This window comes from Acinetobacter sp. YH01004 (genome assembly GCF_013420455.1).
GTDB classification, from domain to species: domain Bacteria; phylum Pseudomonadota; class Gammaproteobacteria; order Pseudomonadales; family Moraxellaceae; genus Acinetobacter; species Acinetobacter towneri.
Map to the genome: position 1 here is coordinate 57,672 of NZ_VOXZ01000010.1, position 43,260 is coordinate 100,931.

Annotated in this window: 37 protein-coding genes and 1 riboswitch (1 of these 38 cut by a window edge); of the genes, 15 read left to right on the forward strand and 22 right to left on the reverse strand. The window is 41.5% G+C overall.

Annotated features, from left to right (window positions below):
* The 15 genes from ndk to FTT71_RS08535 form a co-directional block, all read right to left on the reverse strand.
* Positions 1-150 carry the beginning of a nucleoside-diphosphate kinase gene (gene ndk / locus FTT71_RS08465; protein WP_004975092.1) on the reverse strand. 282 nt of this gene lie to the left of the window's left edge, so the window shows 150 of its 432 coding nt (coding positions 1-150); its start codon is at positions 148-150; the stop codon falls past the left edge of the window.
* Between the two features lie 161 nt (positions 151-311).
* Positions 312-512 (reverse strand): Fe-S cluster assembly protein IscX, encoded by a 201-nt coding sequence (gene iscX, locus FTT71_RS08470; RefSeq protein ID WP_004975089.1) that lies wholly within the window; start codon positions 510-512, stop codon positions 312-314.
* 101 nt (positions 513-613) lie between these two features.
* Positions 614-1,165, reverse strand: coding sequence for a phosphatase PAP2 family protein (locus tag FTT71_RS08475; RefSeq protein ID WP_004975087.1), 552 nt, complete (start codon positions 1,163-1,165; stop codon positions 614-616).
* A 25-nt stretch (positions 1,166-1,190) separates the two neighbouring features.
* Positions 1,191-2,474: a glycosyltransferase family 1 protein gene (locus tag FTT71_RS08480; protein ID WP_180160867.1), complete on the reverse strand. Its 1,284-nt coding sequence runs from the start codon at positions 2,472-2,474 to the stop codon at positions 1,191-1,193.
* Positions 2,475-2,735: 261 nt separating this feature from the next.
* Positions 2,736-3,161, reverse strand: a complete 426-nt coding sequence (locus tag FTT71_RS08485; protein WP_096901522.1) for a hypothetical protein — start codon at positions 3,159-3,161, stop codon at positions 2,736-2,738.
* Between the two features lie 31 nt (positions 3,162-3,192).
* Positions 3,193-5,502, reverse strand: a complete 2,310-nt coding sequence (locus FTT71_RS08490; RefSeq protein ID WP_180160868.1) for a fimbria/pilus outer membrane usher protein — start codon at positions 5,500-5,502, stop codon at positions 3,193-3,195.
* Positions 5,503-5,505: 3 nt separating this feature from the next.
* Entirely contained in the window at positions 5,506-6,222 is a 717-nt protein-coding gene (locus FTT71_RS08495; RefSeq protein ID WP_180160869.1) for a molecular chaperone, read from the reverse strand.
* 98 nt (positions 6,223-6,320) lie between these two features.
* Positions 6,321-6,851, reverse strand: coding sequence for a hypothetical protein (locus tag FTT71_RS08500; protein WP_180160870.1), 531 nt, complete (start codon positions 6,849-6,851; stop codon positions 6,321-6,323).
* A gap of 753 nt (positions 6,852-7,604) precedes the next feature.
* Positions 7,605-8,531, reverse strand: coding sequence for a branched-chain amino acid transaminase (locus FTT71_RS08505; RefSeq protein ID WP_004975074.1), 927 nt, complete (start codon positions 8,529-8,531; stop codon positions 7,605-7,607).
* Positions 8,532-8,565: 34 nt separating this feature from the next.
* The gene (glnE, locus tag FTT71_RS08510; protein WP_004975073.1) at positions 8,566-11,310 is read right to left on the reverse strand and encodes a bifunctional [glutamate--ammonia ligase]-adenylyl-L-tyrosine phosphorylase/[glutamate--ammonia-ligase] adenylyltransferase; all 2,745 of its coding nucleotides are present in this window, start codon (positions 11,308-11,310) and stop codon (positions 8,566-8,568) included.
* A gap of 176 nt (positions 11,311-11,486) precedes the next feature.
* Complete coding sequence (locus FTT71_RS08515; protein ID WP_180160871.1) at positions 11,487-12,293, reverse strand: enoyl-ACP reductase; 807 nt, start codon at positions 12,291-12,293, stop codon at positions 11,487-11,489.
* Positions 12,294-12,472: 179 nt separating this feature from the next.
* On the reverse strand, positions 12,473-13,465 hold the full coding sequence (locus FTT71_RS08520; protein WP_004975070.1) for a DUF2804 domain-containing protein: 993 nt from the start codon (positions 13,463-13,465) through the stop codon (positions 12,473-12,475).
* Positions 13,466-13,668: 203 nt separating this feature from the next.
* Positions 13,669-14,190 (reverse strand): DUF1543 domain-containing protein, encoded by a 522-nt coding sequence (locus FTT71_RS08525; protein ID WP_096901526.1) that lies wholly within the window; start codon positions 14,188-14,190, stop codon positions 13,669-13,671.
* A gap of 174 nt (positions 14,191-14,364) precedes the next feature.
* The gene (gene trpB / locus FTT71_RS08530) at positions 14,365-15,609 is read right to left on the reverse strand and encodes a tryptophan synthase subunit beta (RefSeq protein ID WP_096901527.1); all 1,245 of its coding nucleotides are present in this window, start codon (positions 15,607-15,609) and stop codon (positions 14,365-14,367) included.
* Complete coding sequence (locus FTT71_RS08535) at positions 15,581-16,234, reverse strand: phosphoribosylanthranilate isomerase (protein ID WP_168418572.1); 654 nt, start codon at positions 16,232-16,234, stop codon at positions 15,581-15,583. The genes trpB and FTT71_RS08535 overlap by 29 nt, the downstream gene beginning before the upstream one ends.
* A gap of 192 nt (positions 16,235-16,426) precedes the next feature.
* Positions 16,427-16,651, forward strand: a riboswitch (cobalamin riboswitch).
* Positions 16,652-16,686: 35 nt separating this feature from the next.
* Here FTT71_RS08535 and FTT71_RS08540 point away from each other — a divergent pair.
* From FTT71_RS08540 to FTT71_RS08565, 6 genes are all read left to right on the forward strand, one after another.
* Entirely contained in the window at positions 16,687-18,549 is a 1,863-nt protein-coding gene (locus tag FTT71_RS08540; protein WP_168461641.1) for a TonB-dependent receptor domain-containing protein, read from the forward strand.
* 139 nt (positions 18,550-18,688) lie between these two features.
* Positions 18,689-19,273: a cob(I)yrinic acid a,c-diamide adenosyltransferase gene (locus FTT71_RS08545; protein ID WP_180160872.1), complete on the forward strand. Its 585-nt coding sequence runs from the start codon at positions 18,689-18,691 to the stop codon at positions 19,271-19,273.
* 168 nt (positions 19,274-19,441) lie between these two features.
* Positions 19,442-20,155: a glycerophosphodiester phosphodiesterase gene (locus FTT71_RS08550; protein ID WP_180160873.1), complete on the forward strand. Its 714-nt coding sequence runs from the start codon at positions 19,442-19,444 to the stop codon at positions 20,153-20,155.
* Between the two features lie 291 nt (positions 20,156-20,446).
* Positions 20,447-21,613: an acyl-CoA desaturase gene (locus FTT71_RS08555; protein ID WP_168418568.1), complete on the forward strand. Its 1,167-nt coding sequence runs from the start codon at positions 20,447-20,449 to the stop codon at positions 21,611-21,613.
* A gap of 125 nt (positions 21,614-21,738) precedes the next feature.
* The gene (locus FTT71_RS08560) at positions 21,739-23,184 is read left to right on the forward strand and encodes a YdiU family protein (protein ID WP_180160874.1); all 1,446 of its coding nucleotides are present in this window, start codon (positions 21,739-21,741) and stop codon (positions 23,182-23,184) included.
* A 106-nt stretch (positions 23,185-23,290) separates the two neighbouring features.
* The gene (locus FTT71_RS08565; RefSeq protein ID WP_180160875.1) at positions 23,291-23,677 is read left to right on the forward strand and encodes an MmcQ/YjbR family DNA-binding protein; all 387 of its coding nucleotides are present in this window, start codon (positions 23,291-23,293) and stop codon (positions 23,675-23,677) included.
* Between the two features lie 108 nt (positions 23,678-23,785).
* Here the strand turns inward: FTT71_RS08565 and FTT71_RS08570 are convergent, their stop codons facing one another.
* Together FTT71_RS08570 and baeS are read right to left on the reverse strand one after the other, a co-directional pair.
* On the reverse strand, positions 23,786-24,472 hold the full coding sequence (locus tag FTT71_RS08570; protein WP_180160876.1) for a response regulator: 687 nt from the start codon (positions 24,470-24,472) through the stop codon (positions 23,786-23,788).
* A 20-nt stretch (positions 24,473-24,492) separates the two neighbouring features.
* On the reverse strand, positions 24,493-26,148 hold the full coding sequence (gene baeS, locus FTT71_RS08575) for a sensor histidine kinase efflux regulator BaeS (RefSeq protein ID WP_180160877.1): 1,656 nt from the start codon (positions 26,146-26,148) through the stop codon (positions 24,493-24,495).
* A gap of 135 nt (positions 26,149-26,283) precedes the next feature.
* Here baeS and FTT71_RS08580 point away from each other — a divergent pair, with 135 nt between their 5' ends.
* The 4 genes from FTT71_RS08580 to FTT71_RS08595 all read left to right on the forward strand — a co-directional run bounded on the left by FTT71_RS08580 (position 26,284) and on the right by FTT71_RS08595 (position 31,700).
* Entirely contained in the window at positions 26,284-26,910 is a 627-nt protein-coding gene (locus FTT71_RS08580) for a hypothetical protein (protein WP_004975043.1), read from the forward strand.
* A 338-nt stretch (positions 26,911-27,248) separates the two neighbouring features.
* Positions 27,249-29,051 carry an acyl-CoA dehydrogenase C-terminal domain-containing protein gene (locus tag FTT71_RS08585; protein WP_180160884.1) on the forward strand — a complete coding sequence of 601 codons (1,803 nt, stop codon included), beginning with the start codon at positions 27,249-27,251 and terminating at the stop codon, positions 29,049-29,051.
* 219 nt (positions 29,052-29,270) lie between these two features.
* Entirely contained in the window at positions 29,271-31,052 is a 1,782-nt protein-coding gene (locus FTT71_RS08590; RefSeq protein WP_180160878.1) for an acyl-CoA dehydrogenase C-terminal domain-containing protein, read from the forward strand.
* Positions 31,053-31,190: 138 nt separating this feature from the next.
* Complete coding sequence (locus FTT71_RS08595; protein ID WP_004975036.1) at positions 31,191-31,700, forward strand: phosphate-starvation-inducible protein PsiE; 510 nt, start codon at positions 31,191-31,193, stop codon at positions 31,698-31,700.
* Between the two features lie 78 nt (positions 31,701-31,778).
* Here FTT71_RS08595 and FTT71_RS08600 read toward each other — a convergent pair whose 3' ends face one another.
* Positions 31,779-32,249, reverse strand: coding sequence for an RcnB family protein (locus tag FTT71_RS08600; protein WP_004975035.1), 471 nt, complete (start codon positions 32,247-32,249; stop codon positions 31,779-31,781).
* Between the two features lie 183 nt (positions 32,250-32,432).
* Here FTT71_RS08600 and FTT71_RS08605 point away from each other — a divergent pair, with 183 nt between their 5' ends.
* Positions 32,433-32,885: a hypothetical protein gene (locus tag FTT71_RS08605; protein ID WP_004975032.1), complete on the forward strand. Its 453-nt coding sequence runs from the start codon at positions 32,433-32,435 to the stop codon at positions 32,883-32,885.
* A 68-nt stretch (positions 32,886-32,953) separates the two neighbouring features.
* Here FTT71_RS08605 and FTT71_RS08610 read toward each other — a convergent pair whose 3' ends face one another.
* Together FTT71_RS08610 and znuD are read right to left on the reverse strand one after the other, a co-directional pair.
* Positions 32,954-34,417 carry a phospholipase D family protein gene (locus tag FTT71_RS08610; protein WP_131260775.1) on the reverse strand — a complete coding sequence of 488 codons (1,464 nt, stop codon included), beginning with the start codon at positions 34,415-34,417 and terminating at the stop codon, positions 32,954-32,956.
* 105 nt (positions 34,418-34,522) lie between these two features.
* Positions 34,523-36,652 (reverse strand): zinc piracy TonB-dependent receptor ZnuD, encoded by a 2,130-nt coding sequence (gene znuD / locus FTT71_RS08615; protein WP_180160879.1) that lies wholly within the window; start codon positions 36,650-36,652, stop codon positions 34,523-34,525.
* Positions 36,653-36,800: 148 nt separating this feature from the next.
* On the opposite strand from znuD, the gene FTT71_RS08620 reads away from it, so the two are divergent.
* From FTT71_RS08620 to FTT71_RS08635, 4 genes are all read left to right on the forward strand, one after another.
* A complete protein-coding gene (locus FTT71_RS08620; protein ID WP_180160880.1) occupies positions 36,801-37,565 on the forward strand; it encodes a DUF4184 family protein in 765 nt (254 codons plus the stop codon).
* Positions 37,566-37,760: 195 nt separating this feature from the next.
* Entirely contained in the window at positions 37,761-39,545 is a 1,785-nt protein-coding gene (gene aspS, locus FTT71_RS08625) for an aspartate--tRNA ligase (RefSeq protein WP_131260778.1), read from the forward strand.
* A 297-nt stretch (positions 39,546-39,842) separates the two neighbouring features.
* Positions 39,843-40,712, forward strand: coding sequence for a lysophospholipid acyltransferase family protein (locus FTT71_RS08630; RefSeq protein ID WP_136144003.1), 870 nt, complete (start codon positions 39,843-39,845; stop codon positions 40,710-40,712).
* Between the two features lie 123 nt (positions 40,713-40,835).
* Positions 40,836-41,054: a hypothetical protein gene (locus FTT71_RS08635; RefSeq protein ID WP_180160881.1), complete on the forward strand. Its 219-nt coding sequence runs from the start codon at positions 40,836-40,838 to the stop codon at positions 41,052-41,054.
* A gap of 213 nt (positions 41,055-41,267) precedes the next feature.
* Here the strand turns inward: FTT71_RS08635 and FTT71_RS08640 are convergent, their stop codons facing one another.
* Both FTT71_RS08640 and FTT71_RS08645 read right to left on the reverse strand, forming a co-directional pair.
* Positions 41,268-42,257 (reverse strand): polysaccharide pyruvyl transferase family protein, encoded by a 990-nt coding sequence (locus FTT71_RS08640; protein WP_180160882.1) that lies wholly within the window; start codon positions 42,255-42,257, stop codon positions 41,268-41,270.
* Between the two features lie 11 nt (positions 42,258-42,268).
* On the reverse strand, positions 42,269-43,054 hold the full coding sequence (locus FTT71_RS08645) for a glycosyltransferase (RefSeq protein WP_180160883.1): 786 nt from the start codon (positions 43,052-43,054) through the stop codon (positions 42,269-42,271).
* Between the last annotated feature and the right edge of the window lie 206 nt (positions 43,055-43,260).

Here is a 43,260-nt window from a genome sequence, read left to right on the forward strand (position 1 = left end):
GAAGCCTTCAGCTTCAGCTTGAGAAAGGTGTTTCATTTTAGTCGCAACGATTTTAAGACCAGCTTTTTCGAAACGAGCAAAGATGTCACCGATGTGGTTTTTAGCAACTGCATCTGGTTTTACGATAGATAAAGTACGTTCAATAGCCATGATTGGCTCCTTAAGTCAATGTTGACGCGAAAATTTTGCCGCATTATACCGAATAATGGGCTATTTTCTGCTTTTGATGTGTAAAAAAATTGCTTTTTTCGATATGAAGCGCATTGTGCAGGACCTTGATCGGCAAATCAATCTTGCTTCACACCGCTAGATTAACGTGCTTCGTCAATCCACGCCATTTGAATGGCTTCTAAGATGCCTTCAGTCGATTTTTCAGGATCATCTTGAAACTCTGGCAAAGCACAGACCCAAGCGTGCAAATCGGTAAAACGAATCCATTGCGGATCGACATCGGGATGCGCCTCATATAACTCAATGGCAATGTCGATGCTGTCCGTCCAACGTAAACCCATGTGTATTCCCTATTCTAGTCAAGACAGCGACTACTTTAACAAATTTCGCATGGGCTGCCTGCCATTACTGCACTGAATTTTCGATTTGGTTTTATCCAAGCTTATAAAACAATATTTACATAAGGTGCAGCCAAAATAATCGCACTCGCCACTGAACCGCCAATCATCGCCCCGACTGCCACATCACTCGGATAGTGCAAGCCTAAAATCATACGGGAAACGGCCACCAAAATCGTAAAGGGCAACATCAACATCAACAATACTGGCTGGATATAACCCAAAACCGTTGTGGTCATGACTGCATGCAAAGTGTGACCTGATGGGAAGCTAAAATGATCTAAGGGACGTTCACCCAAACGGATCACTTGGTGTACCTGATACGGACGTGGACGGACGGTTTTTTGTTTTAAATATTTATAAATACCTGTGCCGACAGATCCGCCTAACAACAGATAAATAATTTGTAAACTATAACCAATGCCCTGCATCATCCATGCACTTGCGAGCATGACATACCAGAACACACCATCGCCCAAACGGCTAATAACTTTAAAAAATTGTGCCACCCGCTGAGAGTGGGAAAAATGGTTAAGATACAAACAGCCTTTTAAGTCGAGATCCAGCATTCTTATTTTTGCATTTTTAAACTTCATCAGTTCTCTCCTCTTTGGCGTATAGCTAAGATGGCATGTGTAGCTCCTTCGCCACCTGATATAACGCCTGCTCAAATTGTTGGACTGGATACTGCCAGCCAATATTTAAAGTCGCTTTGCGGGCGTGTTCGCCCATCTGTCTAAGGGTTGTAAGATCTGGAAGTCGGTGGATATGACCGACCAAATCTTCTGGCTGACCGAGTGGACTCAACCAACCTGTTTCATTCGGTTTTAGATGTAAACGTGCACAAGCATAATCATACGCAATGACAGGTAAGCCACTGGCCATGGCTTCTAACACGACATTGCCAAAGGTTTCGACCTGACTGGCGAAAGTAAATACATCGGCACTGGCATAGGCTTGTGCAAGTGCTGTGCCACTTAAACTACCTGTAAAAATGATATCTCCCTGAGCGTTCATGGCTTCTAAACGTTCACGGTCTGGCCCATCTCCAACAATCACCAATTTCACAGGCTGTTCGGTATTTTTTGGCATACGCTGATAGGCATCAATAATAAGATTGACTTCTTTTTCAGGTGATAAACGCCCGACATACAACATCACCCGCGTGTTTTCACTGGCACCCCAACTTGCTCGCAGTTGGGTCGAACGAAAATACGGGGAAAAACATTCAACATCGACACCACGCCCAACCACCACTAAAGGCCCTTGCACACCAAACTGACGCAATGATTTTTCAGTATGGCTACTTGGCACACACGTCAGCGAGGTATTGTTATGAAACCATTTTAGATAGTGCTGAATTGGCTTGAGTAAAAATGCCAAATCGAAAAAACGGCTAAAATCTTGAAATGCGGAGTGAAAACCACTTGATACTGGAATATTTTTTGATTTTGCAATATGTAAACTGGCAAGCCCTAAAGGGCCTTCAGTGACGATATGCACCACATCAGGTTGAAACTCATCTAAAGCCTGCGAAAGTTTAGACCACTGCGGCCAGCCAAATTGTAAATTATGATATTTAGGAATGGCTTGTGCTTTTACCAGACATTCTTGATACGGTTGGAATTGAGTGCAGGCTTGTTTTTGTTCAGGGCGAATCAATAAAATTTTGTGTCCAAGTTCCTGCAATCCTTTGCAAAGCTGCAACAGTGAACGTGCCACACCATTAATTTCAGGTGGCCAAGTTTCTGTTACAAGGGCAATTTTTAAACGTGGGCGGACAAGGTCTGAGAGTTCAGAGGTAGGCTGGCTGCTTTTTTGTTTTTGATCTTGTTTGAAATAAAATTTAAACGCATCGCTGTAACGCTCTAACTTACTGCTCTGCTTTGCCAATACATTGCTCATCGCCTTATGCTCAATTCTTATTTTATGCTTGCTAGCATAGAGCAGCAGCATTGCAGTAATATGATGCTTTGGTGACACATTTGTCATTTTTTAAACAACTAGATGACCACTCATACCTAGTTTTATGTATATCCTTTGCTGTCATTCAGCAAAAAATAGATAAAAAAAGCAGATATTGTCTACCTGCCTGCTGAATATCTTGTTTGCTGAATACCTGATCCGCGGCGCATTTTGTCTGGAACTGCCGCACATCTAAGCCCTCTAAAAAAGTAAATTAATATACAACTCATCGGTATAACGCCCTGCTGGCGTTGTCAAACTCGGTTGTTCATCCAAGCGTACCGCGACACTGTATTTATGTCCTGTCGTAGAAACATGCCCTGCTATAGGCGTGTTCCACAAATTTGTTTTTGCTCCCATAATACTCATACTAGTGCGTAAACGGTGTGAACCATTATTCACAAAGCTGCTGCCATGTTTGTCACGTAAATTACGACTGCTGAACTGAATGCTATAACCACGGTCACAGCGCACATTAAAACTGGTTGCGGTCTGGCTACGGTATTGTGAGCTCATTTGCAATAAAGATTCACTGACTGAACCAATGGTGCAAGCCTGTGCAGGAAAACAAATCCAGCATCCACACAGCACTAGACTTAATTTTTTTACCATCCCTAATCTTTTCATGTTCTCATCCTCAATCATCCTGCTGATATAATTACTGACAAATCAAATCCAATTGTCTGGTTTGTGGAACAGTGCCTGCTTTAAGTTGAGGGACTTCAAGTGAACTATGGCAAACTTTTCCACCTTTGGTTTTAACCTTAAGCATATAACTGCCTGCTTTCACACCATATAAATGTACTTTTCCATCGCTGCCCACAGGTACAAATTCAGTTGCATCATCACTTAAATACACTTCACTGCCCTGCACAAAGGTCTGCTGATCGGGCGTAAGTAAACGCAATATGATCAAACCTGTACGCTGAACAGGGAAATTCACTTTATAGCCACGTTGATTCATGCCAATCACTTTTTGGCTTGAATATTCAAAGCTGTCATACATATCTAACTGGTCTTGATCAAAAGACACGTCGTAATTGACGTAAGGCACAATGTCATGCACAAACGCATAGCCGTGTTGATTGGTTTTACCAACAGGTGTTAAGGCACGCTGCACTTCCACATTTGGAATATCGCCAACATTCACCAAAGCAAAAGCATTGTCTACATATTTGGTCATGGCCCATTTACGGTCTAACCACACTACTGCACCCTGATAATTGGCTTGACTGTAGCTAAAGCTCTCACTTTCATCGTGGCTTAAATATAAATTTCCCATCGGCATTTTCAGGGCGGTATAGGCATTTACTCCGACATCCCCTTCAGCTTGTTGGTGACGCACAGCAAGGGTGTAATCCACGCCATTTTGAGTCAGACTACTTTGTGCATAACGCAACTGAGTTTGCTCATCAAAATTATGTGAAAGCTGCGCACTGCGGCGTTGGTCAAATTGATAATTCAGTGTTAAATATGCCCCGTCACTATCCTGCACTTTCAAATCTTTATAATAAGAAAACGACAGTGAAGTTTGACGCCCAAACATACGAGAAAAACCAACTGTAAGCATTTGGCTATCTGCAAAGCTATTATTTGCATTGGGATGGTAACGGCGCTCTAGATAGTTCACATTTAAGGTATTGATTAAAGGAATATTGAAAATACTGACATAAGCTAAGTTGTCGTATTCCACTGTTTGTGTCATATCGCTATAACCCAAACCACGATATTCAGGACTGTAGTATTTATGACTTGCACCAAGTGCAAGCCGACTTCCATTACGGCTTAACGAAGCGCCAAAGGTATAACCATCGCCCCAATCACTGTGGCTAGACGCAGCATGCGTATCTAACAAGGCATATTTGCTGAGAGATTGCGTCCATAGCAACCCGACATTCTGCATATCTTTGCTATAACTTAAATTGGTTCCTAAAGTCGTGCTGTCTGTAATTCCACGTCTGAAATAAAGGTTGCCAAAAAACTCCCGATAATCATCCGACACGTAGTCGTAGTCATAACGCAGCTTTCCTGCAGAAAAGTTGTATTCGTTCAGTCCTGGTTTGAGTAGTTGCGTGGTGACATAAACTGGAAAAGATTGCACGGTACGATTTCCCAATACATCTTCCACGACCACTTGCGCCTCGCCCGACTGCTGAATATTGGCACCCGTATTTAAGGTATAGTGCCCAGGCGTCACTTGTTGCTGATATAAATTGATGCCATTAATGTATAAATCGACGGTAGATGGCAGTACGGCACTGCCTCTTAAAGTCGGCACATTCCAATAAATAAAGTCTGGATAACTACTAAAATTTGACCCAAAAGACACACCGCCAAATCTAAAGCTATCTAATAATGGATTATAAACACTGGTGTTATCGCCCAAAGTTAAACGCTGATAGCGTGATGGAAATTCTATTTCAAAACTGGTATTCAAACGCAGTAGCTTATCTTGATCTTGTTCTGCCTCTTTGCGATACATCATGCCATTTTTAAAAATCCAGTAATCCTTAAAAATACCAAGCTCCGCCAAGCCATTTAATTCATTGTAATTATCATAACGTGCATACAGCACATCATAATTTAAAAAACCGCCCAACTCTGCTTTAGATGGAATCGCATGGGGTTGGCTCAGTTGTGCATCTATAAAATAGCTGGCAGGTACAGTCAATTTAATCGCTTGCAGCGCAAAATCTTGCTCAGACTGAATTTCATTGGTGGTTACAGAACAGAACTGAGTTTGTGCGCTGTGTTTTTGTAAACGGTCTTGCTGTAAACCGAGTTGTTGCAAAACCTCGCATTCCATATAGCGTTGCCCATCCTGCTGCAACACTAGACTTTCAATGACACGATCTACGCCATTTAGCCAGACACTATTCAATGCCATTTCAGTATTGGCAGCATTGGCGGGTAATGGTATCCCCCACAGGACACATTGCAGCGCAAAAAACAGTCGAGTTCTATGCATGATTTAGCCCTTCATTTTTAACTCAATGGCTTGCTCACTTTTATCTGTTTCAAGTTTGAGTATGTAATTTTTCAAATCACTGAGTTTGATTTGCCCCATATCAAAGCTGTGTTTTTGTTGATTTAACAAATATTTCATTTCACGTGTGGTTGCGATGGGTTGTTTTTGTTGGTTTAAAATGCTGATTGAAGAAATTTGCACATGCGATGCAGCATGATTTTCTATCTCTAAAAACAAATGGTCGTTTTGATAACGCGGGGTTGCAGTCACCTGAATGGCATCTTGCTTACCCACAAATAAAGGAACAGAAATCGTAAATAAAAATTGGAGAGCGTCTTCTTCCACCACAGGGGCAATTTCTTTAAAAACAATACGCCAAGTTTTTTCTTGCGCCATTTCTTCCTTAGAAAGTGGTCGGCTAAAACCTACGCGTATCACTTGTTGTGCATTCGGTTGTAAAACAAAGTTTTTAGGATTAATTAAGATGTCTTGTTCTGGTTCTAGCACATCTTCACCCTGTGCATTTTGCGACCATTTGTAGGCAGACATTTCAAAGCTTTTCGGTTCAGTAAGATCTGTGGCTTCCATGACTACTGTTGCACTGCGCTGTCGTGCTTTATCGCCCAAATACATTTGAGTCGGTGAAATGACCAAGTTTGCATAAACAGCTTCTGCACATAAACAACTTGCGACCAGCATATATTTCAATAATCGTTTCATACTTCCCCCAGCAATGTCTTATTTTGTATTTCTTTAGACTAAAAAGTTGACTCCACCCTGTCGGTAAAGCCAACTGATTCAGATTGCGTTCAAGTGAATTAGAATGACACTCGAATGTTGTATTTATCGGTATAGGTACCCGCTGGTTTAGAAATACCTACACCGTCACTTTTAACCAAGACATTGTAAGTACTCCAGCCATTGTTGCCTGGCGCAATATTGGTTTGCTGATCGTTTAACTGAATCAAAGATGGTGAACCCGCACGTTTGGTTTCAACCGTTAAGCCCACTGCATGATTACCTGATTTGGCTGCAGATTTGGTTGTTTTGCCTCCACCAACACGGTTGTCGGTATCGACCAATAAGTTGTAGTTTGCATTCGCCCCAACCATAAATTGACCAGAAGCTTCTGCACCATCTTTTAATGAGATACTTGGTGTTTTCACTTTCAGCTCACAGCGCTTAGGCACAATCACTTGAATTGGAATACTTCCTGTACATGGCCCTTCGTTACATACTGGGGTTGGCTTAGGGTCTGGTTTAGGATGATGATTACTACCCGCCATTGTTACCGTTGAAAAAGCTCCGAAAACCATCAAAGCAGCAGCAGTTTTAATAAATTTAGACATGTCACTTCTCCATAACTCTTATAAAAAACCATTTTTTAATCATTCACTCGCTTGAGATATCGTTAGAATTATTGAAACTCAATCCTTAGCAAGTTTCTTCATTTTAGGTATTTCTCACAAAAATCCATCTATACGCCCCATTTCACACAATATTAAATAAACCTTGGAATTCAGCTAATTAGGAGATTAAAGTACTGTTTTAAATGACATCGCAAAAAACTAGGGAGCAGCCCACTCCCTAAAACTTGTGATACCAATTCTAGGGATACCCAAAAAATATATTTATTTACATTTAAACCAACACATTGTTTTTATTTAACTTTAACAACATTTTTATTTTAACTTTTGTTACATTTTAAGTAGGTTTATTTTTGAAAGAATGGTCAAAATTCAGTTTTTAGCCTAATTTTTACTACACTTTTCACGTATTTAATTCACTATCTCCTATCACATTCAACAGACTGAGCGTTTTTTAACATCAAATCTCACCAATTACAGGGATTGCCTCTCGCTATAAAAAAGCCATGTTTTGGGCGGCTGAATCTATCCAAAAGATCAAATTTGCACACCACCAACTCAACGAAGAAACAGTTGATCATTCATCTATATCTGTAACGTGAGAGATAAACCTCGCAAGATGTTTAGCTAACTCATAACGCAATAGCAGACAAAATAAAACCCCATTCAAACCATTGCCTGAACGGGGTCATCACACCTGAGTCAATCATCTTAACTCAGGTACACACGCCTGACTTATTTAACGTAAGTCAACCAATGTGCATATTTGTCATTCTTGCCTTGAACTGCGTCAAAGAAAGTTTTTTGAATTTCAGTGGTAATTGGGCCACGTGAACCACAGCCAATTACACGGTCATCGTATTCACGAATTGGGGTAACTTCTGCTGCTGTACCTGTAAAGAAGGCTTCATCGGCAATGTAGAATTCATCACGCGTAATACGGCGTTCAACTACCTCATAACCCAAGTCTTTAGCAATGGTGATCACCGTTTGACGCGTAATACCATCTAAAGCACCGCCTGCGATGTCTGGTGTATGTAAAACGCCATCTTTAATTAAGAATACGTTTTCGCCAGAACCTTGGCATACATAACCTTGTGGATCCATCAACATCGCTTCGTCATAGCCTGCTTGCGCTACTTCTTGGTGTGCAAGAATAGACAAAGTGTAGTTACCAGAAGCTTTAGCTTTACACATGGTCACGTTTGGATGATGATGCGTAAACGATGAAGTTTTAACGCGAATACCTTTAGCCATCGCTTCTTCACCCAAGTATGCACCCCAACCCCAAGCCGCAACAGCAGCATGAATGGTGTTATTGGTTGCAGCAATACCCAGTTTTTCAGAACCAATCCAAATTAATGGACGTAAATAGCACGATGAAAGTTTGTTTTCACGTACCACATCAATTTGCGCCTGTTCTAAAGCTGCTTGATCAAATGGTACTTTCATTTGATAGATTTTTGCAGAGTTTAACAAACGCTTAGTATGGTCCTGAAGACGGAAAATCGCAGTTCCGTTTGGCGTTTCATAAGCGCGGACACCCTCAAACACACCCATACTGTAGTGTAAGGTATGCGTTAAGACGTGAATTTTTGCATCACGCCAGTCAACCAATTGTCCATCTTGCCAAATAAAACCATCACGATCAGCCAAATTCATGGCACACACTCCAAATGTTTATACAATAGTCATTTTAATCCAACGCAGACATTGCAGTCGGATCAATTAATCTTTGCCATAACTTGCAAACGACCTCACGGGTATCGTACCAGTCCGCAGCATTGACTTGCATGGATTGATTTGCAAGGGCTAAGCGGTGGCTTTCGGCTCGTTCACGGAGATAAGCTTGAATCAATGCTGTCGCATCGTCGCTGGATAAGCAACCTGTTCTTGCGGCATCTTCAAGGATTCTTACGTTGTCGGAATAATGGGCGAGATCAGGATTCGACCCACTCCAGGCTAATACCGCATACTGTGCCATAAATTCGATATCAACGATACCACCTGCATCCTGTTTTAAATGAAAAATTCCATCTTTTTTTTGCTCTTTAGATGAACCCAAATGATCTTTCATTTTTTGACGCATTTTCAGCACTTCGCTGCGGACATAAGCTTCGTCACGCGGCTGGGTTAGAATCTGACAACGCAACACTTCAAACTTGTCACGTAAACATTGTTCGCCTGCAATACTGCGTGCACGAACCAAAGCCTGATGCTCCCACAGCCACGCACTTTTCAGTTGATATTGCTCGAAAGCGCGTAAACTGGTCACCAGTAAACCCGCATCTCCCGAAGGACGTAAACGGGTATCGACATCATAAACGCGACCATCTAAAGTTTGCGTGGTCATTAAAGATACAAATTTGCGTGCCACCCGCATGGCAAACTCAAAGCCACTGATCGGTTTAATGCCATCGGTATCGGCTTGTTCATCCATGTTGTGAATAAAAACCACGTCTAAATCTGAGCCGTAACCCAGTTCGATGCCACCCACTTTGCCATAACCAATAATGGCAAAAGCGTTATGCTCCAAACCACAGCGCTGTCCTTCACTGTCTAGCGGATAACCATGTTTTTTGACAATCATTTGATAGGCCAGTTGCAGGGCTGCATTTGCAGTCACTTCGGCAATATCAGTTAACGCATCTGACACTTTCATTAAGTGGCTTTCTGCCAGTACATCGCTGGCCGCAACTGTCAATACGTTGGATTTTTTGAATAAACGCAGCACCCGCATGAGGTCTTCAACTTCATCCAGTTCAATGCGCAGCAATTGTTGGCGTAAAGAATCTTCCAAATCACTGCGTTTTGGCAATTCAAAATCCATAGATAAAAATTCATCTAACAACACAGGATATTGCGTTAATTCTTCACAAATCCACGGGCTGACTGTGGCCATTTTTACCAAGCGTTGCAGTGCCCCCTTGCTTTCAATCAGCATGACCAAATACACGGTACGACGCAGAACAGATTCGACCAGTGGCATTAAACGCATCAATGCCATTTGTGGATTTTCTGACTGCAACACTGCTTCAATCAAGTGTGGCCAAAAGGTTTTTAAACGCTGTAAAGCTTTGGCGGTGAGTTTTTTAATGGCATGTCCATACCAGAACTCATGCACTAAATTTTTCGCTTGATCGTCTAGTACCGCATCGAGCTGTTTTTCTAGCTGACTGTAATTTTCCAGCAAAGAATCGGGTTCATTTTCTTTAATTAAATGCTCAAACTGATAAATGACTTTGACACGCTTTTCATTTAGGGTCTGCATAAAGCTGTCCCAATCGGCAAAGCCCAAAGTATCGCTAATGCGTGCGCGTAACTCAGGTTCAGTCGGTAAAGCTTGGCTTTGCTGATCATTCAAGGCTTGAATGGCATGTTCTACTCGACGCAGGAATAAATAGGCATCTTCCAAATCCAGTACGGCTTGTGGCTCTAGCAATTCAGCTTCACCCAAATGGCGCAAACTCACCAAACACTGGCGGTCTTGTAATTCTAGTTTTGAACCACCGTAAATCAGCTGAAAAACCTGCACAATAAATTCAACTTCACGAATACCGCCCGCGCCCAATTTAATATTGTCTTCAATATTACGACGCTGCACTTCGCGCTCAATCATGGCTTTCATTTCGCGCATGGCTTCAAAGGCGGTGTAATCGACATATTTGCGGAATACGAAAGGTCGGGTCATTTCCAGCAGTTCATAACCTTCTTGCCCACCTGTGATAATACGTGCCTTAATCCAAGCATAGCGTTCCCATTCGCGTCCATGCTGGCTTAAATATTTTTCCAGTGCGACATGGCTAATCGCCAAAGCCGAACCATCACCCCACGGACGTAAACGCATATCGACACGGAAAACAAAACCATCGGCGGTGATATGATCTAATAGATAGATCAGTTTTTGTCCCCATAAAATGCAGAATTGCTGCACTTCAATACACTTGCGTCCATTGGTTTCGCCTTGTTCATCAAAGGCAAAAATCAGGTCGATGTCGCTGGATAAATTCAGTTCCTGCGCACCATGTTTACCCATGGCGACCACAATCAGGTCTTGGACTTTGCCGTTATATCCCATCGGTTCGCCATGCTTGGCAACCAACGGAATCCGCGCAAAATCTTTGGCAACTTGCACACAAATATCGGCAAAGTCTGAAAGTTCCTGTGTCAACGTCACCACATCGGTGAGTTGGTTGGCATCTTGCCAAATCCAGCGGAACATTAAACGCGCGCGTAAAATTCGCAGGGTTTTCATCCACAAGGTTTCATCTTGAATGTCTTGTAAAGTCGAAATCACCAGTTGATGAATATAGTCTGCGCTCAGCGGTTTTAGAAATTGGTCAATTGCATAATCCTGCTGTAACAGGCTTTCGTGATTTGCCAAGACTTGTTCTGCATATTGACTGGCATGTAACGTTTTTTGCAATTGTTCCGCATTCATTTTTAAGACCTAAAACCCAGTTTTATTTTGAAATATTGTCAACCCATCTATTTATAGCAGCAGATGCGTCAAAGAAGAAAATAAAATTACAGCAATCTGCAAAATACCTCTTACTTAAAATGCAGCGATAAAAAAACCGAAGCCTAAACTTCGGTTTTATCTGCTTGATGCAATGCTTATTCAGCATCTAGCATTAATTCTGCGCTCATACCAACCGTGTTAAAACCTGCATCGACATACAGAATTTCACCAGTAATACCATTCGCCCATGGTGAGCAAAGGAATAATGCCGCATTACCAACATCTTCAATGGTCACGTTGCGTTTTAAAGGTGCAACTTTTTCATTGAGGTCTAACATTTTACGGAATGATTTAATGCCTGATGCGGCAAGCGTACGAATTGGGCCTGCAGAAATTGCATTCACGCGAATACCGTCAGCACCCAAGCTTGAAGCCAAGTAGCGTACACCTGCTTCTAAAGATGCTTTCGCCATACCCATGACGTTGTAGTTTGGCATCACACGCTCAGAACCTTGATAAGTCAAAGTCAATAAGCAACCTTGGCGTGCTTGTAATAATGGTTTTGCAGCACGTGCCATCGCAATAAAGCTATAAGCACTAATGTCATGCGCAACTTTGAAACCATCACGATCTGTAACATCGGTAAAGTCACCATCTAAAGTATGCGCAGGCGCAAAACCAATCGAGTGAACCAAACCATCCAAACCATCCCATTGCTTTGCCAAGTCAGCAAAAGCTTGCTCAATTTCTGCATCTACGCCTACATCGCAAGGCAATACAATGCTTGAGCCAAATTGTGCAGCGAAGTCATCAACACGTTTTTTGAGTTTTTCATTCGGATAAGTAAATGCTAATTCTGCACCTTCACGATGCAATGCTTCTGCAATACCAAATGCGATAGATAATTTACTTGCAATACCAGCAATTAAAAAACGCTTACCCGCCAAAAGACCTTGTGCCATGTGAAACTCACCTTGATATATTTCGCAGTATCATGCCAATTCTGAACGCATAGTGAAATTGCATAATGCGCCTTTTTTTGCCGTTTATGTAAAAACTCAATGGCGATTCAAGTGAGTGATAGATGACGTCACATGATGATCTGCAAGTGGTGACGTACAATCTTGGTTAAAAACTTGCCCTACCACTTGGCATAATGCTGTTCAAGCAAGCCGTATTCGTTTAACAAAATAATTTCGGTATCGTCTTGTTGAATAGTACCACTAATTTTAGCTTGCCATTGGCTGAACTGACTGCCGACTAGACGCAAATTCAGGTTTTCATAACGGCGCCAACCTGTGCTGACAGTTAAATTCAAACGATGATCCAGTGAGCGAATGCTCCACGAGCCATCATCCTCAGGTTGGAACAACACATCTGTTAAGGGATACAGCACGCCATTAATCCACAAACAGTTTTCGTTGCCAAAACTTTCATTCACACCAGAAGCCAGATTCAAGCCTACACGACGGTCTTCGGTATCCCAAAAGTTGCACGACAACCAAAACCATGCTGTTTCAGGGCGTAAAAAACCGCAGGTATCATCTAAAGAAGCAAAGGTGCGTTCATGGAATTGAATGGTTTGTCCTGTTTTATTAACAAAATAGCCTTCACAGCCGAGTGTGGTCAGTTTTTGGGTGTAAGTCCAACCATTAATACCTGTTGGGCTACACATACTTAGCGGGTCTGTGCCTGCACAAAATATCCGCGCACTGAGTTTAATTTCACCATATTTGGTCACGCGGATATAACGCACACCATTGGCATGTTGAATTTCAATTTGAAATGGCGATTTTTCAAAAAAACTTTGATTAAATAACGGTTGCTCATCTAAAACCGTATTACGCGATAAAAAATTAATCGCATTCCATTCCTGCACTTCGCCCGTCATGTGATTATAAATATAGACAAAACCGTGCCCTGCCCAAGCAATATCGGCAATCGCAAGCCCAATGGTATAGTGTTCGTGCTGAATACTACAAAATTTAAACTTTTTATATTTTAAGCGTTTACGCCAACCCGACAATACTTCACCATACGGTGATTTATATTGATAAGCCTGATAATCAATTTTTTTGGGAAGTTCACTAAAACGTCCATAATGCGGTTGTCCATTCGCCTGAATTAAATCCATTGAAGACATTCCCTATTGTCTAAAAACAATTCATCTTTGGTCGTATTATGCCTACAAATGCATGTACAAAAAACCCGCAGCTTATGATTTTGTTCAAAAAATTATAAAAGCATAGATTGTTTTACTATTTTAAGGCTTGAGCGTTCACTAAATATACAAAATATAAATTAATAGATATCTTCCCCTCAATATTCTGAAGGTATTTAAGCATCAGCATTCAAAGTCAGATAGGTATTTTCCCAACGATTGCCTGAAAATGAGCCTTCAACCAATTGCACATAGCGACCATGCACCTGATCTATCGCAATACAATCATCTACCTCTAAGACCCGATCGGTATGTTGTTTTTGCCAGTGCTGGGCAAAATAGGCTTTACCACGCTGTTTTGCCACCATTGGATTTTGCGCCACCACCAGTACATAACGATGTAACTCGCCAAACTCACGCGGGTCATATCCACCCAAATTAATTAAATACAGTCGGTTTTCTGCCTGATTCGGCTGTGCATCGGTAAATTTTAAATAGTAGGATTTACCTTCAAACTCAACACCATTAATTTGCGCCCATGCGTCAATATGTAAACCTTTCGGCTCTGCAAACCAAGCCTGCTTGAGTTGCGGATAGGTCTGTTCTAAAGAATCACCTACCGCAAGTACCACATCATGCACTTCAGTATTGGCTCGCGCATGACGCCCGCCTAACATCACGATAAATAAACTGGGCATATCCGACTCCTACGCAAATTTCCTAAGCATGATGGCTTTTAAGGTTGATGCTTTTTAAGCATGATTGTTTAAAGTAGCGAGAATTTTTCAATCCTCCAAATAAAAAATCGTGCCGAATTGCTTCAGCACGATTGAATTGAAATGTAGCATGCTTTATTTCAAGCAGCTTGCGATTTACATATCGACCATTTCCACGCCATCAATGCGGGCAACAGTCATTAAGTCTTTATCACCACGACCTGAAACAGTCGCAATAATGATTTGGTCTTTATCCATCGTTGGTGCAAGCTTGCTTACATAAGCCATAGCATGCGAGCTTTCTAAAGCAGGAATAATCCCTTCAATGCGGGTTAAATCACGGAAACCTTGCAAGGCTTCTTGGTCATTGATTGGCACGTAATCGACACGGTGCATATCTTTCAGGAAGCTGTGCTCTGGCCCTACACCTGGGTAATCTAGACCTGCAGAAATAGAATGTGTTTCAATGATCTGACCTTGCGCATCCGACATTAAATAAGTACGGTTGCCGTGCAATACGCCTACGTGTCCAGCATTCAATGGCGCAGAGTGCTTGCCTGTTTCAATGCCCAAGCCCGCAGCTTCAACACCGTACATTTTCACTTCGGCATCATTCAAGAATGGATAGAACAAGCCCATTGCATTGGAACCACCACCGACACACGCCACAAGTGCGTCAGGTAAACGACCTGCCTGCTCTTGAATTTGACGACGTGCTTCACGACCAATAATAGATTGGAAATCACGTACCAATTGTGGATACGGATGTGGGCCTGCCACAGTACCAATCACATAATACGTTGAATCGACATTGGTCACCCAGTCACGCATAGCTTCGTTCATGGCATCTTTTAAGGTTTTAGAGCCACTTTCTACAGGTACAACAGTTGCCCCGAGTAAGCGCATGCGGTACACGTTCATGGCCTGACGTTTGACGTCTTCTGCACCCATGAACACTACGCACTCTAAACCTAAGCGGGCTGCAATCGTTGCGGTTGCCACACCATGCTGACCAGCGCCTGTTTCGGCAATAATGCGTTTTTTACCAGACAACTTTGCCAGTAATGCCTGACCAATGGTGTTATTCACTTTATGTGAGCCTGTATGGTTCAGGTCTTCACGCTTTAAGTAAATTTGCGCACCACCTAACTCTTTAGACCATCGCTCAGCATAATACAAAGGACTAGGACGACCTACATAGTAGGCGAGATCGCGGTCGAATTCTGCCAAAAACTGCGGATCATCTTTCATGCGGAAATACAATTTTTCTAAGTCTTGTAAAGCCGCCATCAGCGTTTCTGACACAAAACGTCCGCCATGGATCCCAAAATGCCCTTTTGCATCTGGGAACTGGGTATAGTCAATCACTGGATTATTGTGATTTGTACTTTGCTGATCCACGTTGGACTCCTTGCATGAAGTGTTCTATGAGTTGTTGGTCTTTAATACCTTTTGCAGACTCTACCCCGCCACTAACATCAACGGCATAGGCTTGGGTGGTCTGAATTGCATCTTCAATATTGGCAGGGTTTAAACCACCCGCCAATATTAAAGGAATATCGAGTTTGGGGAATTTTGACCAGTCAAAACTGTGTCCTGTTCCACCTTTCAGCTCAGGATGCCACGCATCTAATAATACTGCGCTTGCACCTGCTTGTTGATAGCTTTTTATCGCATCCAATACATTTAAATCAGGTTTGACCTGTATGGCTTTGTACCATCTGCGTCCGACTTGCTGTGCTATTTGCTGACATTGCAATGGTGTTTCATCACCATGAAATTGCAGAATATCTAAAGGCACTTGTTTTAGTACTGCGGCTATGTCGTCTGCACTGGCATTTACAAACAAGCCAACCACTTGCACATAAGCGGGTATGTGTTGCACAAGGTTTTCTGCTTCAGCAATGCTGACATTACGAGGACTCAGTGGATAAAACACCAAGCCAATTGCATCTGCACCCGCATGCACAACACTGTTTATATCTTGAATTCGCGTGATTCCGCAAATTTTGGCACGGGTACGCATCGTTTTGGACTCTAATCCTGATTTTCAATTTTCATTTTGCTGATCTTGCTGTGCGTGACTTTTAAATTGTCTGTTCACACTAACAAAATCAGATATTGGGGCGAATCATTGTAATGCAATTTTAAGGGGTTGAGTGAAGTTCAGGCGGATTATTCTGCATTTCCGTTGTTTAAATGGCATACAGACTTTATACTTCGCGCAAATGCAACGAGTCCTAGCTTTGAGCTTTAGGGAAGTTGGTGAAAGTCCAACACTGCCCCCGCAACGGTAACCATGAAACGTATATCAATTTAAATCTTATGATTTACACCACTGTATGAACAATATGGGAAGGTGGATATACAGCGAAGCAATCATAAATTAGAAGATGCTTGGCACATTGAAGTCCGGAGACCTGCTTGTTGTGCCCTTAACTCAATCATTCACGTGGGGTGAATGTATGGAGCAAAGTCATGTCTACACTTTTTCAGCCTACTGCTTTAGTGGGCGCAATTGCGCTTGCAATGGGTTTTTCAACTTCAGTTTTTGCAACTGAGTCACAAGATCAAGCTGTGGTGAATGCTGCTTTAGATACACTTGTAGTGACAGCAACACGTTCAGAAGAAAAAATTGGTAATGTACCTGCGCGGATTAATGTAATTGGTACAGGTCAAATTGAGCAATCACCAATTGCCTCTTTCCCACAACTGATGATGACCGATGCTTCTATCAATATGGTGCAGTCTGGTGGTTATGGTCAAATTGCCTCTTTATTTATGCGAGGCACCGAGTCAGACCATACCTTGGTGCTCCGTGATGGCGTGCGTTTAAATAACGATGCTAGTGGTCTAGCATCTAACAGCTTTATTGATACCACTGAAATTAAACAGATTGAGATTTTAAAAGGTCCAGCATCTGTCCTGTATGGTAGCAACGCCATTGGTGGCGTGGTACAAATGATTACCAAAACCCCAAGTAAAAACTCAGCATTTGTCTCTGCCGAAGTGGGTGAAAACAGTACCTATAAAACCATTTTAGGGCTAGATGCTGTAGAAAATGGCTTTTATGCTCAACTGCGTGGGCAACGTCTTGAAACCGATGGCACTAACATTTTTGATTATGAAGGTGCAGAGCCTTCAAGCTATGATCAAAAAGGATTTTCGGGCAAATTTGGGTATGTAAGTGATACCTTGGATATATCTCTTGAACATTCTGAAAATGAAGGGCGCTCACAGTACGAAAACTATAGTTGGACGACTTATGCCTATAGCCCACGTGCACATGACTTTTTAAACCAAGTCACGACTTTGAGCACTCGTTATCAAGCCAGTAAAAATACTGAACTCAAAGCGCGTGTATCACATTTTAAAGATGTATTAACGCAATTGAATGTGGCAGAAGAAACCACCTTTGTGTCTGACGAATATGACCTCAGTGTGCGTCAAAACCTTACCGCTCATCAAAACCTTACACTTGGTGTTAACCATAAAGCCTTAGATACGGAAACCCATAAACCATCAGATTCATTTCAAGAACAATCGGACAGCTCAGGCTATTATGCACAGCACCAATTACAGACCGACAAACTAAAAACCCAAATCGGTGTGCGTATTGAAGATAACGAAAAATATGGTTCTCATACCGTGGGGCAAGCAGCAGCTCGCTACTTCTTTAAGCCTCATGTCAGTATATACAGCAATATTGGTTCCGCATTTAAAGCCCCAACCATGAATGACTTATATTATGGTTACTATGCCAATCCTGAACTCAAACCTGAAGACAGCTTATCTTATGAAGTTGGTGCAGATTGGCAGATGGGTTCCGCTTGGCGCAGTGGCCTATCGGTCTATCGCACTGAAATTGATAACTTGATTGATAGTGACCCAGCCAACGGATGGAAGCTTGCCAACATTGATGAAGCGACCATTGATGGTGCCGAAGTTTATCTACACTTTAATCAAGATCAATGGTTTGCAAAAACCAGTTATAGCTATAGCAAAGCCACCAATGATGCATCAGGCGAAGACTTAAGCCGTCGCCCACGTCAAAAAATTGCTTTATCGCTAGGTTTGGCTGAAGAAGTGTATGGTTTATCTGCAACACTTACCGCCAGTAGCCGTTCAGACAGCAGTGCCTACGATGAAGATAGCATTCCTGGTCATATGCAAATTGATTTGCATGGTTATTACAATGCCAATCCATATATCAAATTGTTCTTTAACATTCAAAATGCTGGCGATGTAAACTATAAAATGGCTTCTGCAGGTAACTCTGATGGTCAGTATTACCTCAGTGGCGGTCGCCTCGCTTCAGCAGGTGTAACTTTCCGCTACTAAAACCCGCATAACAACAAAAACTTTAAAACAGCGCAGTTTATGGATAATGTAATGACCGACATTATCCTTTTTTATTGCGCCAACTTTTATTTCTTACGACCAAGTAAACGCAACTTTCACTTTCAAACAAGGAACGATCATGGGCCACCGTTTAAGCAAAATCTACACCCGCACAGGCGACTCAGGCACAACAGGGCTTGGCGATGGCTCACGTGTTACCAAAGACGACTTACGCATTCATGCACTGGGCGATGTCGATGAACTCAATGCCTGCATAGGCGTTTTGCGCTCACAAATTACACATAGCAACATTCAAGACAAAAACACTTGGGACAAATCGCTCAGCCTGATTCAGCACTGGCTATTCGATTTAGGCGGTGAAGTCTGTATCCCCAATTACCATCTCGTACAACCACTTGCGATTGAGTTCCTAGAACAAGACATTGACCGCATGAATGAAAGCCTGCCAATGCTCAAAGAATTTATTCTGCCTGCAGGTACATTGGCATGCAGTTATGCACATCAAGCCCGTGCCGTATGTCGTCGTGCAGAACGTAGTTTAATGACCGTACACAACCGTGATCAAAATATTCAGGCACCATCTTTGCAATTACTGAACCGACTGTCTGACTGGCTATTTGTGGCATCTCGCAGCTTGCAACGTGCCGAAAGAGGCAGCGAAGTGTTATGGCAAAAGAACATCAACGACAGTATTGGTAACTGACATCACACTCTAGAATCGGAAACTAAAATAAAGCCCTGATTTTGCATCTAAAAAATCACGTCGGATGCTGCTTGAAATTTCACACCATCCGACCAAAATAAGAAATGTCATCTCTTTGTCACGTCGTACTTGCAAAATGAAAGCAAACTTTCAATTCATGGGCACATTATGCGCATAATTGGTCATCGTGGTGCGCGTGGCGAAGCGCCTGAAAACACACTCGGTGGTTTTGAATATATTCAAAATATTGGCATTCGAGCGGTTGAGTTTGATGTGCGTCAACTCAAAGACAATGCCTTAGTGGTTATGCATGATGATCAATTCATTCGCACCACAGGACAAGACAAAGCACTGTATGAATGTAGTCTGGAAGATTTAAACCATTACAATCATGCGGTGATGTGGTCGGACTGGAATAAAGTCGAAACCACGCCCCTACTCAATCAAACCATGACCATTATTCAAAATTTTGATCATATTGAAGTAGAAGTCAAAGCGGTCAACTCGCATGCCGCTGCCGAAAAAATTACCCAAAGTTTAGAGCAACATTTGAAGGGTTTTGAACACAACGCCATCATCACCAGTTTTGATCCTAAAATTCATTGGGCATTACAACAACAAGAATCACGCTTTAAACGTGGTTTGTTGGTAGAAGATGATTTGCAATACCAAGCCATTGATCAAGCTTTAGCATTAGGGTGTTGCCAAATTGGCTGGATGAACGAACTCGCCACCGATGCCCTCATTCAAGCCACCCAACAGGCAAAACTGAATATTAGTGTTTGGACAGTCAATCAAATTGAACGCGCCAAACAACTTAAAGATTTGGGTGTTCAGGGTCTAATTACCGATTATCCAAAACTAATGATGCAACACTTGTAAAGTGCAGGCTAAGCGCATATATATGTTTAAATAACCGATTTTCTGTGCAGGTTTGGCTGTCATACCGCACATTTTCGTAAAAACCTACAAATACCATTATATTCTGTTACCACCCAGTACAATACAACTGTACAATAATGCTGTGATCGTGAATACGCTCATGCTAATATGCGAAAAAATTAATCCCTATAAACTTTAATACTATGATCATTTCCTTCGGGCAGATCATGATTTTATAACGGATTAAGCGTCTACTTATACCTCCCAAAGGTTCTAGGAGTGCTGTTGGAGATGAATGCTCCCTTACCCAAAGCCCCAATCAACTGGATTGCCATCTTTGCACTGGTTTTCTTACCTATTGTTGCCGTGATTGCAATTCCTTGGTATGCCTATCACCATGATTTTAGCTTAGCCGCTTGGATCAGTATGTTTGTATTACTTGGCGTAAGTAGCTTGGGTATTACAGCAGGTTATCATCGTTTATGGGCACACCGTGCCTACGAAGCTACGCTTCCTTTAAAAATTCTTTTGATGATTATGGGGACTTTTGCCGTTCAGAACAGTATTTTGTTCTGGGGTTCAGGTCACCGTACCCATCACCGCCATGTTGATGATGTCGAAAAAGACCCATATTCAATCAACAATGGTTTTTGGTTTGCGCACATGGGCTGGATGTTGCGTGACTACCCTGCCGCAGAGCCAAACTTTAAAAATGCGCCAGATTTGTTAAATGACAAATTGGTGATGTTCCAGCACAAATATTACGTGCCAATGGTAATTGCAGTGCATGTTGGCATTTTAGTGCCAATTGGCTGGGCTGTAGGCGATATGTGGGGTGTGTTGCTATTGGGCGGTTTAATGCGTCTGATTTTAAGCCACCATGTCACTTTCTTTATTAACTCACTGTGCCACATGTGGGGTTCGCGTCCATACACTGACGAAAACACTGCGCGTGACAACTTCTGGTTAGCCATTGCCACTTGGGGCGAGGGTTATCATAACTATCACCATATTTTCCAGTATGATTATCGTAATGGCGTAAAATGGTGGCAATATGACCCAACTAAATGGTTAATTTGGACATGCTCTAAGTTAGGTTTAGCTAAAAATTTACGTCGTATTCCAAGCTTTAATATTAAAAAAGCAGAGTTGGCAATGCGCTTTAAATACGCAGAGCAAGACTTGGCAGTTTATGGCCACAATGTGAATGATGACATTGTGCAAGTGAAAAGCCGTATTGCGCAAGAATATGATGCATTTACCCAAACGTTAAATGATTGGGCAAAATTAAAAGAGCAAGAAATTCAAGCGAAAAAAGCGTCAATGGCTGAAAAAATCCACCAAATGGATGACAAACTCAAAGTTGAATTCCAGTTGGTTGAGCAGCGTCTTTCACACCATCGTGAAACATTGAATTTGCTGATGCGTAACCTGAAAAAGAATCCAGTATCGCAATAAGAACAGCGTTCTGATACTCCGCTAAAGCCCTGAACAGTTCAGGGCTTTATGCATTTTTAGACTACAGTTTTTAAAGCCCAAGTTTGCTATAGTGAACCTCACTTTGTGCCAAATGCTCCCTCACTATGCAATTTAATCCACGTTATCCCACACTGCCCGCTCGCCTTTATCATCAACAGCTGCCTTTACCATTAAAAGGTGCTAAAGCAGGACACTTTAACGCAGCATTGGCAAATGCGCTGCAATGGAGTAGCGAGGAACAGCAGCACTGGGTAGAAATTTGCAGCGGCCAAACCACATTTCCGGAATTTCCACCTTTAGCAATGGTGTATGCAGGACATCAATTTGGACAATGGGCTGGCCAATTGGGAGATGGGCGAGGCTTACTGATTGCACAAGTGCTAGACACACAACAACGTACCATCGACCTACATTTAAAAGGTGCTGGGGCAACGCCTTATTCACGTATGGGCGATGGCCGTGCGGTTTTGCGTTCTGTGATTCGTGAATATTTGGCGGGGCATGCACTCAATGCACTTGGTGTACCTTCGAGCAATGCGGTGGGATTCACTTCATCTACACAAGGCGTACAACGTGAAAAACTAGAGCTTGGCGCCATGTTATTACGCACCTCTGACTGTCATATTCGTTTAGGTCATTTTGAATGGATCAATCAGTATCAACCCGAACTACTACCTGAATTTGTGCAAAAATGTATTGAATGGCATTACCCTGAATGCTTGACTGCCGAACAGCCTGTACTCGCCTTTGCCACCCAAGTCATTCAGCGCACAGCAGTGATGATTGCGAAATGGCAATTGGTCGGTTTTGCGCACGGCGTGATGAATACCGATAATTTAAATATTACTGGCTCTACTTTAGATTTTGGCCCTTATGGTTTTATGGAGCGTTTTCGCCCGAACTGGATCAATAACCATTCGGACTACCAAGGGCGCTATACCTACCAACAACAACCGAGCGTAGCGCACTGGAACTTATGGGTCTGGCTAAATAATTTAATTCCACTTGAGCAAAACCAAGATCAGAAAGAACACTGGAAACATGCACTGGCAGCATGTTTAGAACATTTTGAACCAACTTTTTTAGAACATTACAAACTCGGCTTGTGTGAAAAAATGGGGCTGCCAAGCTTCCATAAAGACAGTTTTGACTGTGCAACCAATTTCTTACACATTTTGCAAAGTGAGCAACTGGATTACACCCAAAGTTTTATCCGCCTACAAAATAAACAATACACAGAAATATTGGATGATTGTTTAGATCGTCGTCAGTGGGAAAGCTTTTTGGCACAGTATTTACAGATTCGTGAACATCAAGATACTGATGCTTTAGATGCCGCCATGCAACAGGCCAACCCGCACTATATTTTACGCAATCACATGGCACAAAAGGCAATTGAGCAGGCAGAACGCGATGATTTTTCAGAAGTTGAGCGTTTATTTACCTTGCTCAGCCAACCGTATAGCAAACAGCCTGAGTTAGAACAGCCTGAAGATTTAGCACCCTTGCCAAGTGATGTACCCGAAGTGATGGTGAGCTGCTCATCTTAGTGCTATTTTTAAGCAATAGGACGTTTAAAACTCCAGCAAAGTTATACACATTTTCTGTGGATAAAGATGTGGTTATCCACAGGATAAACGTTTAAGGTGAAGATGAATGGCACAAACACAGAAATCACTGCATCAACTTGCTGCCAATATCGCAGAAAAATTACCAGAAGTGAGCTTAAGTGAGCCTTTTGGCGATGGCTGTTTAGTGCATAAGGTATTTGATAAAGTGTTTATGCTGAGTCTGTATTTAAATGGTCATGCCATCATCAATCTAAAAGTTCAGCCTGAACATGGTGCCATGCTACGCGATTTCTATCCGTATATCCGTGCAGGTTGGCACATGAACAAACAGCACTGGATTTCAATTTTTGCAGATGAGGACTTAGATGCACAACTGGTGCAAGATTTGGTCTTAAATTCTTATGAGCTGGTAGTCGCAAAATTAAAGAAAGTAGAAAGACAACGGATTGAGCTTTTGCGTAGTGCAACTTGAGTCAATAAAAATTTTTTAAAGCTATTTGCTCTGCACTTTTTCAACATAATATCTAACTAAGAAAACAAAAGCGAATCTTCCAAGATTCGCTTTTTCTATACCTGAGACTTACTCTTCTGGGTACTCAAAGCGATAACCTACACCATACACAGCCTGAATCCACTCATGTCTATTACCTGTTTCGGCAGCTTCAGTAATTTTACGGCGCAAGTTTTTAATGTGGCTATCGATCACCCGATCTGCCACTTCAAAACTGTCAGGGTTAATATGATCTAACAATTGCGCACGTGAATACACCTGCCCAACATGCTCTAAAAACAATTCCAATAAACGGAATTCGGTTGGGGTCAAATTTAAGGTTTTTTGCTGATACCAAATGCGCTGCTGCGCTTTATCCATACGGAATAAATCATTGCTTTCGGGTTCAACTTTACGTTCCAAACGGCGCAACACCGCTTGTACACGTGCTACCAACTCTTTCGGGCTAAAAGGCTTACACACATAGTCATCTGCGCCCATGTTTAGACCTAGTACCCGATCAATTTCTTCAGTACGTGCTGTGACCATAATAATAGGCACATCGGACTGTTCACGCACTTTGCGGCAAATGGTCAAACCATCCATACGCGGTACCATTAAATCTAAAATCATCAAGCTCGGTTTACGCTGCAAAAAGCTGTCATAAGCTTCTTGCCCATCATGAAACATACTGACTTCAAAACCAGCAGCTTCTAAATAATCTCGCACCAATTGGGCAAGTTCAATTTCATCTTCAACCAGCAAGATATGTTTCATGCACGATTCCTTAAAATCCTTCAAGATTTGATTGTTTTGGGAAAGCTTAATTTGCAACGTAAACCACCCAATGGTGAATGTGCAAAACTTAACTCTCCGCCCAATGCTTTGGCAATTTTGACCGATAAAGCCAGACCTAAACCTGTCCCACCTGTGGCGCGTGTACGTGAATCATCGGCACGATAAAAACGCTCACCCAAACGTGCCAATTGTTCATCACTTAGGCCAAACGGACTGTCATCTACATACACTGTCCATTCTGTTGCACTTTGACTGGTGTGAATATGCACCTGCCCACCCGCTTCGGTATAACGAATACTATTACTGAGCAAGTTGAGCATAATTTGTTTTAAACGGTCTATATCCAATTGTAATTGCGTGCCTTCACCCGACACGATCAAGTCCAACTGCGCCTGTTCAAATTTCGGCTTGAAGCTTTCAATTTCCTGCTCAATCACTTGCCATGGATCAATGGTCGCAAAATAGCATTTCAACTGCATAGCCTCAGCTTGCGCTAAGTCCGATAAATCCTGAGTGAGTTTTTTCAGACTGTTGACCTGATGCATCATCGCAGCCAAATGTTCTGGCGTTGCTTTGCGAATACCATCCTGCATAGCTTCAATTTGCGCCTGCAATACGGCCAACGGGGTTTTCAACTCATGTGAAGTATCTGCCACCCACTGACGACGTGAAGTTTCATGTTGATCTAAAATCACCGCCAAATGATTCAACTCGGTAGATAAATCACCCAATTCATCATTACGATTGACCGTGACCTGATGCTGATAATGCCCTTTGGTCAATTCACGTGTACCATTCAACAAACGCTGAATCGGTTTTTTAAAATAGGTCGCCAATAACAATGCAGCAATCAAGCTCGCCAAAATACTTAAAGCATAAACCAATAATAAATAACGGGTTTGCTTACTAAAAAAGTTAATACTTAACGCATCTTCCTGATCTAACACAGGTTTTAAGCCTAAATAGCCCACGACTTTTTCATTGACCATAATTGGACGATAAGAAATTTGAGTTTCAGCAGGCTCTCCCACTACAAATTGCCGCTGAGCATCATATAAAGATAAGCGTGAACTCAAGCCTAAACGGTCAGGCATCGAAATAAATTGTTTTTTTCCAGATGATTCTGTCGTGTTTTGGTGTCCTTCATTTTTACGATCAGGACGGAAAGCATTCTGATTGGCACTCAAAGGAAACACTAAACCTTCAAATGGCTGAAATTGTGAAGGTAAATTCAGCTCTAACCAGCGAAGTTCTTCCGCATTGGCTTGTCGTTTGCCTGGCTCAGGCTCGACTACACTTGAGTTTACATTGGCTAAGGTAGGTTCCTGAAAATAACGCTGCTGCAAGGCAATGTCATATTGACGGCGCAACCACCACCGCGATAAACGGTCATAATCATCGGGTGCAGCCTCACCTTCAATTTGGAGAATTTGCGCCTGAATGGCGTTGCCCCAATCGTGATATACCGCATAGACTTCTGCCAAGTTTTGAGTGAGCAAGTCCAGCTTTTGCATTTCGACATCGGCCACATATTTGCTGAAGTTTCGCTGCATATTGACATGCAATACCCCCAAGCTGACCGTGGTAATCAGAAAGGTCGTCAGCAGCACTGTTAAGAACAGGCGTAATGCGATGGGTATACGGCGAATTTTCAAAAGCGCAATCTCAGCTTTTTTGTCGATTTTGAGCATTGTAACCAACAGCGCTTCAAAAAACTCTCCATTGTTTCTTCATCTTTATTATTTAATCTTAACTTAAGCAAAGTCGGATTCCAGTTAAGGAGCTGTAAGATGAAACAGATGACAAAAATCGCGTTACTTGGGGCAAGTGTTTTGGGCATGGGGATTTTAACTGCATGCCAAACCAGTAATGATCTGACCGAACGACAACAAACACGTATGTTTAAACAACATTATGCTCAAGATGGACAACGCTTCAGTCCTGAACAACGCGAGCAATATCGTGCCATGCGTGCAGAACACCGCGCATTTCGTGGGCAGATGCAACAGGCTTGTGACAACAAAGCAGTAGGTACAAATCTACAATTAAAAGTAGGTGATCAAACACTCGCAGGTACCTGTACGATGCGTTTCCAGCCTGATCGCCAGTCATTTAAACAACATCGCCAATATGCGATGCAACAACACCAAGCCATGCGTGCAAAAATGCCGCGTATGCAACAACGTGGTGAAGTGCTGACCGATGCGCAACGTGCTGAAATGACCAAACGGTACGATCAACGATTAGCACAACATCAAGCGCATCAAAAGGCCATGCGTGCTGCCTGTGAAGGAAAAATGCATGGACAACACGTTCAAGTGAAACTGGGCGAACTACAACTCAAGGGACAATGCTTGGTTCGTTTTCAGCCGAATCAACCTATGCAACAAATGAGAATATCACCTACTTCGCGCTAATGCATTCAGGTGAGCACACACTTACACGACTCTAAGGCACTCGATTGAGTGCCTTTTTATTTACCTTTTTATCCACTTCACTTAGACATATCTCTTTACGCTTTTTGACTATTTGTATCATTTCAAATTCAGCAAAACTGTTTACACTCAAGTAACTTAGCCATTTCAAGATAAAAATCTTTGACTTTGCAGTCACCAAGAAATGCTATGCAGATGCTTGTACCGAATTAGAAGATGTTGCACGATTACAACCATTCCAACATGGCATGTCTGAGAAGGCATGCGCTGAAATCCATTTAAAATATAACGCTGGTCAAACCAGTATTGAGGAAACCGATATGCCACAATACAAAGCGCCTTTACGTGATATGCAATTCGTTTTGCATGAATTATTAAATGCCGAAGATCACTATGCAAAATTACCTGCATTCCAAGAAAACGTAAGCCGTGAATTGGTTGACCAATATTTGGAAGCTGCAGCAGATTTCTGTGAAAACGAATTATCTCCGTTAAACCAAGTGGGTGACCGTGAAGGTTGTACTTGGAATGATGGCGTGGTGACTACACCAACGGGCTTTAAAGAAGCGTATCAAAAATATATCGAACTTGGCTTCCCGTCTCTTTCTGCTGAAGAACAATACGGCGGTCAAGGTCTACCTGTTTCTCTAGGAAACGTGATTTCAGAAATGGTAGGTACAGCAAACTGGGCATGGGGCATGTACCCAGGTCTTTCTCATGGTGCTGTACGTACTTTAGAACACCACGGTTCAGATGAACAAAAAGCAACCTATCTGCCAAAGCTTGTTTCAGGTGAGTGGACAGGTACCATGTGTTTAACCGAATCTCATGCAGGTTCTGACTTGGGTATTATCCGTACTAAAGCTGAACCTCAGGCCGACGGAAGCTATGCAATCTCGGGCGAGAAAATCTTTATCTCTGCTGGTGAACATGACATGGCAGAGAATATCGTGCACATCGTATTGGCACGTTTACCTGGTGCACCTAAAGGAACTAAAGGTATTTCTCTGTTCATCGTTCCTAAGTTCAACCTGAATGCAGATGGTTCTTTAGGGGAGCGTAATGGTGTACGTTGTGGTTCAATCGAACACAAAATGGGGATTCATGGTAACGCGACTTGCGTGATCAACTTTGATAACGCGAAAGGCTTCCTAATTGGCCCTGAAAACCGTGGTCTAAACTGCATGTTCACGTTCATGAACACTGCACGTATCGGTACAGCGGTACAAGGTCTTGCAGCATCTGAAGGTTCTTTCCAAGGTGCGTTGACTTATGCCAAAGACCGTTTGGCAATGCGCTCACTTTCTGGTCCGAAAGCCCCTGAAAAAGAAGCAGATCCAATTATTGTGCATCCTGCTGTACGCAATATGCTATTGACTCAAAAAGCGTTTGCTGAAGGTGGTCGCGCACTAGTGTATCTGTTGTCTCTACACGCAGATATCGTTGAACAAGGTGCAACTGAAGAAGAACGTAAGTTCTCTGACAACATCTTGTCTTTATTGACGCCTATTGCAAAAGCATTCTTAACTGAAACAGGTTCTGAATCTGCAAAACATGGTGTGCAAGTCTTCGGCGGTCATGGCTTCATTTCTGAGCATGGCATGGAACAAGTTGTGCGTGATACACGTATTTCATGCTTGTACGAAGGTACAACTGAAATCCAAGCACTCGACTTGTTAGGTCGTAAAGTTTTGGGTACACAAGGTGCAATGTTGAAAGACTTCACCAAAATCATCCATAAATTTGCAGAAGCTAACAAAGACAACGCAGCAATGCAAGAATTTGTTGAACCGCTTGCAGCGCTCAATAAAGAATGGGGCGATTTGACTATGCAAATTGGTATGCGTGCAATGCAAAACCCTGAGGAAGTAGGTGCTGCAGCAGTAGACTACATGTACTTCTCTGGTTATGTAACACTAGCTTACCTATGGGCACGTATGGCATTGGTCGCTCAAGAAGCACTTGCAGCAGGCACAACCGATGTAGACTTCTACAATGCTAAAGTGACGACTGCACGTTTCTACTTCAAGAAAATCTTGCCACGTGTTCGCTCACACGTAGACGTGATTGCAACAGGTGTAGAGCCACTATTTGCATTAGATGCTGAACACTTTGCTTTCTAAGCGAAAATTGAAACTCGCTAAATATTGAACATATTTAGCGGGATATTCAAAATGTTGTACTCTTGAGTACAGAAATTGAGAAAGGACGGTCATAGCATTGACAGTCCTTTTTCTTTATAAATAAAGCATTCTTTCGTTTTAGTCGCCTACAACATTCACAATTGTAGATTACACTGAACTCAACGAATCAAGATTCAAACAATAAACAGGTGAACTCACATGCCAATTTATAATGCCCCACTTGCCGATATGAAATTCATCTTAAATGATGTATTCAATGCAGAACAATTCTGGCAAAACAATGAAAACCTCGCTCACCTTGATGCTGCAACGGCTGAAGCAATTTTGGAAGAAATGGCAAAATTTGCCCAAAATGTGACGTTGCCTATTAACCGTAGCGGTGATGAAGAAGGCGCGACCTATAACAATGGCGAAGTCACCACACCTGCTGGATTTAAAGAAGCATTTAAACAATATGCCGAAGGCGGCTGGATTGGTTTAGGCGCAGATGAAGAATGGGGTGGTCAAGGCATGCCAAAAATGCTGACAGTATTGTCAGATGAAATGCTGTTTGCCACCAACCCATCCTTCATGTTGTATCCACTGCTATCTGTCGGTGCAGGCATGGCATTAAGCAGTTATGCATCACAAGAACAGAAAGAAACCTATTTACCTAAAATTTACTCAGGTGAGTGGTCAGGTACCATGTGTTTGACTGAACCACATGCAGGAACAGACCTCGGGATTATTAAAACCAAAGCAGAACCAAATGCAGACGGTACGTACAACATCACAGGGACTAAAATCTTTATTACAGGTGGTGATCACGACCTCGCAGAAAACATCATTCACTTAGTTTTAGCGAAAACACCAGACGCTCCTGCAGGTTCACGCGGTATTTCTTTATTCATCGTGCCAAAATTCTTGGTGAATGAAGATGGTTCGTTGGGTGAGCGCAACCCAGTAGGTCCAGGCTCAATCGAACACAAAATGGGCATTAAAGCCTCTGCAACATGTGTGATGAACTTTGATGGTGCCAAAGGTTACTTGGTCGGCAAAGAAAACGAAGGCTTGGCTGCCATGTTCGTAATGATGAACTACGAACGTCTGTCTATGGGAATTCAAGGTTTAGGTGCATCTGAATTTGCCTATCAAAATGCTGCGCAATATGCGACTGACCGTATTCAAGGCCGTAGTGCATCGGGCGTAAAATCACCAAACAAAGCAGCGGATAGCATTTTGGTGCATGGCGATGTGCGTCGTATGCTGCTCAATGCACGTGCCAATAACGAAGCTTCACGTGCATTTGCGGTATATGTGGGTCAACAATTGGATATCACTAAATTCTCTACCGATGCAGAAGTTGTGAAAAAAGCCAATGACCGTGTTGCATTGTTAACTCCAATTGCCAAAGCCTACTTAACCGATACTGCATTTAACGCTGTAATTGATTCACAAATGGTCTTCGGTGGTCATGGTTATATCCGTGAATGGGGTATGGAGCAATGTGTTCGTGATTTACGTATCACCCAAATTTATGAAGGCACCAACGGCGTACAATCGCAAGACTTGATTGGTCGTAAAACCATTAAATGTAATGGCGAATTTATTGCAGAATACATTGCAGAAATCCGTGATTTCACCAATGGTTTAGATGCAGACCTCAACTTCATTAAAGATGCAACTTTAGATGCAGCGACTGAAGTTGAATCCGTGACTCAATACGTTCTAAATGCAGCCAAAGAAAATGTAGATTTCCCGAACGCAGCAGCGGTTGATTATTTACATGCGGTAGGTTTGCTCAGCTTCTCATATATGTTTGCGCGCATTGCCAATGCAGCCAAGCAAAAAGAGGGTGAGTTCTATCAAAACAAATTGTCATTGGCACTGTACTTTGTACAACGTATTTTGCCAGAACTGACTTTACGCATTACCAAAGTGAAAGCGGGTGCAGAAGTGGTGATGAACTTCAGCGAAGATTACTTCACTAACCAGTCTTAATTAATACATTATCGCAAAAACGCCTGAATCATCAGGCGTTTTTTTGTACTAAATTTTATATCCCTATTCTAATTTGTGCATGAAATTTGCATCACCTTTGTTGAAGTCTGAATATCCATACTCAAACAGGAGGTGAAAATGGCAGTACGTCGTTCAAAAATAGATAAAAATATTCAAGCAGTTGAAAGCCTATTAGACAAATATGGCAATTGGGCTGTAGAAAGTTTTCATTATCTTGCGCTCTTTATCATTGGCTGTATGGTCATTTGGTCTGCTGGACATACGGTAATTGATATTTTCACCATCAAACAATATGCCACTATTGATGACATCTTATTGCTTTTTATCTATTTAGAACTAGGTGCAATGGTGGGTATTTATTTTAAAACCAATCACATGCCTGTGCGTTTTTTAATTTATATTGCCATTACCGCACTAACCCGTTTGCTAATTTCAGATATTCAACACGACCATAAAGCTGATCTCGACTTAGTGATTATTACTGGTTCAATTTTAATTTTAGCCGCTGCAATTTTAGTGGTGCGTTTTGCATCTTGGCATTACCCTTCCGTTATTCGAGACAAGCACAGTGAAAAGCCTTTAGCACAAGGCAAAACCCCTCGCCCAGAAGATGATGAATTGGCGTAAAAATCTAAAATAGGTCAAAAAAATGCTTCTAGATACTCAATATCTAGAAGCATTGATGTCTATGATTTCACTTTTTTCTCAACGATTTGCCACCAACACATAACGCCCATGTTCAAAAATCCAGTACATACCTCGTGGCGGAGCGGGTAAACCCAAGTGCTGCCAGTCGGTCACCACACGATAGGTCGAACTTTCAATATGTGCGCTACTTGGCTCACCATTTACCCAACTGTAACTTTGGTGGTTATATTGCACAGTACTTGGCGCATTGTATTGAATATTGATGCCACTACGAATCGTGGGCTGCCCCCACTGCGGCACAGGTCGTTGATGGTATGGATAATGTGGTGGATAGGAATAGGGTTGCTGTGAATGATAAGGTCGATGCTGCGGATAAGCAGGACGATGTTGTGGCGAATAAGGACGATGCTGATCACGCTGTGTATTGACGCCTGTATATCCTGCCCAACGATTGGTTTCGGCCAAGCTCTGCATCGACACACCTAAAAATAGCATGCCACTCAATGCAGTTAAAATCGCCACTTTCATATCTAGCACTCCTATTTTTTTTCATATTTTTATTCTAAGCTCAAATTAAGGATAAACAATGAATAAAAAATCAGCAATTTTAAACTTTCGTCTCCGCAGATTTCACCGACACGGCTCGCCATTTATGAAATATCTCCAACCCCTATGCTAAGATACATTTTTTTTGAAATTGGATGAAACCTCGTGCCTGAATTAAATTTTGACCGCCTTCATCAGTTTTTCTGCAAAGTTCCGAGTGTACAGCAAGCCCGTGTAGACGCTTATGGTTCAGACGGTCAGCATGCATGGTGGTTCAAATTTCAAATTGATGTAGAACATCCGTTAGCATGGCAAACTGTGCAGGAATTGGGACATGTGCTGAATTATATTTCCAGAGATGAGCGCTTGCCGACTCAATTCTTACCTGTTTCACCGCCACCGTATATGAATGGTGAAGCCAAAGATTTTTTATCGTGGGTAATTCAATGCAACCATCCAGAATTTAGCCCAGATGTGGTTTGTGATTGGTTAGAAGCGCGTTTACCGAATCCTGTGGATGATGAAGCACAATGGAAAATCAAAACCGATATTGCCGAGTTAGATCAAATGAGTGATAAAGATTTGGATGAAATGGTGCCGCCAAATCCTGTAAAGTAATATTCGGCTCAAAAAAATCCCTCTTTCAATAAGAGGGATTTTTGAGTTCAAGGCATACAATTAAAAAATCAAAAGGTCGATAAACCACTCCATTCCATAAAGCGATACAGCGCATATTTCCACTTCGACTCATCGGCATAAACCGCATAATCCACACTCATATTTTTACCCTCAAGGTTTGACCATGCGGTATTAAAATAGTGTTGAGCATCCTGAAATACAGGGTCTTGCACCTGTCCGACCACACGCAAGTTGCTTTCTAAATTATAGTTTTTTAAATTACGTGCGGTGAAATTAGCAGAACCTAAAATCAACTCAGCCTGTGTGGCATTCGATTTCATCAGCATTTTATTGTGGCATTGCTCACCTTGGGTATTACACCAACGTACCTTCACCCCTGCAGCATGTAATTCTGCCGCCACCTGTCGGTTTGGAATGCCATTTTTTTCACGTCCAAAAGCATCTTTATTCGGGTCGAGTAATACCCGCACCTGTACGCCACGTTGCTGTGCAGCAATCAGTGCCTTGATGATTTGTCGCTCCGATAAATAGAACATCGCCAAATCCAGATGTTCTTGCGCTTTGGTCTGCCGAATCAGTGTCAAACTGCCCTCTAAAATGGCTTGTTCAGTGATGACTTGCACTTGAGGATAAGACGAATCTGCCTCAAACTCCCCCACAATCACCCCAGACAGATTGCCCTGCGACATACGCGCGACGGCTTGTTCTGTTTGCAACACATCTACTGCGGTATTGCCCGTCACCAATAAAGCGCTGTTAGAATGACGTGAACTGCCATCATGTGGATTAAACGACGTGACCAATGCTTTCCAGCCTTCGGCGGTATCGACCACCATGGTTTTACGATGGTTGGCTTTAAAATTAAGCAAGCTGAAATAACTACGTAAGGTAATTTTATCTTTGCCGAAAGGACTGGGTAGCCAACCCTTTTCAGCATTATTTGGAATGCCCTGACAGCAGAGATACCAAAACCCCGACCACAGCGGATTCGATGCGCGCAGCGGGGTTAAATCTGTTTCAATCACATCAATACCTGCCTGACGCAATTGACGATAATGTTCAGGTGCAATGCCACCATATACCGAATTAATGGGATCAGTAATGACTTTGATTTCAATATTTGGCTGCAGCTGACGTTTATGAATTAAAGCATCGGTGAGTTGCTGTGTCAGTGGCTGATGCTGCTGTTTAGATGTTCCCACTTCAGGATTAAACAAGAACATATCCAATACAATGGTGCTTTGTGCTGCATCAACCAGCTCTAAAATTTCATTAAAAATTTGATGCTGTTGTTGCTGAACACCTTGCGCGTCGATATAGGTCTGATCGGCAATAAATTTAATAGGCGCATGACGTAACTTTCCAGTGTAATTCAGCCCTTCGGGCAATGGTTTTAAGCTGTGGTAGGTCGCAGACGCCAAATAACCTAAAGCCAGAAAACTTATAATAAGTCCCACATACGCCCGAGGCGACCAATTCAATTTTTGATGAATTCGCTGAAAGATACGCATAACAAAAAACCTAGTCCGATGCGCTCAGACTAGGTTTAATTGTTTGGATTTTCAAGAGGATTTCTGTGTTTTCACGCAGACATCCTGCTCAAGGCAAATTGAATTTTAGAAGCCAAATTCCACGCCGACTGTAAAGTTACGACCCACTTGTGGAATATTCGACAAGAACGATGTATGTGAATAGACTTCATCATCTAGCAAGTTGTTGGCTTTAAAATACACACGGTAATCTTGTTTGTTGGCATAGTTGCCCGCATAAGCCACACCAACATTGACCATATTATAGCCTGCTGTTTCTTGCTCTAAATAAGCAACCTTGTCTTGTTTGAAGACACGATAATATTCCGCCATACCCGACCAACCATCGGCAAAGTTGGCATCTACTTTAGTCCCCAAACGCCCTGCAGGTACGCGTGGTGCGTTTTGATTGTCAATTTCACCACGCACATAATCACCAAACACACTAAGTTTATAATCAGGGCTAATCTGATACCCTAGCTTAGCTTCTGTACCATAAAACTTGGCTTTGTCTTGTTGATAATCAATTAAACGGAAAGTTTCTATATGGTCGGTGGTTGCACCATAAATATAGTTATCAAACCAGTTATGATAGACATGCAACGAATAATCCAGTTTGTCAGCTTCATAGTGCAAACCAAGTTCTAAATTATTCGACTTTTCCACATCTAAATTTGCATTGCCACGCTCATAAGTGTTTGTTGCAAAGTGGATGCCATTTGCATAAAGCTCTTGTGCCAACGGTAAACGCTGTTGGTGTGAGCCTGTAAAGGATAGTTTATAGTTCGGTGCAAACTGCCAGTTGGCTGCTGCAGAAGCAGATACGCCCGTATCTGAATAATCTTTTTGCTTCGCATCGACATCAATTTTTTGATGTTCAACCCGTGCGCCGAGTTCAACATGCACATCGCCAAATTGTTTATGCTCTAAACCGAACAAACTATATTTTTGCGTTTTGGTATCTGGCATAGGTACGCTTTCATGAAAATGATCGCCATGTTTTTCTTTCTGTCTGGTCAAATCAATTTTTTGCTGGCTATACTGGGTACCAAACACCCCTTCCCAACCCGCAATAGGTTGATGAACCAACTCTAATCGAGCATCGTAGCCTTTACTTCTAAAGTTACTGATGACTTTATTTTCTTCTAATTCATCATGCTCATAATCGGTAAAGCTGGCATGCGCACGAAGTTTCTCAAAGCCTGCAAAGGGCTGATCAAGTTCAGTACGCAAATCATAACGGTGTGATTCTAGATCAACCCATGGACCGCCATGCGCATGTTCATCGTCGTCTCCCTCATGAGAAGGGCATTTAATGATATTTCGATTGTCATGATCTGGTCCACAACCATGATATTCATGACTATGCCCAGGCAAACCATATTTGTCCTGACGGTTACTGTACGACAACCCCACAAAACCACGGTCATGAATCCATGATCCACCAATATTCACCGTTTGCCCTTCAGCAAAGGTATTGTCTACACGGCGTTCTTTTACCAACTCTTCATGTTCATGTGTATGGGTTGAGCCATCTGGTTCAACATGTACTTCTGTATGATGATGCTCTACCCAATAGTTTGGGGTAATGTAATCATTGGCTTTACGTTTTGAACCTTCAATACGCAGCGCAAATTGATCACTGAGTGCTGCAGTTACCCCCGCACTCACTAGCTTTTCATCGCTACCCGTGTTGTAACGTAAACCTACCTGCCCTTCTAAACCATTATTTGGCATTTGAGTTGGGATTTTTTGATCGGTCACATTGACTAAACCACCAACCGTTCCCGCACCATAAAGTAATGTTGATGGGCCACGAATAATTTCAACTTGCTTGGCTAAAATTGGATCGACAGTGATGGCATGGTCAGGTGACAGTGTAGAAACATCGGCAGTTTCTGAAGCATGTTGCAGCACTTTAACTCGTGGGCCATCTTGTCCACGAATTACTGGACGGCTAGAGCCTGAGCCATATTGATTGGAATATACACCTAGCTCATCTGCCATCGCATCACCAATGGTGGTACTGCGCTCTGCCAACGTTTTCTGATCAATCACATGATCTGCCACTGCAAAGTCTGCAGCAGTTTGCACCAAAGGATGTGCTTGTAACTGAATGGTTTCCAATTGTGTACTACTGCTTTCAGTATTGGCGAATGCTGCAGGTGCCAGCACTGAAAAAATGGAAAGTGTTATTAAATTTTTATGGAACGACATGACCCATGCTCAAATTAGCAAAAATAATTAATGTTATAATATAACATTTCATTAACATTGCAATAAAAAACATTGTTATTCTGTATTCTCAATTAAGCTATTCACCACAATTTATTTTGATTTTTTATATTCTTTACTTTGAATTGGTATGCCCTTTACGCTCTCACATGCGGTACTTGCCCCACCACTCGCCAAGCTTTCAGGACAACGTCTGCCCATCGCTGCACTCGCTATAGGTACGATGTTGCCAGATTTACACCGTCTGTTTACTTTGCGTCATGATCCCACTCCACATTTATGGTCAGCATTGCTGTATCCAAATTTATTATTGGGTCTTGTCTTTTGTGCGCTGTGGTATTTACTCTATCGCCCTGCATTGTATCGCTTTGTGGGCGTGCATCACCCGTTAAATCTAAACACGATAAAATCTGTACTTGGGTTTGTATGTGGCTTGATTCTGGCCTTACTGATTGGCAATGCCACCCATTTAATTTGGGATGGTTTAACCCATCACGACTTTCGTAGTTTTGCCTTTCAGGATTTTTTAGCGCAATCGGTACAATTAGGCACAGGTATTTATCCGATGCATCGCATACTGCAAATTGGCAGTTCTATTTTGGCGCTGCCTTTTTTGTTATGTATGAGCCTGCATTATTATCGCAAGCATCGACAGCTCAGTTCTGTAAGCACTAAAATTCGCGTTTATGCCATCGGCCTAATTATCTTGTCGATTGTATGTGGTGGTTTTTCACTTTGGGATTATGCGCGTTATATCCCCGATGCGACTTGGCAAGCCGAACTATATTATTTTACGGGACGTGCCATCAATGAGTTTAGCCAAGGTGCCTTACTCATGTTGAGTTTGGGCTGTCTGCTATTTCTGATTTTAGATTCTCAAGGGCGAATGGAATAAACGCCCTAGCGCTCTACTTTCTCTTTCATCTGCCTACATTCTTCAGTTTCAAGCAGATTCCCGCTAAAAACCCACTGTTTTTGCAGCAGGTTCTTGTAGCCACATGCCCAAAGAGGCATAATCCTACCTTTGCTAAAGGCGGTGCGCTGTTTACGTATTCGCTTCCTTAACCCATATAGTTGGATTTTTAACGCTATGATGCGAACTCATTATTGCGGTTCTTTAACCGAAGCTCAAATTGATCAAACCGTGACCCTGTGTGGTTGGGTACACCGTCGTCGTGACCACGGTGGTGTAATTTTCCTAGACATGCGTGACCGCGATGGTCTTGTGCAAGTCGTAATTGACCCAGACACTCCAGAAGCATTTGCAACTGCAGACAAAGCACGTTCAGAATTTGTATTAAAAATCACAGGTCGTGTACGTCGTCGCTATGCAGGCACAGAAAATGCCAATATGGTCAGTGGACAAATTGAAGTTTTAGGCAAGGAAATTGAAGTTCTTGCAGCATCTGAAACGCCTCCGTTCCCATTGAACGATGAAAATACCAACATTTCAGAAGAAATTCGTTTGAAATACCGTTTCTTGGACATCCGTCGTCCAGAAATGTTAGATCGCTTACGTTTCCGTTCTAAAGTCACCAACCTAATTCGTAACTATTTAGACGATCATGGTTTCTTGGATGTTGAAACACCAATTTTGACACGTGCAACGCCTGAAGGTGCGCGTGACTATTTAGTACCAAGCCGTGTATCTAACGGTAGCTTCTATGCTCTGCCACAATCTCCACAATTATTTAAACAATTGTTGATGGTGGGTGGTATTGACCGTTATTACCAAATCGCTAAATGTTTCCGTGACGAAGATTTACGCGCAGACCGTCAGCCAGAATTTACTCAAATCGACATTGAAACATCGTTCATGAGTGACGATGACATTATGGATTTGATGGAAGGCATGACCGTGAAGATGTTCGATGAACTTCTAGGCGTGAAATTCGACAAATTCCAACGTATGCCGTATTCAGAAGCAATGCGTGATTATGCGTCTGATAAGCCAGACTTGCGTATTCCACTGAAATTGGTAGACGTAGCAGACTTAATGCAAGACGTTGAGTTCAAAGTGTTTGCTGGCCCAGCGAAAGATCCGAAAGGTCGTATTGTTGCACTTCGTGTGCCTGGTGCGGGTTCATTGCCACGTAGTGCGATTGATGAATACACCAAATATGTTGGCATCTACGGTGCAAAAGGTTTGGCGTATATTAAAGTCAATGAACTTGAAAAAGGCATTGAAGGTTTACAATCTCCAATTGTGAAATTTATTGAGCCAATCGTGCTTGATTTATTAAAACGTGTAGGCGCTGAAAATGGCGACATCGTATTCTTTGGTGCAGATAAAGCCAAAGTGGTAAACGATGCAATGGGCGCACTCCGTGTCAAAATCGGTCACGATTTGAACCTTGCAACCTGCGAATGGGCACCGCTTTGGGTGGTTGACTTCCCAATGTTTGAAGAAACAGATGATGGTAAATGGACCTCTGTGCATCACCCATTCACTTTACCAAAATCAAGCGTTGAAGATGTGAAGAGCAACCCTGGTGAAGCTTTATCTGTCGCGTATGACATGGTATTGAACGGTACTGAAATTGGTGGTGGTTCACTGCGTATTTATACTTTAGAAATGCAAAAAGCGATTTTTGAAGCTTTAGGTATTGAAGAAGAAGAAGCCGAAGAGAAATTCAGCTTCTTACTGAATGCATTGAAATACGGTGCGCCTCCGCACGGTGGTTTGGCATTTGGTTTAGACCGTTTGGTGATGTTGATGACAGGTGCTTCGTCTATTCGTGATGTGATTGCCTTCCCGAAAACTAAGACGGCTGAATGTCCATTGACTCAAGCACCTGCACCAGTTGAGGCGACTCAATTGCGTGATTTAGGTATTCGTTTACGTGAAAAACCAAAAGCAGAATCTCAAGAATAAGTTTTGAGAATGTTAGAAGAACCCTGCAAATTTGCAGGGTTTTTTATTAACTTCAATTTGGATAAATTCCAAGTTGAACAATAAAAATAATAATTACTTTACTTTGTTAATAGCAAAACGATTACACTGCACTATGCTAAACTGCCTAATTATGAATAACATTGAATAATTCAATTTCATACCTCATTTTATTTTGTTTTAAGGCTTCTGATCATTTTTCTTGTGAAACAAGCACGTTCGCGTTCACTGCAAAATTTATGCTTCATTTGTACCTTATATTTTGAGATCGGCTGTCTGATGTACTTAATTTTAAAAATAATATCTGTCTTTCCGTTACGCCTGCTGCAAGCAATTGCAATGATGGCTGCTGGTCTTATTTATTATTTTAATTTATCTATCAAACGCATCACTGCAATTAATATTAAACTGGCTTATCCAAAGCTTTCATCTGCCGAACAAGAACAGCTCATAAAAAAGAGTGTACAAAGTCAATGTCTCAGTTATCTAGAGTTTATTAAATGCTGGGGAATGCCACCAAATTACAGTTTGAATCTGCTAAAAAATGTTTATGGTGAAATGGTTTTAACTGACGCTCTTGCAAATAAAAAAGGAGTTATCGTGGTAGTTCCTCATTTTGGTTGCTGGGAGTTACTCAATGCATGGCTCAGTGTATATACAGCCCCCATGATTATGTATAAGCCTAATAAAAACAGAGGGATAAACCGATATTTGCTAGAAGCCCGAGAAAAATTTAATGCCATTTTAGTACCCACCAATGAAACTGGTATTCGTTCTATTTTTAAACATTTGAAACACGGCGGTTTAACAGTCATTTTACCAGATCATTTACCCAAGCCATCTGGTGGTATATATTCTGCTTTTTTTGGGAAAAAGACTTTATCCATCACACTAGTTTCCAAGCTTGCAGCAAAAACACAGTGCAATATTATTGGTTTAAGCTGTATTCGAAGTCCAAATTTAAGATATTTCAATATTCACTGTCAAAAATTGCCAGATGCTATTCTGTCTCAAGATTTACAACACTCTGTAGACTGTCTAAACCTTTCAATGCAAAATATGATTGAACAAGCACCTGAGCAATATATTTGGTCATACAAGCGCTTTAGAAATTGCTTGGGCAATGTCAATATGTACCGTAAAGAGTAGATTTTTTTAAATACGTTTGCTCTTTTTGCACGTATAAAACCAAGATTTAGGTTATTCAATTGAGATCAATTTTCAACAATGGCATAATAGCGCTTCGTTTTGAATTTTGAGTTGAGCGTTACTATGGCTATGCGTCCTGCAGTTCGTAATCGTGGCATTATGCTAATTGTATTTGCTGTCGCTCAATGGTTGTTCATGCGTTATATTCTGGCCAATAACCTGTTTGCCTTAGACACCAATGACCGCATTTTGTACTTTAGCTTAAGTTCTATTGGCGGTGCATTTGTGATTTTTGTTGGGCTGATTTATATGGTGTTGGCGGGGAATTCGGATAAAAAGTAATTAAATTTAGAGGGTACCCCTGTAAAATATTTTACAGGGAGATTCTTTAGTCTTCTTGAAACTATAATATCAGTATATTCTATCACTCCCCCTTGAAAGGAGGAGAAAATTGTAACATTAATTTCATTCATTTTTGATTTATAAAAGAAATCTAATAAACAATATTGCTATCCTCTTTCTTCTACAAATTTGCATAAATATTATGTTTATAATCTAAGAATGATCAAACTTTAAATAATAAAACTGATTCCTCCATTTTTTTATACTTTCAACAGGAATAGAAATATTTAATTTTTGATCTTTTACAATTATTTCTTCCAAACAACCCAACTCGGTTCTATTTACGACAGGAAGGTCAAAATCTTTACTCATTTCTAAAGCTCTATTATCAATTCCAATAATAATAGATCTTTGCTTATGTTGTATTGCGCGTATTCCAGCGTGTAGCCGCGTACCAACAAAGTCTACCTCTTCATTTAAAAGTAAATCATCATAACAATTTAAGTTATGAGGCAGTATATTAATTAAGGAACGTTCCATATGATTATCAATTTCTGAAAGTTCCTTAAAATAACTTAAATCCTCATGTCCCTGTGGCCAAAAATATATATTATTATAATTACTTAGTAAAATTTTTATTAACTTAATATCTAAATCATAATTCTTATTATAGTCTGTTAAGGTAAAAACAACAGTGTTACTTTTTTTTGTGCGAACTGTATCAATGAAATCTCTATCCATTCCCCACATCGTCGGACAAGCCGTATTTAATACGTTTTTTACACCTATTTCTTTTAATCGTTCAGCTGTATAACTATCACGAACAGAATGTAAAAATTTTGAACTCAAAGAGTTCTCATAAAACTTTTTTGCTTTAAAAGTAGTTTTTTCATTATATGATTGCCAACCACACCCAAACAAAATAGCAGGCTGCATTTTAAAACTCTCAAAAAAACCTATTGCCCATTGATTCTTCTTTGGCTTTATCTCCCAATGAGATTGCAATATATTTGTACCTCCAACAAATGCTAGGCTATTTTTCCAAGCTTTATTTGCTGCATACTTGCTCATAGGGTAATGTGTTGGATACTGAATAAATGTTTCTTGCTCAAATAATACCTCAAGCTGCTTTATTACAGCTTGCATAATAATTTGATCCCCTAAATTTAACGAGCCTGTAGCTGTATCATATAATGTAATCAAAATAAAAATTCCTATATTTCATTCGCTAAAAACTTATACAACATACTATTTTTATTCAACACTTCCAAATCGATCCCCTTTAACATTTCATTATATAAGTGAACAGCTAAAGTTCTTGAAGTTGTAATATCTTGTATTGTTAAGTTCGGATCGCAAAGTTGGCTTATACACTGATAATATACTGGATAAAAAATATCTATAGGTTGCACACAATCAACTTTCTTATGTTTACGAATATAATAAGTAATAGCTTTTGGACCAATCACTCCCCAAGGCATATCAGCTATACTCGTACCTACACCAAAAGCCTTCTTCATTCTTAATCTAAATTGACGACTTTTTGAATACCATGGCGGTACAAATTGTGGATCATAAGCAGCATTTAATAAACTTTCTAAAAGAGGGCTATCTGCAGGTATTTTTAAAACTGCACCATTAATGCAATTATCATCTTCAAATCCCAAAACATAACCATGATTAGGAACACTTAATGGCTTTAAGCAATAAACATCACAGTCAACATAAATACCATCTACTTTACGCATAAGCTCATAACGAAAAATATCTGAAAATAATGCGTAACTTCCAGTTTTATTATGTTTTATGATTTTATCACTTGGCACAATAAGATTTGCATCTACCCTCTTTACACCTTCTGGAATATCATCAATTTCAGCATAAGTATGCAAATGAACTTCATGCCCCCTCATAATAAAAGACTGAAGACAACTTCTAGAAATTGCTCCAAGCTTATTTCCAATCCATAAAGCATGAATTATAGGTAATTTTTTTGACATGTTTAAACTCTGTATTCACTTAATTTGAAAAGCCTAAAAATTAAGCCTGATCGATTAATGATTAAATCAAAGACACTAATTAACCCGAATTACGGATAAGAAAAGCCCTTGAAAAAAAGGTAGTTAGAGCCATTTAGAAAGTTACGACACAACCCAAAGGCTCTAACTACCATGTACGATTTTACAGAAATTTTTTGTATTGTTGA

Coding starts and splice junctions, on each gene's coding strand:
- iscX (WP_004975089.1), bottom strand. CDS start 512: ATGGGTTTACGTTGGACGGACAGCATCGACATTGCCATTGAGTTATAT.
- FTT71_RS08475 (WP_004975087.1), bottom strand. CDS start 1,165: ATGAAGTTTAAAAATGCAAAAATAAGAATGCTGGATCTCGACTTAAAA.
- FTT71_RS08480 (WP_180160867.1), bottom strand. CDS start 2,474: ATGAGCAATGTATTGGCAAAGCAGAGCAGTAAGTTAGAGCGTTACAGC.
- FTT71_RS08485 (WP_096901522.1), bottom strand. CDS start 3,161: ATGAAAAGATTAGGGATGGTAAAAAAATTAAGTCTAGTGCTGTGTGGA.
- FTT71_RS08490 (WP_180160868.1), bottom strand. CDS start 5,502: ATGCATAGAACTCGACTGTTTTTTGCGCTGCAATGTGTCCTGTGGGGG.
- FTT71_RS08495 (WP_180160869.1), bottom strand. CDS start 6,222: ATGAAACGATTATTGAAATATATGCTGGTCGCAAGTTGTTTATGTGCA.
- FTT71_RS08500 (WP_180160870.1), bottom strand. CDS start 6,851: ATGTCTAAATTTATTAAAACTGCTGCTGCTTTGATGGTTTTCGGAGCT.
- FTT71_RS08505 (WP_004975074.1), bottom strand. CDS start 8,531: ATGAATTTGGCTGATCGTGATGGTTTTATTTGGCAAGATGGACAATTG.
- glnE (WP_004975073.1), bottom strand. CDS start 11,310: ATGAATGCGGAACAATTGCAAAAAACGTTACATGCCAGTCAATATGCA.
- FTT71_RS08515 (WP_180160871.1), bottom strand. CDS start 12,293: ATGGCACAAGGTCTTTTGGCGGGTAAGCGTTTTTTAATTGCTGGTATT.
- FTT71_RS08520 (WP_004975070.1), bottom strand. CDS start 13,465: ATGGATTTAATTCAGGCGAATGGACAACCGCATTATGGACGTTTTAGT.
- FTT71_RS08525 (WP_096901526.1), bottom strand. CDS start 14,190: ATGCCCAGTTTATTTATCGTGATGTTAGGCGGGCGTCATGCGCGAGCC.
- FTT71_RS08535 (WP_168418572.1), bottom strand. CDS start 16,234: ATGCGTACCCGTGCCAAAATTTGCGGAATCACGCGAATTCAAGATATA.
- FTT71_RS08540 (WP_168461641.1), top strand. CDS start 16,687: ATGTCTACACTTTTTCAGCCTACTGCTTTAGTGGGCGCAATTGCGCTT.
- FTT71_RS08545 (WP_180160872.1), top strand. CDS start 18,689: ATGGGCCACCGTTTAAGCAAAATCTACACCCGCACAGGCGACTCAGGC.
- FTT71_RS08550 (WP_180160873.1), top strand. CDS start 19,442: ATGCGCATAATTGGTCATCGTGGTGCGCGTGGCGAAGCGCCTGAAAAC.
- FTT71_RS08555 (WP_168418568.1), top strand. CDS start 20,447: ATGAATGCTCCCTTACCCAAAGCCCCAATCAACTGGATTGCCATCTTT.
- FTT71_RS08560 (WP_180160874.1), top strand. CDS start 21,739: ATGCAATTTAATCCACGTTATCCCACACTGCCCGCTCGCCTTTATCAT.
- FTT71_RS08565 (WP_180160875.1), top strand. CDS start 23,291: ATGGCACAAACACAGAAATCACTGCATCAACTTGCTGCCAATATCGCA.
- FTT71_RS08570 (WP_180160876.1), bottom strand. CDS start 24,472: ATGAAACATATCTTGCTGGTTGAAGATGAAATTGAACTTGCCCAATTG.
- FTT71_RS08580 (WP_004975043.1), top strand. CDS start 26,284: ATGAAACAGATGACAAAAATCGCGTTACTTGGGGCAAGTGTTTTGGGC.
- FTT71_RS08585 (WP_180160884.1), top strand. CDS start 27,249: ATGCCACAATACAAAGCGCCTTTACGTGATATGCAATTCGTTTTGCAT.
- FTT71_RS08590 (WP_180160878.1), top strand. CDS start 29,271: ATGCCAATTTATAATGCCCCACTTGCCGATATGAAATTCATCTTAAAT.
- FTT71_RS08595 (WP_004975036.1), top strand. CDS start 31,191: ATGGCAGTACGTCGTTCAAAAATAGATAAAAATATTCAAGCAGTTGAA.
- FTT71_RS08600 (WP_004975035.1), bottom strand. CDS start 32,249: ATGAAAGTGGCGATTTTAACTGCATTGAGTGGCATGCTATTTTTAGGT.
- FTT71_RS08610 (WP_131260775.1), bottom strand. CDS start 34,417: ATGCGTATCTTTCAGCGAATTCATCAAAAATTGAATTGGTCGCCTCGG.
- znuD (WP_180160879.1), bottom strand. CDS start 36,652: ATGTCGTTCCATAAAAATTTAATAACACTTTCCATTTTTTCAGTGCTG.
- FTT71_RS08620 (WP_180160880.1), top strand. CDS start 36,801: ATGCCCTTTACGCTCTCACATGCGGTACTTGCCCCACCACTCGCCAAG.
- aspS (WP_131260778.1), top strand. CDS start 37,761: ATGATGCGAACTCATTATTGCGGTTCTTTAACCGAAGCTCAAATTGAT.
- FTT71_RS08630 (WP_136144003.1), top strand. CDS start 39,843: ATGTACTTAATTTTAAAAATAATATCTGTCTTTCCGTTACGCCTGCTG.
- FTT71_RS08635 (WP_180160881.1), top strand. CDS start 40,836: ATGGCTATGCGTCCTGCAGTTCGTAATCGTGGCATTATGCTAATTGTA.
- FTT71_RS08645 (WP_180160883.1), bottom strand. CDS start 43,054: ATGTCAAAAAAATTACCTATAATTCATGCTTTATGGATTGGAAATAAG.